Raw genomic sequence first — 57671 nt, forward strand, 5'->3', positions numbered from 1 at the left:
GTAAATACCATGCAGATCATATGCCTTCTGCGGCGGCGGTTAAAGCTTATCTGCGACGTTTATATCCTAAACTTGATAAGAAAGTTTTAGATAAGATGGCAGAAGATGTCGCGGCGATTATCATTCCTGCAGAAATACACCAGAAAATCAGTGAGACTTATGGTAAGCGTAATAGGCCTCAAAATATTGAGCAAGACTTTCATGATTTACGCGGGGCTGTAGATCGTAACTTTGACGCGATAAAACCTAGTCTGAAAGAACATGGTGCGACAGAAGATCAGTTGGAAGCGGCAAGAGAAAAAATGCATAAACTCAATGAAGAACAGGGGTTGTATTGATGACTGTATATGTAGAAGGATTAATCGATAGCTTGGGGAGAACCTATCAGGAGATATTTGATGCAGGTTTGATTCCTTATAAAACAAAGCCGACAGGCTTTGCTGGCGATCCTGATATCAGTTTAGATATGGTTAAGGAAGGGGTTTATCTTTCGTTTAGCCGAAGTGATAGAGTCTTTAATGAAATAACATTAACGTTTGTAGATGATGATAAAAAAAATTGGATATTTCCCAATGAATTGAATTTTCCGTTGAAAACGCATATGTCTCGTGAGTATATTCATGAGTTTTTTGGACTTCCAGTGAAAAGTAGTCCTCCTGAGAAAATATTGAAACATCAGTTTGGTTGGATTGAACTTTATTCTGTAGAAGGAAAATACCTACCTACTAGTATGCAAGTTAATTATACGCGTGATGAGGTGGTTAAGACCATAACCTTCCTACTTACATCTACAGTTAGGTGGTGATTTTTATTAGTTTCGCGTTATTTGGATGGAAATAAAATATGGATGGCATGGTCGATGAGTTTGAATGTGGTTATCCATGCCCGTGCTGTGGTAAGCATGAATTTGAAGTGTTAGGTGAATATGATATTTGCTCTAATTGTGGATGGGAGGATGATCCTTTTCAGTCTAAAAATCCTGATAGAAGTGGAGCAAACAAGATGAGTTTAAATGAAGCTAGAGAAGCTTTTAATATGGTCAAAAATTTAAATGATGTAATAGTAGAGAGAAATGGTGACTGATTCTTTATTCGATATTATTTCTTTAAAAAATGATCTTCAGGCCAGATGCCCGATTCAATCAACGCACTACACGCCAGCGTTCGGAAGCCATGACCACACAAATCGGTTTTGGTGTCGTAGCCCATTTTACGCAGTGCCTTGTTGATGGTGTTTTCACTCATGGGTTTCATTACGTCATAACAACCAGTGTGGATAAAACCCTCATCACAGCTCATATCATAGGTGAGAGCTTTAAGCTTTTCTAAATGCCCAGTGCCTGACGGCACAAGGGAACATTGTGTTTTCTGAGTATCGGTCATTTTCTGTAGGGCAACAATGCGTCTCAGAAGGTTATGCTGGTGTCTAATAAAAGTGGGGGGAGGGTGAACTACACCTTCATGCTAAAAAACGTTCTCTGGTGTCTCTTGTGGAGGGGGAGCCAATAGTCCGATGTTGAGAGAGTAGTGCTCTTGTAAAAGATTAATGAATGCAGGTAGTAAAATCACACCTTGAGCTTTTCTTTGTATGCCTGCTGATAAATTAGCGCAGGAAAAAAACTAGCCTAATGAGAGGGATACTGGATTTCACAAACAAAAAAGTCCGCCGAAGCGAACTTTTTTATGCATTACTTTATGCAGGACAAAACCAATAATGTGTCGTAACTAATCGATTCTATATCAAATATGGCGGTGAGGGAGGGATTCGAACCCTCGATACGTTTTCACGTATACACACTTTCCAGGCGTGCTCCTTCAGCCTCTCGGACACCTCACCGGGGTCATCAGCATGCGGTGCTGGGGACGGCGCTAATGTAGGGAAATTGCGGAACAGCGTCAACAAACTTCTGCTCCTGATTCGTGCGTTTAGCTAAACTTAACGCAATTTGTTGCTTTACTCGCCATTTCGCCCGTCTTTATCGCCCCGTGCGCCACGGCGTCCCACCAAAATAATGTTTCAATTATGTTAAGTTGCGGTTGTTGAGTCGTTCGTTTGCTGTGCGATAACCCTAAAAATGTTATGCTATTAATCAAATGCTGACTCAGGAGAAACCATGTATCCCGTCGATTTACATATGCATACCGTTGCCAGTACTCACGCGTACAGTACGCTGCATGACTATATTGCTGAGGCCAAACAAAAAAATATTCGCCTGTTCGCTATTACCGATCATGGTCCGGATATGGCCGATGCGCCGCACTACTGGCATTTTATGAATATGCGCGTTTGGCCTCGGCTGGTCGATGGTGTGGGCATTCTGCGTGGAATTGAAGCCAATATTAAGAATATCCAGGGCGAAATTGATTGCACCGGACCGATGGTGGATCAGATCGATTTAATTATTGCCGGATTTCATGAACCGGTTTTTCCACCCCAGGATAAAGCGACTCATACCGAAGCGATGATCGCCACCATGGCAAATGGCGATGCGCATATTATCAGTCATCCGGGCAACCCGAAATTCCCGGTTGATATCCGGGCTATCGCAGAAGCCGCGGCTAAATATGATGTCGCGCTGGAACTCAATAACTCTTCTTTTATGCATTCCCGCAAGGGAAGCGAACCGAATTGTCGTGCCATTGCCGAAGCCGTACGTGATGCCGGCGGCGTACTTTCTTTAGGTTCCGATTCCCATATAGCCTTTTCTCTGGGAGACTTTACCCACTGCGAACGTATTTTGCAGGAAGTGAATTTCCCGCAGGAGCGGATTTTAAACGTAAGCCCTCGACGAGTACTGGATTTCCTGGAGAGGAAAGGAAGACCGGCAATTGCCGAACTGGCTGATTTGTGACACCGTCACTTAATAACAGGTTTCTGAATGAACGAATTTTCTATTGTTTGCCGTATATTGGGTTCCTTGTTTTATCGTCAACCACAGGATCCGGTACTGGCGCCGGTGTTTACGCTCATCAAAGAAGGCAAGCTTCAGCAGCATTGGCCGCTGGAACAGGATGCCTTGCTGGAAAGGTTGCAAAAAGGTTTCGACCTTCCCGCCATGGAGGCTGATTATCAGGCTCTGTTTGTCGGTGATGATTGTGCCGTGCCGCCGTGGCGTTCCGCTTATGAAACCGATGAAAAGACGGATGTGCGCACTTTTTTGCAACAGCGTGGCATGCCGCTGAATGCCGGGCCGGTTGATCACTTTGGCGGTCTGTTGTTGGCGACATCCTGGCTGGAGGATCAATCGCAGGATGATGAGACGGCAGCACAGATCGCACTGTTTGATGATTATCTGCTGCCCTGGAGCAATCGTTTTCTGGGTAAGGTTGAAAGTCATGCCGCTACGGCATTCTATCGCTCACTGGCAATCGTCTGCCGAGAAGCACTGGAAGCCATGCGCGATGAATTGGATGAAGACGTTAATGACGCGTCGGATGACGCAGAATAGCGGGTACGGAAAATGGGGCGTTTGCGGAAATCGTACCGTAAACGCCTTTCACCTGACCCTGTTAGTCAGTGAACAGAATAACAATTTGTCCTGGCTTGATTTCGATGCCTTTCGCCATTTTCTTCGCCAGCGCTTCAGTGGTGCTGTTATCCGCATTCAGAATATAGGCGGGTTTTTGATCAAAGTAACTTTTCAGCGATTGATCCAGATAGGGGCTTAACGTCTTCATCACCGCTTGCATTTTTTCAGGCTGAACGGTGTAGTCAACCAGTTCCATCTCTTTCAGATAGATAGCCCCCTGAGCCTTATCGAACACCGGCTGTGCTTTCAGGGTCAGCTTCAGGTCGGCGGTCTGGTTACCCAGCAGAGAGCTGATATCCACGTTAGCATTACCCGATAAGGTAATTTTTCCCGGTTCGGCTCTGCCAATCTGACTGGTCAGATCGGACAGAATAATATTGGCATCCACCACGCCGGGAACGCCCAGCTGTTTTTTATAATCATTGTGTTTTTGCAGGTATTCGTTAACTTCCTGCTCGCTTAGCGTGTATTGCGTCAGTTTGTTGCAAGCGCTTAGCGTAAAAGTGAGCAGCAATGCGGTTGCCGCCAATCCTAACTTCTTCATTATTTTGACCTCAATCAGGCTTCCCGCGAGTGTAATCCGGTAACTCATATGCAATCACAGGGTGCATGCTTACCACATCCATACCAATCAGATAGCACTGAAAACAAAGAATATAGCCTACGGTGAATAGGAACAATCAAGAAAAATGCCGCTTCATGGCGAAGCGGCAAGCCGGCGTCGGTTACTGCGCCAGACTACTCAACAAGGTGACCTGAGTTTGTTTGGCCATATTGTCACGGTAGTCGGCAACGCGAGATGGCGGCGTGACGCCCGCGACAATCGACAGGGAGCGTAACAGCGGGAACAGATGGATATCATCCAGAGACAGTTCGCCGTTGCAGGCATTGGGACGCTCAATGAGCGGGTCCAGATCCGACAGGTCATTGTTCAGCTTTTTAATCAATCCTTTCGAATGGCTGAGGTGTTCAGCAAAGCTGCCTAACTGGGCTTCTTTTTTCTTGGTGAAATACTGACGGGCGGAAGCAGATGCAAACTCCTCGAATGACGCCTGGGCAAAACGGGGAATAATCAGACGCGGAGTATAGTCGGACACCTTGCGCAACCAGGCCGCGATGGCCGGATTGGCCGGGCCGATCAGGAGCGGTTTCCGGTCGTAGTTATCAATGAAATGAACGATATCCAGACTTTCCGGCATATAGCTGCCATCGTCCTTTTGCAGGATGGGCACCATTTTTTGACCAATCAGTCTGGTTGGCGTCTCTTCATCGTCATTCGCTAAGATTTGCAGTTCAACAGGGATATTCTTCAGGCCGAAAATCATACGTGCCTTCACACAGTAGGGACAGTGATCGTAAATATATAACTTCATACTTGTTATCCTCTGGTTCACTGATGCACCCGTTGTCTTGAAATGGCGCGATCGCCCTAATTGCTGGTTCATGCAGAACATCGGATTCGTTCGTGACCGACAGGCTGCCACATCGCGACGCCGGGTATAAGACAATGGCCGCGAGGGCGGCCGGGATATACTCCACAAACAATCAATAACAATTATTTGAATGTATTAGGAAAGTATGGAGCGCTTTACCGGCGAGATCAAATCGCCCGTTAAAGATGGCTCCGGGCGTCTATTGGGCAGGCGCTTAGTGGCCGCCCAGCATCGCGGGTTCAATGCGGCGTTGATTGAACTGCCAATAAAGTGCCGCCAGAGTGAGAAAACCGATGGTGCCCAGCATGAACCAAGGCAGTTCTGGCTGATTGAGCGCATGCCCGGTATCGAACAGCCAGCCACCGCCGCTGTAGCCAATCGCGCCGCCCAGCGCGAGCCCAAGACGACTGAATCCCATATAGCTGCCTCTGGCGCGAGCATCGGCCAATGAGGCGTTCAGCGTTTCACGGGCGGGTTCCGCAATAATGGAGCCGATATAAAACAGGCTGATCAGTATCAGCAAAGATTGCAGGCTGGTTGTCAGGCCGATCGGGAACATGCTGACCGACATGATAAACAGGCCAGCCATCAGGCGTTGTTCCAGGCGAAAACGTTTTTCGCTCCAGCGGGCAATAGGATAAAGCAGCGTCAGTGACAGCGTCGCTTCAATCGCATACATCCATTTTATCGCGGCGGGCGTACCGGCAATTTCATTCACCATAATGGGCAGCATCAACAGCACCTGAACCGCCAGCATGTAATAACCCGTCAGCGTCAGCACATAGGTCAGGAAACGACGATCGCGAATAACGCGTGTCAGGCCCTCCCGTATCGGGGTTTTAACCATCGAGGTACGGTAAGCGGGCAAGAGCCACAGGTTCAGCGCTGCCGCCAGCACGAAGATCACCGCGCCTACCCAGCAGACGATTTCGAAGTCATACCGGAGCAGCCAACTGCCGATAAGCGCGCCGATCACCGCACCCGCACTATCCTGCATCATCAGCAAGGAGTAGAAACGGCCGCGTTCCTGGGGACGAATCAGCTTGACAACCAGCGCTGTCCTTGGTGGATCGAAAAGCGTCCCCCCTAAACCGGAGAGGGCGCAGGAGAGCCACAATAGCCAGGGCTCATCGGCAATCGCCATGAAAACGAAGCCGGAAGCGCGTAACAACATGCCGGTGACAATCATCGGTTTCGCGCCGAAGCGGTCGGCGATGGCGCCGCCGAAAACCCCCAGACCCTGTTGAATAAACTGGCGTAGTCCCAGTGCGATACCGACCAATAATGCCGCCCAGCCAAGCTGATCGACAAATCGGATGGAAATAAGGGGAAAAACCACGAAAAATCCCAGAACCACCAGCATATTATCCAGCAATAAAAAATATTTGCCCAGGCTCCGAGCTTGCGACATCAGAGGCATGTATCACCACAAAAAGAAGAGAGGAAAATAACAGACGTGACTATTTTGTACTCTATTTTCCATTTGGAATAGCCCGTTGATGGATAATATTTTTTTATCGAGTGAACGTTATCTGAGTAGCATTTTTTGCCTAAAAAATAAATTTATTGATTCGATCGAACAATAACTCAGCGAAGTGGATTTTACGCCAGAGAATTTATGCGGTTATAGTAAGCATTATCGGTAATGCGCGGTATTTTCTGCTGTCAGAGAATATTTATTTTTTTTGCCCCGATGAATTTTACTTATCGAACAAACTGAAATCTGGGGGGAGGAATGTTTGGCTACCGTTCTACGCCAGCAAAAGTTCATTTAATAACCGATCGGTTAGTGGTGCGTTTGGCCCATGAGCGCGATGCATGGCGTCTGGCTGAATACTATTCGGAAAATCGTGATTTTCTCAAGCCCTGGGAACCGGTGCGTGACGCCAGCCACTGCTATCCATCCGGCTGGCAGGCACGATTGAGCGTCATTAACGATATGCATAAACAGGGCAGCGCCTACTATTTTTTGCTGCTGGATCCTAATGAAACCGAAGTGCGGGGCGTGGCCAACTTTAGCAACGTGCTGCGCGGTTCCTTTCACGCCTGTTATCTTGGCTACTCGCTAGGGGAGAAATGGCAGGGGCAGGGGCTGATGTATGAGGCTCTGCAACCTGCGTTGCGTTATATGCAACGTCAGCAATACATGCACAGAATTATGGCCAACCATATGCCACATAACCATCGCAGTGGAAATTTACTGGCCAGACTGGGATTCGAACGTGAAGGTTACGCGAAAAACTATCTGCTGATTGATGGAAAATGGCAGGATCACGTTTTGACGGCCTTGACCAACCATGACTGGAAACCACAGCGCTAAGGAATCATGATGAAATATCAGCTAAGTGCCCGCGAGGCCAGAGTGATTGGCTGCATGCTGGAAAAGCAAATCACGACGCCGGAACAGTACCCCATGTCGCTAAATGGCGTTACGACGGCATGCAACCAGAAAACGAACCGTGAACCCGTGATGGAGTTGAACGAGACCGATGTTCAGCAAACGCTGGATTTGCTGGTGAAAAAACACTTTCTGCGTACGCTCAGCGGATTTGGCAATCGGGTTGTGAAATATGAACATCGTTTTTGCAATTCGGAATTTGGCGATCTAAAGTTTTCGCCTGCGGAAGTGGCGCTGGTGGCGACCTTGCTGCTGCGTGGCGCGCAGACGCCGGGTGAACTGCGTACGCGCGCGACCCGGTTGTATGAGTTTGCCGATGTAAGCGAAGTGGAAAAGACATTGGAACACCTGCAACAGCGGGAAGATGGTCCCTTTGTAGCGCGTCTGGCGCGAGAACCGGGCAAGCGGGAAAGTCGTTATATGCATCTTTTCAGCGGTGAGCCAGGTGAAACGTTAGCCGCGGCGGACGAAACGGCGTCTGACGATTTGTCGCTGGCCGAGCGGGTGGAAACGCTGGAAAAAGAGGTCGCAGAACTGAAACGTCAACTTGCCGAACGTTTATCGTAAAAACATTAATCGCCGTTGGAGACGTCATTGCAAACAACCGTTGGCAGACCTCGTTAGAACAGCGAGGTTTTGTTGGGGCGCTGAGTCATTTTATTGATGCCATTGAGCAACAGAAACCCGCGGAAACATCGGGTAAGCAGGCTCAATGCATGATTGATGAATTGTTGGGAAAAAGCTGAAAATATCGGCGGTCATAACAATGTCCGGTAGCTATTAAGCGTACAATGCGTAGACTAGGCGCACCTCGCAATCAGATGACCCCGAACGGTCATAATAGTCCCCGGACATTTCAGAATATAATCGGATGAATCTACTTAAATCACTGGCAGCCGTCAGTTCTATGACCATGCTTTCCCGCGTCCTGGGCTTTGTCCGCGACGCGATAGTGGCGCGAGTTTTTGGCGCCGGCATGGCGACGGATGCGTTCTTTGTGGCATTTAAACTGCCTAATCTGTTACGGCGTATTTTTGCTGAAGGGGCGTTCTCTCAGGCGTTTGTGCCGATTCTTGCTGAATATAAAAGTCAACAGGGCGATGAAGCGACTCGCACATTCCTGGCCTATGTTTCTGGCATGCTGACATTGATTCTGGCGCTGGTGACGATCGGCGGAATGGTGGCCGCGCCGTGGGTCATCATGGTGACCGCCCCCGGTTTCGCCGCCACGCCGGACCGATTTGAACTGACTTCTGCGTTGCTGCGGGTGACGTTTCCCTACATCTTGCTGATCTCTCTGACATCAATGGTGGGATCGGTGCTGAACACCTGGAACCGTTTCTCCGTTCCGGCGTTCGCTCCCACGCTGCTGAACGTCAGCATGATTGGGTTTGCTCTGTTTGCGGCGCCGTATTTCAATCCCCCGGTGATGTCTCTGGCCTGGGCGGTCCTGGTGGGGGGATTGCTTCAGTTAGGCTATCAACTGCCGCACCTGAAGAAGATCGGAATGCTGGTCTTGCCGCGTATCAAGTGGCGCGACCCCAGCGTTTGGCGGGTGATGAAACTGATGGGCCCCGCGATTCTCGGCGTGTCTGTCAGCCAGATCTCGCTGATCATCAATACTATTTTCGCCTCGTTTCTCAGTGAAGGCGCCGTGTCATGGATGTATTACGCCGATCGTCTGATGGAGTTTCCTTCCGGCGTATTGGGCGTGGCGCTGGGAACGATTCTTCTGCCTTCGTTGGCAAAAAGTTTTGCCAGCGGCAACCATGATGAATATTCCCGTCTGATGGATTGGGGACTGCGTCTGTGTTTCGTGCTGGCCTTGCCGAGTGCGGTCGCGCTGGGGATTTTGGCGCAGCCGCTGACCGTATCGCTGTTCCAGTATGGAAAATTCAGCGCTTTTGATGCCGCCATGACGCAACGTGCGTTGATTGCCTATTCTGTGGGTCTGATGGGATTAATCGTCGTCAAGGTGCTGGTGCCTGGCTTCTATTCCCGGCAGGATATCAAGACACCGGTAAAAATTGCGATAGTCACGCTGATTCTGACGCAGATCATGAACCTGATTTTCATTGGACCGTTGCAGCACGCGGGGTTGGCGCTCTCTATCGGGTTGGCGTCCTGTATCAATGCGGGGTTGCTGTTCTGGCAACTGCGCAAGCAGGATATTTTCCATCCGCAGCCCGGCTGGACGAGCTTCCTGCTAAAACTGTTGGTGGCCGTCGCCATTATGGCTCTGGTGCTGATTGGGCTGCTATGGTGGATGCCGGCCTGGGATGTCGGCAACATGACATACCGCATTATCCGTTTGATGCTGGTGGTGGTGGCGGGGGCGGGAGCTTACTTTGCTGCATTGGCCCTGTTAGGGTTCCGGCCGCGGGATTTCTCCCGCCGCATGACTGCCTGAAACCTATGCAAAACGCCATTGGGATCCCAATGGCGTTGGCGTTTAATACCGGGCCGTTTGAAAATTACATCTTTTCGACGGTGCCAATACCCAGCGTATCCAGACCTTGCTTCAGCGTTTTTGCCGTCAGCAATGCCAGTTTCAGACGGCTCTGGCGAACTGCCTCACTTTCCGCATTCAGGATCGGACAATGCTCGTAGAAGCCGGAGAATAAACCCGCCAGATCGTAAAGGTATGCACACATCACGTGCGGTGTACCGTCACGGGCCACGGTGGTGATCGTTTCTTCAAATTGCAATAAGCGCGTGGCAAGCGCCAGTTCGCGATCTTCAGTCAGTTGAACTGGCTGAGTCAGCATCGCTTCCTGTACGCCCGCGCGTTTGAAGATCGATGCTACGCGGGTATACGCATACTGCATATACGGTGCGGTATTGCCTTCAAACGCCAGCATGTTGTCCCAGTCGAACACGTAATCGGTAGTTCGGCTTTTTGACAGATCGGCATATTTTATTGCGCCAATGGAAACCACTTGGGCCAAGGTACCCAGCTCATCCGCGGACATCTCAGGGTTTTTGGATTCGATAAGCTTATAGGCGCGTTCATAGGCCTCATCCAGCAAATCGGAGAGCTTGATCGTGCCGCCCGCGCGAGTTTTAAACGGTTTGCCGTCTTTACCCAGCATCATGCCGAACATGTGATGTTCCAGGCTGACAGCGTCGGGAACGTAACCTGCTTTACGGACAATAGTCCAGGCCTGCATCAGATGCTGGTGCTGACGGGAGTCGATGTAGTAAAGCACGCGATCGGCATTCAGCGTTTCATAACGGTATTTCGCACAGGCGATATCCGTGGTGGTATAGAGGTAGCCGCCATCTTTTTTCTGGATGATGACGCCCATTGGTTCGCCTTCCTTGTTTTTGAACTCATCAAGGAAAACCACCGTCGCACCTTCACTTTCGACCGCCAGACCTTTCGCCTTAAGATCGGCCACAATACCCGGCAGCATGCTGTTGTACAGGCTTTCACCCATAACATCATTTTTGGTCAACGTGACGTTGAGACGCTCATAGTTAATCTGGTTCTGCGTCATCGTGATGTCGACGAGCTTACGCCACATCTGACGGCAATACTCATCGCCACCCTGAAGTTTTACCACGTAGCCACGAGCGCGTTCGGCAAATTCGGGATCTTCGTCGTAGTGTTTTTTCGCTTCACGATAGAATGCTTCAAGATCGGACAGATCCATCTCGCTGGCGCTTTCGTTCTGTACTTTTTCGAGATAGGCGATCAGCATGCCGAACTGTGTGCCCCAGTCGCCGACGTGGTTGGCGCGGATGACGTTATGACCGAGGAACTCCAGCGTGCGGACCGCAGCATCACCAATGATGGTAGAACGCAGATGGCCTACGTGCATTTCTTTGGCCACGTTAGGGGCGGAGTAATCGATAACGATGGTTTGTGGCTCAACAGGTGCTACGCCCAGTTTGGGCGCGTTCAGTGCTTTCTCTACCTGATTGGCAACCCATTGTTTATCAAGAAAAATATTGATAAATCCCGGACCTGCGATTTCTGTTTTCGCCGCAATGCCATCCAGCGCTAAATGTTGGAGTACCTTTTCTGCCAGTTGGCGTGGAGGCATGCCAAGATTCTTTGCGGCGGCCATAACACCGTTCGCTTGATAATCGCCAAACTGTACTTTTGCCGACTGACGAACCTGCGCTTCGCTGTTGATTGGCGCACCCGCTGCGGACAAGGCCTGACTGACTTTTTCGGAGAGAAGAGCCTGAATATTCACCGGTTTACCTTAAATAAAAAATCAAGCCCTGCTTATACCATATTTGCCCTACTGAGTCAGCAAACGGGCGTGTTGGCGGCGGAAAATGGCATACTCACTCACATGGCGTGAAAGCAGGATGGCACAGAAATAAAAGGGGATTAATTACGTTTGTTAGGTTCGGCAGGACAATTATTGATTTAACGCTTTCTGGGACGGTGGTTTCCGCCGATTTTAAGTTCATTTCTGGTTTTAAAATGACGAAAAATCGCATATGCCGCGATAATAACGAGCAAAATTGAAATAATTAATAATATCATATTGCTGACTCTCATTGTATATTTACTGAGCAGGGTATACTGTTTTTTTTCATCATACAATGGAACTGCTTTTATTTAAGATAACTCCCAGAAAAAATTGCGATAGATCTCTCAGCGATTAGATGTCAATAAGCGATTTTGTTTATTAAGTAAGCTAATTGTTTTTTCATCTTCTTGTATTTAAAAGTTTTATTTTTCTAAAATAAATAGGGTCGGGACAGGCATCAAACTATAATTTCATCAGAAAATTTCATGAGTTCGGATGTTATTCCCGTATAAATGCAGTCATCAATCAGTTAGGAGTTTTCTTATATGCTGTCTGAAGCATTAAGCCAGGATTTGGTTCGTTTTGAGCAGGCGCTAACGGCGTTGGCAGCGGATCTTCAACTCGATTTGACGCCATTTCACGCCGATCATATCTCTCTGCGCTGTCATCAGAATAGTACGGCCGAGCGCTGGAAAGCCGAGCTGTTGGATAAAGGGAGACTGCTTTCCGAGAATATGATTAATGGCCGAAATATCTGTCTTTTTATATTAGATTCGGTAATCAAAATCGGGCCATGGGAAATTGATTGCATTGAATTACCCTGGCCGGGCAAAAAATATTACCCACATGAAGGGTGGGAACATATAGAACTGGTGCTACCGGGCGATGTGAAAACATTGCATCAAAGAGCACTGGCTTGTTTATCGGATGAAGCATTACGCGCGCCGGGGATAAAACTTAAATTCAGTTCTCCGCAAGGGGAAAAAGAGCGCCTTTCCAATCCAACACTGGCGGTGACCAATGGAAAAGTTACCATCAAGTTTCATCCTTATGATATTCGCGATATTGTCGCCAGTGAGAATGGCGAATAAATGTTGTAGGTCGTGCGCCGTGACGACATCATCCGTCACTGACTGGCGGCTGCGATGAACACATTAATGAAATTGTGGTTTATATCATGTTTATTCCGCAGAGGCATCGCATTCATTGTGACACCTGTCTCCTCACGATATGAACCTGAATGCCATAGTTAGTCATTCCTTTAATGAAGGAAATATATTGGGTGTTCATTGGTTTGAAATGGAGGTGGTTATGCCAAAACTGGAAGTATGCTGCTACAGCGTCGAGTGTGCGGTAACGGCAGCGCAGTCAGGCGCGGATCGCATAGAACTTTGCGCCGGACAACGAGAGGGAGGTTTAACGCCCGGATACGGCGTACTGCGCCTTGCCCGCGACAAAGTAACGATTCCCGTTCATCCGATTGTGCGTCCCCGCGGCGGTGATTTCTGTTATAGCGAAACAGAATTCGAAACGATCAAATATGAGGTTGAACAGATCAAGGACATGGGGTTCCCAGGGTTGGTTGTGGGGGTGTTGGATTCCGAAGGACACATTGACTTGCCGCGGATGCAGAAAATTATGGCGCTGGCACAGGGCATGGCGGTGACATTTCATCGAGCTTTCGATATGTGCCTGAACCCTCGTCTGGCGTTAGAACAACTGACGGATCTGGGTGTGTCTCGCATCCTGACGTCAGGGCAGCAGCAGACGGCAGAAAATGGATTGGTGTTATTACGTGAACTAACCCGGGCTAGCCGTGGTCCAATTATTATGGCCGGTTCCGGCGTACGGCTGACCAACCTCCATAAGTTCCAGCAAAATGGCATTCAGGAATTGCACAGCTCAGCCGGTCAGTGGACGTCATCCGTGATGCGCTATCGAAAAATCGGTGTTTCCATGTGTGGAGATAATACCGATATGGATGAGTTCAGTCAGTACAGCGTGGACGGTGATGTGGTCGCTGCGATGAAGCGGGCGCTGAGCCCGGATCGTGAAACTTCATCCGTTTCGTGATTATTAGCTTCTATCATGCGCAAGTTACGGAAATGCCTGACTCGCCACGGGTTGTTTAACCGCCGGTGCTGAGGTTTTCCGGTAAAACCTCAGGCTTATTAATTCTGTCCTCTTTGCCGCGCAGCATGCCATCAGGTTTGCTTGCGAGTACCAGGCCCCGGCGTGTTGCCGGGGCTTTTTTTATGGCGGGCCGCCGTAGGCGACGTTGAAAATTGCTCCTGGAAATTTTTTTCCTGCGGGACGATTAGGGTTTGCGGGCAACCAGAACCGCGCGCAGCGGTGCCGGGTAGCCTTCCACCGTTTTACGCTGGTCGTTGGGATCAAGAAAGTCCGCCAGCGACTCGGTGATCATCCAATCGGTCCGGCGTTGTTCCTGTGTGGTTGTCGTGCAGACATCGACGACGCGGATATCAGTAAAACCACATTTTTCCAGCCATGTCGTCAATGCGGCGGCGGAAGGAATGAAATATACGTTACGCATCTGTGCGTAACGTTCGCCTGGTACCAGAATCTGATGTTCGTCGCCTTCAACCACCAGCGTTTCCAGCACCAGTTCACCCCCCGATACCAGCTGATTTTTCAACTGCCACAGATGATCAAGCGGTGAGCGGCGGTGATAGAGCACCCCCATAGAGAACACGGTATCAAATGCTGCCAGCTCAGGTAATTGTTCAATACCAAGTGGTAAAACGTGAGCGCGCTGATCGCCGCCAAGCAGTTTACGAACCGCTTCGAACTGGCACAAAAACAGCTGCATGGGATCGATACCGATCGCCATATGCGCGCCTGCCCCCACCATGCGCCACAGGTGATAACCGCTGCCGCAGCCAACATCAAGAATCAGACGATCTTTTAGCGGGCTGATGTGTGGCAGTACGCGTTCCCATTTCCAGTCAGAACGCCACTCGGTGTCGATATTTACGCCATAAAGGGAAAACGGACCTTTGCGCCAGGGCATCAGATTGCGTAACAGCATTTCAATGCCTTCACGCTGCCCGCTGGAGAGTTCTGGTTCCATACGCGCGGTGACGCTGTGGGTGAGATCCCGCGAGGTCGGTGTGAGCTCGGGAAGATGCTCAAGCGTGTTAAACCATAACTTGAATTTCCCATGCAGCGACGCCTGCTGCCAGTGGCTCAACTGCGGCGGCAGCGTATTCAGCCAGTGGCTCAAAGGACCTTTGGCGATTTGTTGATAAAAATTGCCGAAATCGATCATGCCTGCTTCCCTGTTTTAACCGCCAGTAAGGAACCGAAATTAAAGCATTGGAACCAGACTTCCCGATGTTCGAAACCCGCCAGCTTCAAACGGTCTTTATGCGTGTCTACCGAATCCGTCAGCATTACATTTTCCAGCATGCTGCGTTTCTGACTGATTTCTAATTCGCTGTAGCCGTTGGCCCGTTTGAAATCAAGGTGCATGTTGAACAGTAATTCGCCAACGTCGGCATCAGAAAAACTGAATTTTTCCGACAGCACTAAAACGCCGCCGGAATTGAGTCCCTGATAGATGCGGTTCAACAGCAATTGCCGATTGGCGGGCTCCAGAAACTGCAAGGTAAAGTTCAGCACCACCATTGACGCATTTTCTATTTCAATATCCAGAATATCGGACTCAATAATGTCCACCGGGGTATCGGAGCGGAAGGCGTCAATATGGCTGCGGCAACGTTTGATCATGGCCGGCGAGTTATCGACCGCGATAATTTTGCAGCCCGGCACGCGAATATTGCGTCTCATAGACAAGGTGGCGGCACCCAAAGAGCAACCCAGATCGTAAATCTGACTTTCGGGCTGGACAAAGCGTTCGGCAAGCATGCCAATCATTGAAATAATGTTGGAATAGCCAGGAACAGAACGCTGGATCATGTCGGGAAAGACTTCGGCAACACGTTCGTCGAAGGTCCAGTCGCCCAGATTAGCAATAGGGGCGGAAAAAAGCATATCGCGGTTTGGCATGACGGAAACAGGACTGAAATAAATAATTGAAGGGCGGTATTCTAGCAGAATGCGGCAATAAAGCATGCGCTGTTGTCGCGAGAAAGCGATGCCTGATAGAGGTATGGCGGACAATCCTGTCCGTATCCGGGGAGGGGGAGCAACGCACCTGCAACTTGAGAGATGCCGGAGATAAGGCAATTACCATTCGATGGTAATTGCACACAGAGAAGCGGATGAGGGGGAGAGGCTTCATCCGTAGAGCTGAGTTACCTGATGGCTAATCACCGATCAGTACAAGGTAAACACGAGTTCCCAGGGCAAATAATAGAGATTGATCAGCGCCATCAACACCAGTGAGACGTATGTGCCCGCCATGCCAACCCGCCGCCAGCGAAATTCACGATGATGCAGGCCGTAATAGTGAAATAACCGCCCAACAATCAGTAAGAGCCCACAGACGTGAACCATCGCAACGATGGCGCCATTCATTTCCATCAGCAGCAACAGGATGGCTCCGATGGGAATGTATTCCACGGCATTACCATGAATACGAATAGCCGTTTGGAGCTCATAAAACCCGCCATCGCCGTAGGCCACACGGTACTGCATTCTGAGTTTCACGACATCGAGAGACAGCTTTATCAACAACAATGCGCCAAGCACTATGTAGAGCGCGCTTACCATTTTTAACTCCATAACCTAACCGAAAACGGCTTGCAGAATAATAGCTTCCTCTAACAGAACTGTCGCCTGCCAAGTCAATTATTTTTATCTGAAATATACGCCAATGTTGTCCCGTGTATAACAAGCGCGGCTGTGGGAGACAGATCAATCAAAGAACGTGGTTAAAAGAGCGATTCCTGCTGTGGCCAGTCCGGCATCGGGGGTAGAGAAGGCAACACGTCAGCCAGCAAGGGCCAGAGTTGCTGGGCCAGCGGGGGCGCGTCACCGATATCCGGAGTATGAATAAATAAAAATGGTTGTGCAGATTGCCACTGCGGCAGCTTATTCAGCCAGGACTGAAACCACTGTCGATTCTCCTGTGCATTTTCACTGCCAATAAAACGAATGATCGGTTGCGTCGCGGTTAAGACGGCATGTACGGGCAGACGCGGTTTTTTACGCTGAGCCTCCCGCATGGCCACACTGTCAGGAACCGCATGGTGGACGGGGCGGCTATCAAGAATGACGCGGTTGACGCCGCGCTGTTGCAATCCCTGATTCAGGCGGCGTTCTTCATCCCCTTTGGCGAAAAACAGCGGATGCCTGACTTCCACGCCATAGCAGAAGGTCTGTGGCAATGCATCGAGAAACCGCCATAGCGCGGGGAGTTGCGCCGGGCTGAACGCCGCAGGCAGTTGGACCCAGAGCTGCCCGATGCGATCGGCCAATGGTTCCAGGCACTGATAAAAACTCAGCACCTCGTTTTCACAATGCTGTAAAGCCGCCTGATGGCTGATGGTCGACGGAAATTTAAAGCAGAACCGGAAGTCATCATGCGTCATATCACGCCAGCGCATCACGACATCGCGGGAAGGCAGGGCATAGAAAGTGGTATTTCCTTCAACACAGTTAAAATAGCGTGAATAATCAGCCAGATCGTGTAGCCCTAAGCGGCCCCAGGCTGCATGTTGCCACTGTGGTAAACCAACATATAACATAGTCCCTGGTCTTCTTCGGTAAAAATGAATAATGCTTAGTTTTATATACTAACCATGTATCAAGAGCTATTGCTGATATTAAGGAGTACACTAAGTACCCATACATCTTACCCGTCATACTTCAAGTTGCAGGCGCGTTGGCTTTATTACCCATCCATCCCGGACTTCGCTCCGTTTAGGCCGCCGCAAGCGGCGCTCAAACCCGTAAGTAACTCGAATTATTTAGGGTATATCAGGTAAAAGATATGTCTATCTTAGATGCCCTTCGGAAGTTCAGTAGTACAACCGTGAAAGTCGCTTGCCCCATCTGCGCTCATGTCACCGAGCAAAACAAAAATCGACTTCGTGAAAACATTACGATTATTTGTCCTAAATGCGGTCTGTATTTTTTGCCGAGGGATAAGTAAAGGATGTTATTTATGGTTCATTTTCAAAAGACTACCGCATAGGTTCAATCGCCGCCAACGCAGGGACATTCCAATTGACTGAAGAAGAACTGAAAGTATTTTTGTTCACACAAACCTGTGTAATTCTCTCCGGCGTCATTGCTGCAAGGGAAGGTCAACCGCTTATTATTCAACAACGGTTTGGCAAAATTTACGAACTGCTGGCCGCAGAATATGAAAAGTTACGCTGAATAAAATGACGGTCTCCTGTGTTTTTTTGTTTTTTGAATCTTTTCGCCTGTTTTTATGTCTAACGGATAGCCTGTAACTCAGGTTAACAATCGATATTCATTCATTTAAAAAGAATAAAAATAGGTGGTTGAATGAAAAACAGCGGTCCCCCCAATCGAAAAATCATCGGCCATGAACATGGCACCCTGAATAATCTCACGTTGCTAAATCATTGCGGTTATGGATAACAGACTGATAATTAGAGATAAGTATATGATTAATCGCTGTGAAATTTTTTTAAGCTATGCCCATCCCAGATACTGGTTATTGTGGTTTGGCCTGGGAATATTGTTTCTGCTGGTGCAGTTTCCTTATCCCGCTCTGATTACGTTTGGCGGCTGGGTTGGGCGTCAGTCGATGCATTTTTTAAAAAGGCGAGTCGCGATCGCCAGACGTAACCTGGCGCTTTGCTTCCCTGATATCAGTGCGCAACAGCTTGAGACTAAATTAACTGATAATTTTTCCTCTCTTGGCATCGCGTTGCTGGAGACGGGCATGGCATGGTTCTGGTCTGACAGGCGAATAAAAAAGTGGATTAATATCACCGGATTGGAGCATTTGCAAACGGCAGAAAATAAACGGTGTGGCGTTATCGTTATTGGCGTACATTTCATGACGCTGGAATTGCATTTTCGTATTTTGGGCCATTGCAAACCGATGACCGTAATGTATCGCCCTCATAACAATAAAGTCTTGGAACTGGTGCAAAAATGGGGACGTTCAAGATCGGGAAATGTCCTGGTCGACCGCAAAAAGCTGGTCTTAATGGTGCACACCTTAAAACATGGCGGTATTGTTTGGTTTGCCCCCGATCAGGATCATGGCGTGAAAGGCAGTGTATTTGTGCCCTTTTTGGGCGTCGAGCGAGCGGCCACCAGCAATGGGACATTTACTATCGCTAAACTGGCCAGACCTAAATTGGTGACCGCGGTGGTAATCCGTAAACCTGACGAGCAAGGATATCAATTGATTATTTCTTCCGAACTGGAAAATTATCCCTATGATGATAATCTGTCGGCTGCTCATTATCTTAATCAAACGATAGAAGATGAAATTATGAGGGCGCCGGACCAATATCTTTGGTTACATCGGCGTTTTAAAACCCGTCCTCAAGGTGAGCAATCGCTGTATATTTAATTCATTATTTTACACTAATGTTTTAGTGTTCATCCTGATTTGCTGTCTTTCCCGTTTCGGTACGACGTTTAGTAGGCCGACGTTTATCGACTATACTTATTCCCTGCTTTTCTAATTTTTGCTCTTGCTTTTTTCACCGTTCGAGCAAGTTGACGATGTATTTCCTGTATCAAGTGCCGACAATCCTGCGCCAATAAGGTTTGCCAGCTTTCTGGACGTTACCTTTAAAGCGGTCTGTGCGTATTTGGCGTGCAGACTAAAAGGCGATTATGAAAATATTTTCCCGCGCGTTCTCCTTCCTGCATCAAGACGCTGCGCCACCCTGGAATGACATTCTACCTGTCAGAGGGGATCTGTTTGGTATGGAGCGTTTAGAGCAGCATGGACGCACCTTGGCCGCTGCCCAGCCCGTGACGTTATCGCCACCGAATGTTACCTCGTTGCACCATCGCTTGAATGACAATGCGAAAGTGTTGCTGGCGGCTTACCGCGCCAGTGCCCACGAATTGGAAGAAGGCGGTAACGTCGTGCCTGCGGCAGAATGGTTATTGGATAACTATCATCTGGTTGCGGCGCAAATTCGTGAGATTCGTGAAGATTTGCCTCCCCGTTATTATCGGCAATTGCCCAAGTTGTCACAGGGGCCTTTTGTCGGTTATCCCCGGGTATTTGGTCTGGTGTGGGCGTTTATTGCCCATACCGACAGCCATGTCGATCCTGACGCATTGCGCCGCTTCATTATGGCCTATCAGGAAGTTCAGCCCTTGACGATAGGCGAACTCTGGGCCGTAGCCATCACCCTGCGTATCGTGCTGATAGAAAACCTGCGGCGCCTGGCCGATCAGATGACCGTCGGGCGTCGGGACCGTGCTGATGCGGAGCGGGTGGCGAATAACCTGTTGCGAGCCGATGATGTCCGCGCCGATCTTGACCATGAAATTGCGAACAACAATCTGTCTTCTTATAACAACAATGTTCCGCTGTCAGAGACGTTTGCCGCTCAGCTGGTAAAGCGGTTACGCGATCAGGATCCAAGGACAACGCCCGCGCTGGGATGGCTCGAACAGCGGCTTAAACAGCAGGGGAGTTCGACGGAAGAGGTTGTGCGACGTGCGCAGCAGCGTCTGGGGATCTCTAACGTCACCGTGCGCAATATTATTACCAGTATGCGGTTGATTTCCGATATCGACTGGGCGGTATTTTTTGAAAGCGTCAGTCTGGTTGACGCGCGTTTACGGGCCGGCAGCGAATTTGCGGCGATGGATTTTTCCACCCGTAATTTATACCGCAGCGCGATTGAACAACTTGCCCGGCAAGCGCCATGCTCTGAGCTTGATATCACGGAAAAGGCCCTTTTGCTGGCACAACAGGCGCCGGTTCCTCCTCAGTCTGATGACCTTCACGAACGTAAGCGTGAACCCGGGTACTATCTGATTGCGGAAGGCCGGCCACAACTCGAAGAGGTGATTGGTTTTCGGCCCGCGCTTTTACTGCGTTTCAATCGATTTACCCTGCGCATAGGAATGGCAGGTTATGTCGGCGCTATCGGCTTTTTTACCGCGCTGCTGTTAGCCGGCGCCGGGGCGGTCTTGTCGTCTTCTTCCGTGTCAAACCTCTGGCTGTTATTGATTGGCCTTATCAGCATCATTCCGTTGTCTGAAGTCGCTATGACATGGGTCAATCGGCTGATCACCTGGCTGTTTGGCGCTGCGCCATTGGCGGGGCTGGAACTATTGCAAGGCGTACCGCCGAATTGCCGAACATTGGTGGTGGTGCCGACCTTGTTGTCCGGCGAACAGGACATCTTGCAACAGGTCGAACAGCTGGAAGTGCATTATCTGTCCTGCGGGCCAGGCGATATTACATTCGCCCTGTTGACCGATGGCGTGGATGCCGAAACGGAAATTCTTGCCGGCGATCAACACATCCTGATGCAGGCATCACTGGCCATACAACAGCTTAATGAGCGCTACGGCGCGGGACCGGCCGGCGAGCGGTTTTTATTACTGCATCGCAGACGGTTATTCAATGCCAGTGAAAAGGTATGGATGGGTTGGGAGCGAAAACGGGGAAAACTGCATGAGCTTAACCGCTTGTTGCGCGGAGCGACGGATACCAGCTTCATCCCGATAGCGAGTCATGCTGTTCAGGTGCCTGCCAATGTTCGCTATGTGATTACGCTGGATGCCGATACGCGTTTGCCCCGGGATACGGCCCTAAAACTGATTGGCAAAATGGCGCACCCGCTTAACCAACCGCGTTGGGATTGCAGCGGCCAGCGTATTGTGGCGGGATACGCCATTCTGCAACCCCGCATTACACCTTCTCTGCCCGCGGGCAATGAAGCGTCATTATATCAGCGTATTTTCTCTGCGCCGGGTGGGATCAATCCCTATGAAGCGGCGGTGTCTGATGTTTATCAGGATTTGTTCGGTGAAGGTTCTTATACCGGGAAAGGGATCTACGATGTTGATGCGTTTGAACGTGCGCTCCAAGGGCGTATTCCGGAAAACCGTCTGCTCAGTCACGATCTGTTTGAGGGGATTTATGCCCGCGCGGGGCTGGCTTCTGATGTTGAACTGGTGGAAGCCTTTCCTTCCCGCTATGACGTCATCGTAAAACGGCAACATCGCTGGACGCGCGGCGATTGGCAACTGCTGCCGTGGATTCTTGGTCGGGTGCGTATCGCGTCAGGAGCGAAAGTGCGGTTACCCGCCGTCGGGCGTTGGAAAATGATCGATAATTTGCGCCGCTCGCTGTTTGCCCCAAGTCTTTTATTGATGCTGATTTGTTGTGCCGCGCTACCGCTGGCCGTGGCATGGAAAGGGGTTGTCATCGTTCTGCTGATATTGGCGTTTCCCGCTTGTTTGCCGGCGCTGTGGGATGCTGTTTCACGCTGTCAGCGCGGAGTGACCCGGCAACAGCCACTCAGTCAGAGCCAGCCTTTCCACCATTTGTGCAGCGATCTTAAGCTGGCATTCATGCAGGTTTTCCTCTCTTTTGCCTTTCTTGCCGATCATAGCTGGCGAGCGCTTGATGCATTGGTCCGCACGTTGGTACGGTTAACGATTACCCGGCGGCATTTGCTTGAATGGACGACGGCAGCCCAGTCTGGCAGCCGCCCGCGTCTGACTTTGGCCGGTTTCTACCATCAGATGATGGGGGGACTGTTGCTGGGTGTGGCCGCGGTGGGATGGGGTAGTCTGGTATCGCCCCAGAATTGGCCGCTTTGGTTGCCGCTTGGCGTGTTGTGGCTGGCGGCCCCGGCGCTGGCATTATGGACCAGCCGCGAGCGTAAGACTTCTCATCAGGAAAACATCAATGAGACGGATAAGCAGGCATTGCGGCTAATCGCCCGGCGTACCTGGCGTTTTTTTGAAACCTTTGTCACTGAAGATGAACATCACTTGCCGCCGGATAACTTCCAGGAGCGACCGAAACCGGTGGTGGCTCACCGGACTTCGCCAACGAATATCGGCCTGTATTTGCTCTCTACCGTGGCGGCGAGAGATTTTGGCTGGATCGGTCTTTCCGAAGTGCTTGACCGGATCAGCGCAACATTGGCAACCATGGACCGATTGCCGCGTTTTAAAGGCCATTTTTTTAATTGGTACGATACGCAGGATCTGCAAACGCTGCATCCAGCCTATGTATCCTCGGTTGATAGTGGCAACCTGGCCGGTAATTTGATCGTATTAGCGAACGCCTGTGAGTTATGGCAGGAAGAAAACCGCTTGCAGGATATTCGGGAACCGTTGTCCGATCACCTGCAATTGATTCGCGAATCACTGTCGCTGTGTAGCGAAACGCGGGATGAGACTTCATTACTCAGGTCGTTAGCGAAAATCGAGGCCTTACTGAACGGTAATCTGGCGCCTGAACGCCTGTTGCCGGCAGTGATTTTACAAGTGGACCAGTTGTTGCAGCGTACTTATACGCTATTGCCGTACTCCGACGAGGGGGCCAGTGCTGAACCGATCTTCTGGATTAATGCGACCCGAGCGATGCTGCTTGCCCATGAACGTGAACATCAATATTCCGCCGTTGAGCACGACGCCCTGATTGAACGCCTTGCAGGGCTGGCGCTGCGTTCTCGCAAGATGGCGATGGAAATGGACTTTGCATTTCTTATCGATCCGGAGCGCAAGCTGTTGTCGATCGGCTATCTGATGTCGGAGAATCAGCTTGATGTCAGTTGTTACGATCTGCTGGCTTCAGAAGCCAGACTGGCCAGCCTGTTTGCCATCGCTAAAGGGGATGTCAGTACTCGTCACTGGTTCCGGCTGGGACGTTCGGCGGTTCGCACCAGTCAGGGGTCTGCGCTGATGTCCTGGTCCGGATCGATGTTTGAGTATCTGATGCCGTCATTGGTGATGCGTGCGCCGATAGGCAGTTTGCTGGAGCAAACGACGCGCGCCATTGTCGCGCAACAGCAGGTTTATGGCCGTGCGTTATCCGTGCCATGGGGGATTTCCGAATCGGCCTATAATGCGCGGGATATCGATTTCACCTATCAGTATTCAAACTTTGGCGTGCCTGGGTTGGGGTTAAAACGCGGGCTGGCGGATAATCTGGTGGTGGCGCCTTATGCAACCGGGTTAGCCACGATGGTTGACCCGCTTGCCGCGTGCCGAAACTATGCGCGTTTAGCGGCGATGGGGGCTTCTGGTCGTTATGGTTTCTATGAAGCGCTTGATTTCACGCCGTCGCGTCTGCCGGATAATGAAAAATTCGCCATCGTTTACAGTTTCATGGTGCATCACCAGGGTATGACGCTGGTCGCTATCGCCAACGCGCTGCATAACGGCAATATGCGTCGGCGTTTTCATCGTGAGCCGGTGATTCAGTCGTGTGAACTGTTATTACAGGAAAGTCTGCCTGTGCATGTTGCTCTCGCGGAGCCCCAGACTGAAGATGTGAAAGTGGGCGGAGGGGAAAGGCGTAATGAAACCGCGATGTTGCGCCGTTTCTCTGCATCGCCTACCGGCGCACCGGTAACTCATTTACTCTCTAATGGCCGTTATGCGGTGATGTTAACCGCAACGGGATCTGGCTATAGCCACTGGCGCGAATTAGCGATTACGCGCTGGCGGGAAGACAGTACGCGGGATGCCTGGGGCAGTTTCGTATTGTTGCGTGATATGCGCAGCAACAGAATCTGGTCGGCGGGGGAGCAACGCGAGTTAAGTGAATCGATGGGCAATTTGCCGGCTTCATCCGGCATGATCGGCAGCATCGGTGTGCCAGTGCATCGCTATGAGGTGGTTTTTGGCGAAGACCATGCCTCATATATCCGACATGAACGTTCGCTGACCACCACGCTTGATGTGCTGGTGTCCGGGGAAAGCGATGGGGAAGTCCGGCGGGTGACATTAACGAACAGCGGACGGCGCCGGCGTGATATAGAACTGACGTCCTATGCGGAAATTGTGTTGGCGCCGCCCAGTGCGGATATCGCGCATACCGCGTTTTCCCGCATGTTTGTGCAAACGGAGTATCTGGATGAATTTTCCGCCCTGATTGCGACCCGCCGGCCTCGAGCACCCGATGAGCCGCCCGTCTGGGCCGCACATTTCGCCGTGTTGGAAGGGGCGATTGGCAGCAAGATGCAGTATGAATCAGACCGTGCCCGTTTTATTGGCCACGGTAAGTCAGTCATGACGGCGGATGCCATTCTGGGGCATCAATCGTTATCAAATACCACCGGAACGGTACTTGACCCCATTTTTTCACTACGTCAGCAGGTGAAAATTCCCGCAGGTAAAACGGTGCGTCTGGCATTCTGGACCGTGGTTGCCACCTCACGTGAAGAATTGATTGATCTGATTGATAAACATCACGATCGCAGTGCTTATGAACGCGATAAAACCTTTGCCTGGACCCAGGCCCAGGTGCAGTTGCGCCATCTTGGGGTGAAGTCTGAAGAGGCTGCGGATTTTCAGCGTTTGGCTGCTCCCGTCATCTATACCGATCCGCGTTTTCGCGCTCCGTCAGAATCCATTGTGGATGGGGCGGGCGGACAATCCGGGCTGTGGTCAATGTCCATTTCTGGCGATCTGCCGATCGTGCTGCTGCGCATTGATGATATTGACGATATGGCACAGGTGCATCAGTTACTGAGGGCCCACGAATATTGGCGAATGAAGTTACTTAATGTGGATTTGGTGATCGTTAATGAGCGCTCATCGTCTTATATTCAGGATTTGCAGATAGCCATTGAAACCGCCATCCGCAGCAGCCAGTCAAGGCCGCGTCTGGGCGGCGCATCAACGCGGGGCGAGGTCTTTGCGCTGCGTGCTGATTTAATGTCAAAAGAATCAAGGGCGCTGTTGCTGTCAATCGCCCGGGTCTCGCTGATTGCCCGCCGGGGCCCCATTTCCAATCAGTTGGCGTTAATACCGTATTCGTCCCGCGAGATCCGACCGGTAAGCCCCACGCAGCCGAAGAGTCTGCCAGACAAGATCTCACGTCCTGAAGGTCTGGAATTCTTTAATGGTATCGGCGGGTTTGATCGGCAGGGACGGGAATATGTCACCGTGCTGGATGCTGAACATACCCCGCCGGCGCCGTGGATTAATGTTATCGCCAACCCAACGTTTGGATTTCAGGTCTCCGCGCAAGGGAGCGGGTACAGCTGGGCGGAAAATAGCCGTGAGAACCAGTTGACGCCCTGGGGAAATGATGCGGTGATTGATCCCGGCGGTGAGGCGCTTTATATCCGTGATGATACGAGCGGCGTGTTGTGGACGCCGACGGTATGGCCGATTAATGACAACGGATGTTATGTTGCGCGCCATGGTTTTGGCTATAGTCGATTTACCCATAATGCCAATGACGTTGAGTCAGAGTTACGACAATACGTCCCTCTGGTTGACCCGATAAAAATCTCCCGTTTGCGACTATGCAATACCTCAACGCAGCCGCGGCAACTGACGATTACCGCGTATGCGGAATGGGTGCTGGGGACGTCGCGCAGCGCCAGCGCGCCTTATCTGCTAAGTCATGTGGATTCACAGACGGGGGCGGTGCTGGTACGAAATCCCTGGTCTGGCAGTTTCCCCGGACGGATCGGTTTTGCTGATTTGTCTGGCGGTCAATCATCGCTGACGGCGGACAGAACGGAGTTTTTGGGGCGTAACGGACACATGCGGGCGCCGGCGGCACTGGCGAAAACTACTCGTTTGTCGGGGAATACTGCGGCGGGAATCGATCCGTGTTGTGCTTTACAGACAACGGTCAGCATCGCGCCAGGCGAACAGGTCGAGATCGTCTGGTTTATCGGGCAGGAGACATCGGTTGAACGGGTCAGGAATCTGATTGAGAAATACCGGCAGATCGATCTGGATCAGGTGCTGCGCGAGGTTGAAGCTCACTGGGATGCGGTGACGGGGGCGATCAGTGTGAAAACGCCCGATAGATCAATGGATATCATGCTGAATGGGTGGCTGCTGTATCAAACCTTGTCTTGCCGTATTCAGGCACGCTGCGGTTTTTATCAGGCAAGCGGAGCCTATGGTTTCCGTGATCAGCTACAGGACGGTATGGCCTTGACCTTTTCCCGGCCTCAGGCGACGCGGCAGCACTTATTACGCGCGGCGGGACGGCAATTTGCCGAAGGGGACGTTCAGCATTGGTGGCTGCCGCATTCTGGCGCCGGGGTGAGAACGCATATTTCCGACGATAGGGTCTGGCTGGCGTTTGCCACCGCGACTTATGTGCAGGTGAGTCAGGATTATGACGTCCTCACTGAACAGATCGGCTTTCTGGAGGGGCCGCCTGTTGCCGAGGGGGAACATGACGCGTTCTTCCAACCTATGCCATCCGCCCAAACCGCCACGTTGTTCGAACACTGTGCTCGCGGTCTGGATCAATGCTTACAGTTAACGGGGGAGCATGGTTTGCCGCTTATCGGCGGGGGCGACTGGAATGACGGTATGAATCGCGTCGGTGAAGGCGGAAAAGGCGAGAGCGTCTGGCTGGGGTGGTTGCTGATTCATACTATCGAACGCTTTGCGCCATTGGCCGACAGCCATGATGAGGTTCGTGCGGCCCGCTGGCGCGATCATGCCGAGTCCGTCAGGGCGGCAATTGAGCATTCGGCCTGGGATGGCGCCTGGTATCGCCGGGCTACGTTTGATGATGGTTCCTGGCTCGGCAGTCGTATAAATGATGAATGCGCCATTGATTCCATTGCACAATCCTGGGCGGTACTTTCCGGCGCTGCGGATGCCGAAAGGGCGGAGACGGCCATGGCGTCTCTGGAAAAATATCTGATCCGTCATGAGGACGGGCTGGCGCTGTTGTTTACGCCACCGTTCGATCGCACGGTGAAAGATCCCGGTTATATCAAAGGTTATCCGCCTGGATTGCGCGAAAATGGCGGTCAATACACGCACGCGGCGATGTGGTCGGTGCTGGCTTTTGCACAATTGGGTAAAGGGAATAAGGCTACCGAGCTCTTTGCCTTGATTAACCCGATTAATCATGGCTCGACGCCGGAGAAGATCGCCCGATATCGCGTTGAACCTTATGTCATGGCGGCTGACGTGTATTCTGTGGCGCCACATATCGGACGCGGCGGTTGGACCTGGTATACCGGTTCGGCAGGGTGGATGTACCGCGCTGGCCTTGAGGGCGTCCTGGGGATCGGCCGTGAAGGCAATCTGTTGGTGCTGTGCCCTTGTATTCCTGATTACTGGCCCGGTTTTGAGGCAAAGGTAACCTTGGGGGAGAGCCACTATCTTATTAGCGTTGTGAATGATAATCACCGATGCCAGGGGTTGTCTCGGGTAACGCTGGATGAGGTGGAAATCGCGCTTGATGCAGAACAAAAACAGATAAAAATTGAACTGATGAAAGGGCAGCATTATCTTCAAATCATGTTATAAAAAAGAGGATTGACGATTCTTGCTTATTTTTGCATGACCGCTTCGGCGGTCACGCAAAATTATTTAATGCGATATCTTCATGTGATATCTGGTGGTTTTATATTGGTGCGGTGAGCAAACTACAGAATTTCATCTGCCCAACGTGTGGCTTCCATTACCATATGGAAAAAATCCGTCTCATTTATCTCCATACAGGTTAGATAATAATCAAGATGCTCCCATTGCTGTTGCTCATATTCAGAAATTAATGTCAGGTAGACGGCAAACTCACCGGTATGATTTAATAAAGCGCGATTGACTTTATCTGACAAGATTATCTGAGAAAGCAATAGAGGCATCGGGTAATCTAAAATGGCATCCAGTAGTGATAATAATCCGCACAAGAACGCTTCTGTCGAATCATCGTCAACGTGACGTTCGGCATGTAATTGTTCAAAAAATCTGGCCCTGATTAAACTCATGCGATAAAGCTCATCAGGTTTTTTCGTGTTGCTATTCGTTATACTAATTAATGAAACAAAACGTTTAAGTTCTTTCTGTCCAAGAAGTATCGCCATCGCTCGAAAAGACATGGAAGAGGAGAGTATGCCAAACCGGGTCTTGTATTTAATGTTTGCGACATAGCGCATTAATTTATAATACAATGATAAATCGGCAAAAATTAACTCCTCAATTCTGACGTAGTTGAGTTCTGGCTTATTGATCTCTTTCAGCAGGCTGATGGTGCTGTTTGAATTATTGATTAATCTTTTTGATTTCATGACTTCCGGCAGACTAAAAAAATATCCCTGAAACAGGGATATGCCTATTCGCTTTCCCTGAATATACTGTTCATGTGTTTCCACCTTTTCGGCAAGATAGGTCAGATGATTGTGCGTGGAGTGATTGATGAAGTTTTCAATCTCATCGAATGTTGACCTTTTTAAATCGAATTTTATTATATCAACATAAGGCAGAAACCTGTTCCAGTCAGGTCCCATCGTGAAGTCATCAAGTGCAAACCTGAAGCCTTTCTTTTTCATTTTTTTTATTGCATTGAATAATTCATTGTCAGGTGTTGCGCTTTCAAGGATCTCAATGACAACTTTCTCGAGCGGTAATGCTTCTGCTTGACCGTTTATTAACATTTGGTGGGGGAAATTTACATAGCATAATTGGTCACCGACTAACTTTGCCAACGGGTTTGTTAAAAACTGGTCAGTTATTAGTTGGGTTGTTGCATATTCGGCACTCACATCAGGAAATTTGTTGGTGACATCAATGCGAAAAAGAAGTTCATAGGCAACGGTTTGGAGGCGTTGGTTCAAAATGGGTTGACGGGCAACGAATGAATACATGATGAGTCCCTATGTGAGACATACACATTAGCTAATGTTATCCATTCCTATACAGCGGTGAAGCCTTCATTTTGTGCTGTAGAGAAAAATGGATAAGTTATAATTTTAGCAGATTCGATTAAAAGGGTTATTGGATGTTTCATAAATCCTTGAGTTTCGGTTTTTAGCACCCGGTGTGGTATCGCTCGATGCGGTTACTGCCGCCGCGCCTTCCTGACCGTGGCGGGAAAATCAGCGGTAGGGCATAAACATTCGGCAGATCGCCATGCGCCGTACCTGCGGGCAGGTTCTGTTCTGGTAACAATTTGCCTTACATTGATGATCATTTTATTAACTGATAGCGAAATTTATCAAAAAGAGTGTGCAGGCGAGCGACAGAGCGTTACCTTCACACTTATCGTGCGGGCGAATTTCCTTTATAATGCTCGCCTTTTTTCACCGGACACTAATCCAGAAAAACCATGCCGTTCAGCAACAATATCACTGCCTTTTCGGTTGTCGCGTACAGCGAAAAGACTTGGGTTGTGCGGCTGAGTAAAAGGACATCGTAATGCGTACTGAATATTGCGGGCAGTTGAATTCGTCCCATGTGGGCCAGGAAGTGACATTGTGCGGTTGGGTTAACCGTCGCCGCGATCTGGGTGGTTTGATTTTTATTGATATGCGCGATCGCGAAGGACTGGTTCAGGTGTTCTTTGACCCGGACCGTCAGGACGCATTTAAACTGGCATCTGAATTACGCAACGAATTCTGCATTCAACTTACCGGTATGGTGCGTGCCCGCCCGGAAAGTCAGATCAACAAAGAGATGGCCACGGGTGAAGTCGAAATTTTTGCCAGCGATCTGACCATCATTAACCGCTCTGAGGCGTTGCCGCTGGACTCCAACCAGACGAACACGGAAGAAGCGCGTCTCAAATACCGCTACCTGGATTTGCGTCGTCCTGAAATGGCGCAGCGTCTGAAAACCCGCGCCCGTATTACCAGCTTTGTCCGTCGTTTCATGGACGATCACGGTTTTCTGGATATCGAAACCCCGATGCTGACCAAAGCAACCCCGGAAGGCGCGCGTGACTATCTGGTGCCAAGCCGGGTGCACAAAGGCAAATTCTATGCGCTGCCGCAGTCGCCGCAGTTGTTCAAGCAGCTGCTGATGATGTCCGGCTTCGATCGCTACTATCAGATCGTCAAATGCTTCCGTGATGAAGATTTGCGTGCCGACCGCCAACCGGAGTTCACTCAGATCGATGTGGAAACCTCGTTCATGACCGCGCCACAAGTGCGTGAAGTGATGGAAAAGCTGGTGCGCGCGCTGTGGCTGGATGTGAAAGGCGTGGATCTGGGCGATTTCCCGGTCATGACTTTTGCTGAAGCGACGCGTCGCTTCGGTTCCGATAAGCCGGATCTGCGTAACCCGCTGGAACTGGTGGATGTGGCCGATCTGGTCAAAGATGTTGAATTTAAAGTGTTCTCTGGCCCGGCAAATGATGCCAAAGGCCGTGTCGCCGTCATCCGTGTACCGGGCGGTGCGCAACTAAGCCGTAAGCAAATCGATGAGTACGGTAAATTTGTTGAAATCTACGGCGCGAAAGGTTTGGCCTACATCAAGGTCAACGAGCGTGCCAAAGGTCTGGAAGGCGTACAGAGTCCGGTTGCCAAATTCCTGAGTGAAGAGGTGCTGACCGCATTGCTGGAACGTACCGCCGCCGCTGATGGCGATATTCTGTTCTTTGGGGCCGATAACGCAAAAGTCGTGACCGATGCGCTGGGCGCGCTGCGTCTTAAACTGGGACGCGATCGGGGTCTGACCAACGACGGAAGCTGGGAACCGCTATGGGTTATCGACTTCCCGATGTTTGAAGAAGATGAAGAGGGCGGTCTGGCGGCGATGCACCATCCGTTCACCGCACCGCGTGACATGTCGCCGGCTGAACTGGCCGCCAGCCCGATATCGGCGATCGCCAATGCGTACGATATGGTGATTAACGGCTATGAAGTCGGCGGCGGTTCCGTTCGTATTCATAACGGTGAAATGCAGCAAACGGTATTTGGCATTCTGGGCATCAATGAACACGAGCAGCGTGAGAAATTCGGCTTCCTGCTGGATGCGCTGAAGTTTGGCACGCCGCCGCATGCCGGCCTGGCATTTGGTCTGGACCGTCTGGTGATGTTGTTGACCGGAACGGATAACATCCGCGACGTTATCGCCTTCCCGAAAACGACGGCGGCGGCCTGTCTGATGACGGAAGCGCCGAACTTTGCCAATCCGATCGCGCTGGATGAATTATCCATCGCTGTCGTCGGTAAAGGAAAAATTGCGCAGGACGCTCAGGATAGACGGTCAGAGAACGAATAATATGGCATACAAGCGGCCCGTTTCGGTTCTGGTGGTGATTTATGCCCGTGATACCGGGCGGGTGCTGATGTTGCAACGGCGTGATGATCCTGACTTCTGGCAGTCGGTTACCGGCAGCATAGAAGAAGGTGAAAGTGCGTCGTTTGCCGCACGGCGTGAGGTTAAAGAAGAAGTTAATATTGATGTATCCGCTGAGGCGTTATCACTCTTTGACTGTCAACGCTGTATTGAGTTTGAGCTATTTGCTCATTTGAGACGTCGCTATGCACCGGGAGTGACGCACAATACGGAACATTGGTTCTGTCTGGCGTTGCCCGAAGAACGCGAGGTGGCCATTACTGAGCATCTCGCTTACCAGTGGCTGGATGCGCCCCGCGCGGCGCAGTTGACCAAGTCATGGAGTAACCGGCAGGCGATTGAGGAATTTGTTATTTATCCGGCCTAGAACAGGCTTTTTTCGGAGATTTTTATGGCAGGTCATAGTAAGTGGGCCAACACAAAGCATCGTAAAGCAGCACAAGACGCCAAGCGCGGTAAGATCTTCACCAAGATCATCCGTGAATTGGTCACCGCGGCCCGACTGGGCGGCGGCGATCCGGGGTCAAACCCGCGTCTGCGAGCGGCGATCGATAAGGCTCTGTCCAACAACATGACGCGCGACACCCTGAACCGTGCCATTGCCCGCGGTGTGGGCGGTGACGAAGACAGCAACATGGAAACCATCATTTACGAAGGTTACGGCCCTGGCGGCACGGCGGTCATGGTGGAATGTCTGAGTGACAACCGTAACCGTACCGTTTCCGAGGTGCGTCACGCATTTACCAAATGCGGCGGTAACCTGGGAACCGATGGTTCTGTTGCCTACCTGTTCACCAAAAAAGGCGTGATCGCTTACGCACCGGGCCTGGATGAAGACACGGTAATGGATGCGGCGCTGGAAGCGGGCGCAGATGACGTCGTGACTTATGATGACGGCGCGATCGATGTTTTCACTCCGTGGGAAACCTTCGGTGAAGTGAAGGACGCACTGGATGCGGCCGGTCTGGTGGCGGAATCCGCAGAAGTTTCCATGATACCGTCCACCAAGGCAGACATGGATGCAGACACCGCACCGAAACTGATGCGCCTTATCGACATGTTGGAAGACTGTGATGATGTACAGGAGGTTTACCACAACGGTGAGATCTCCGACGAGGTGGCGGAGCTGCTGTAATGGCAGTCCGATAATGCAGGGGAAACCACGCCATACTGACAAACGAACCGGTGGAGCGGTGCGATGACAATTATTCTGGGCATCGACCCCGGTTCGCGTGTCACAGGTTACGGCATTATCCGCCAGCAGGGTCGTCAACTGACCTACCTGGGCAGCGGATGTATCCGAACCGTAGTGGATGATATGCCGACGCGGCTTAAGCTGATCTACGCCGGCGTGAGTGAAATTATCACGCAATTTCGCCCAGACTGTCTGGCCATTGAACAGGTGTTTATGGCGAAGAACCCCGATTCGGCGTTAAAGTTGGGGCAGGCGCGCGGCGCGGCGATTGTCGCGGCCGTGAACCAGGACTTACCGGTTTCGGAATATGCTGCCCGACTGGTGAAACAAACGGTTGTTGGTACGGGGGCGGCAGATAAAAAGCAGGTGCAGCATATGGTGCGCTCGCTGCTGAAACTATCCGCCAGTCCGCAGGCCGATGCGGCCGACGCGCTGGCAATCGCCATCACTCACTGTCACTTCAGCCAAAACCTGATTCGTACCGCGACCGGGAAAATCAATCCGTTAGCGGGGCGGTTACGCTGAAGTATGAGGCTGGATATTCATCCAGCCTTTTTTATGCTATAAGCTATACCCTATTCTTTACTGATAAACGTAAAAGGAAGATCAACGTGATAGGTCGTCTCAGAGGCATTATTCTGGAAAAACAACCGCCGCAGGTGCTGATTGAAGCCAACGGCGTTGGCTATGAAGTCCACATGCCGATGACTTGCTTTTACGAACTCCCTGATTTGGCGCAGGAAGCGGTGATTTTTACCCACTTTGTGGTGCGTGAGGATGCGCAACTCCTGTTCGGTTTCAATGATAAACAGGAAAGAGCGCTGTTCCGCGAACTGATCAAAGTGAACGGCGTGGGGCCGAAACTGGCGCTGGCGATTCTTTCCGGCATGTCTGCCACGCAATTTGTCAGTGCGGTCGAACGGGAAGAGATTGGCGCACTGGTGAAATTGCCCGGCGTGGGTAAGAAAACCGCCGAGCGGCTGGTGGTTGAAATGAAAGATCGTTTCAAAGGCTTAAGCGGCGATCTGTTTAACCCGGTTGGCGACGTTCCGCCGGCGGCCTCGCCGTCCGCTGTTGATAAAAACGCATCCGATCCTGAAGTTGAGGCGGCCTCCGCGCTGATTGCGCTGGGCTATAGACCGCAGGAAGCGAGCCGGTTGATTGCAAAAGTTGCCCATCCGGATTCAGACTGCGAAACCCTGATCAGAGACGCGTTGCGCGCTGCGCTGTGAGGTATTCATGATTGAAGCTGATCGTTTGATTTCCGCAGAAGCGATTCCTGAAGAGGAAATCATAGACCGCGCCATCCGTCCGAAACTGTTGACGGAATATGTAGGTCAACCTCAGGTTTGTGAGCAAATGGAGATTTTCATTCAGGCCGCTCGCAAACGCGGCGATGCGCTGGATCATCTGCTGATTTTTGGTCCTCCGGGTTTGGGGAAAACCACGTTGGCTAATATCGTCGCCAACGAAATGGGCGTCAATCTGCGTACAACATCCGGGCCGGTATTGGAAAAAGCCGGAGATCTGGCGGCGTTGCTGACCAATCTCGAACCCCATGACGTGTTGTTTATTGATGAAATTCATCGTTTGTCGCCGGTAGTGGAAGAGATTTTGTATCCGGCGATGGAAGATTATCAGTTGGATATCATGATTGGCGAAGGGCCAGCCGCGCGTTCCATCAAACTGGACCTGCCGCCGTTTACGCTCATCGGTGCGACTACCCGGGCCGGTTCACTGACATCCCCGCTGCGTGATCGCTTTGGCATTGTTCAGCGCCTTGAGTTTTATAAGGTTGCGGATTTACAGCACATTGTCAGCCGTAGTGCGCAATGTCTGGGGCTGGATCTGACGCATGACGGTGCGCTGGAAGTGGCGCGTCGATCGCGTGGCACGCCGCGAATTGCTAACCGGCTGCTGCGCCGGGTGCGGGATTTTTCAGAAGTCAAATCCGAAGGGGCGATCACCGCCGAGGTCGCGACTCAGGCGCTGGATATGCTGGCAGTGGACACCGAAGGATTCGATTATATGGATCGGAAACTGCTGCTGGCGATTATCGAGAAATTTACGGGCGGCCCGGTTGGGCTGGATAATCTGGCGGCGGCGATCGGCGAAGAGCGGGAAACGATTGAAGATGTGCTGGAGCCCTTTCTGATTCAGCAAGGTTTTATTCAGCGCACGCCACGCGGACGAATGGCCACTCAGCATGCGTATCGTCATTTCGGTCTGATACGCGAGGAGTAAATCCCCGCGTGATGCATTCCTTTTATGACCAGCCTGGCTTGAGTCAGGCTGGTTGTTTCTTGATTAAACTGGCAACAAACAGCAGCGATGCGCAAAGTACCACGGATGGGCCGGCGGGAGTGTTGTAACCAGCAGAGAACGCCAGTCCTCCCGTAATCGCAATCGCCCCCGCAATAATCGCCAAACCTGCCATTTGCTCCGGCGTTTTCGCAAAACGTCGTGCACTAGCCGCAGGAATAATCAACAGCGATGTGATGATCAGCGCGCCGACAAACTTCATGGCGATACCAATGGTCAACGCCGTGACCAGCATCAGAATCAGTTTGGTTCGCTGAAGTTTCACGCCATCGACATGCGCCAGCTCAGGGCTGATTGTCATAGAGAGCAGGGCGCGCCATTGCCATATCATCACCGTCAACACCACCGCCACGCCGCAGCCGATAATCCAGAGATCGTCTGATGTTACCGAGAGTAAATCGCCAAACAGATAAGCCATCAGATCAACGCGGACATTGTCCATCAGGCTGACGACGACCAGCCCCAGTGACAGCGCACTGTGCGCCATAATGCCCAGTATGGTATCAATCGCCAAATACGGACGACGCTCCAGCCATACCAGCCCTAACGCCAACGCCAGCGTAACGGCAATGACCGCGTAAAAGAGATGAATATCCAGCAGCAGGCCGAAAGCCACCCCCAGTAATGACGCATGGGCCAGCGTATCGCCAAAATAGGACATTCGTCGCCAGACAACAAATGAGCCAAGCGGGCCAGCCGCCACGGCCAGAAAAATCCCTGCCAGCCAACCGGGTAGAAGCAGTTCAATCATTGACCACGCCTCCCTGTCTTTTCAGAACAATGCGGCCATGCAAGTCATGACGGTGATTATGGTGATGACGATAAATCGCCAACTGCTCGGCGCCGCGATGACCAAACATGGCTAAAAATTCGGGATGTAAAGAGACCACTTCCGGGGTGCCTGAGCAACAGATGTGTTGATTGAGACACAGCACTTCATCGGTTTTCGCCATCACCAGATGGAGATCGTGCGAAACCATCAGCACGCCGCAATTGAATTCCTGCCGTAGCTGGTTGATTAAATCGTAAAGGGCAAGCTGACCATTCACATCCACACCCTGTGTCGGTTCATCCAACACCAAAAGCTGGGGCCGGTTCAGCAACGCCCGGGCCAGCAGTACGCGCTGTGTTTCGCCGCCCGATAGTTTTTGCATCGGTTGTTCCAACAGGTGAGCTGCCTGTACACGTTTGAGCGCGGGCAGGATATCCTGCTGTTTCACCCCGGGACGCAGGCGCATAAAACGGCTGACGGTTAACGGCAGCGTGGCATCGAGGTGCAGTTTCTGCGGAACGTAACCGATACGTAACCCCGGGGTTTGTTGCAGGGTGCCGGAAGTTGGGGTCAGTAATCCCAGAACGACTCTGACCAGCGTCGATTTCCCCGCGCCGTTCGGCCCCAGAAGCGTAAGAATTCGTCCCGCATGTAAAGACAACGAGATATCTGACAGCACTTTCCGGCTGCCAAATGTAACGGAAATATTATTGAGTGATACCAAAGTGGACATATAATTCGATTTGCACAGACTCTGTAATGTTATAATATAACAAACTACACGTTAAAAATCGATGAGATAGCCTTCAATGCAAAAGCGTATTCAGCAAAATAAATGGTTAAAAAGTGTGTTTGTTGCCAGCGCCCTGATAACGGCGGGGGCTTCGATTAATGCCGCTTCCGCTGCTGTGGTGACTTCAATCCGTCCGTTGGGATTCATTACTTCGGCGATAGCGGAAGGCGTGATCCCAACAGAAGTATTGCTGCCTGATGGCGCGTCGCCCCACGATTATGCCTTGCGCCCGTCTGATGTCCAGCAATTACAGTCTGCCGATCTGGTTATTTGGGTTGGTCCGGAACTGGAAGCCTTTTTAGGGAAACCGCTGTCACAGATTCCGGCAGCAAAACAGATTACACTGGCGAACTTGCCCGCCATCAAGGCCGAACTGGTAAAAGAATCGGCTCATCAACATGAACACGATCACAGCGGTGAGACGGATCATGGCGCTCAGCATGGCGACGAAATCCACGATACCCACGCCGATGAGGATCACGATCATCATCATGCGGCGACTGAGGCAGGGCATGACGAAGAGGACGATGGACACCATCATGGCGAGTACAATATGCACATTTGGCTCTCACCGGAGATGTCAAAACAAGCGGCAATTGCAATTCATGCAAAATTATTGGAACTTATGCCTCAAAATAAAGACAAACTAGACGCGAATCTGCTTTATTTCACGGATAAAATCGCGCAGACAGATGAAAAAGTTGCTAAGATGCTAGCGCCTGTGCAGGGTAAGGGATATTTCGTGTTTCATGATGCCTATGGCTACTTTGAGAAACACTACGGTCTAAGTCCATTAGGGTATTTTACGATTAATCCCGCGATTCAACCTGGTGCACAGCGCTTACATCAAATTCGAACACAGTTGGTTGAGCGTAAAGCCGTATGTGTTTTCGCTGAACCGCAATTCAGGCCAGCCGTTATTAATGCTGTTGCCAAGGGAACTGACGTGCGCTCGGGCGTGCTGGATCCGTTGGGAAGCAATATCAAACTGGGTAGAGATAGCTATGCGGATTTCTTGTTGCAGCTATCAAACCAGTATCGGAGCTGTCTGGAGGAAAAATCATGAGGATGCGAATAAGTGCAGCAGATAGTCCGAACTATCGCTCTGGCGTATAACAGCTTACCAAGACCCCATCGCGTCATGCTGGGGTCGCTTACCGTTATGACATTGGCCGTTGCTGTTTGGCGGCCTTTTGTTTATCCCCCCGTTAATGATGCCCCGGTCGTTGTGAAAGATATCGCGTTGGAAGCCAACCAGCTGCGCACGCTGACCCCGGAAGCGAGCGAACCGATCGACCAGCCCGTACCGGATGATGAAATTCCGCAGGATGAACTGGATGACAAAGTCTCCGAAGAAAGCGGCGTGCACGAATATGTCGTATCCATGGGCGATACGCTGAGCAGTATTCTTACGCAGTACGGCATTGATATTGCCGATATCACGCAGCTTGCAGAGCAAAATAAAGATCTGCGTAATCTGAAGATTGGACAGCAAATCTCCTGGGGGCTGGGTGAAAATGGCGAACTACAGAGTTTGACATGGCAAATGTCCCGCCGCGAAACCCGCATCTATGAACGTGTCGGTTCTGATTTCAAAGAAAGAATCGAGATGTTGAAAGGAGAGTGGCGTAACACCGTCCTGAATGGTCGTCTGAACGGTAGTTTTGTCAATAGTGCTAAAAATGCCGGTTTGACCAACAGTGAAATCAGCGCAGTGATCAAAGCACTGCAATGGCAGTTGGATTTCCGTAAATTACGCAAAGACGACACGTTCTCTGTGCTGATGTCCCGTGAAATGCTGGATGGCAAGAGTGAGCAAAGCGAGCTGTTGGGCGTGCGCCTGAATACCGGCGGAAAAGATTATTACGCCATACGCGCGGAAGACGGCAAATTCTACGATCGTGAAGGCTCTGGTTTGACGCGCGGATTCTTGCGTTTCCCGACGATGAAACAGTTCCGTATTTCTTCCAACTTCAATCCTCGTCGTCTTAACCCGGTTACCGGACGCATTGCCCCGCATAAAGGTGTCGATTTCGCGATGCCGGTTGGTTCGCCGGTGCTGGCGGTAGGCGATGGTGAGGTTGTGATCGCCAAACGCAGTGGGGCGGCAGGTAACTACGTCGCCATTCGTCATGGTCGTCAGTACACCACGCGCTACATGCACCTGAACCGTATCCTGGTGAAACCGGGACAGAAAGTGAAACGTGGCGATCGCATCGGTTTGTCTGGTAACACCGGTCGTTCTACCGGCCCGCATTTGCACTATGAATTCTGGATCAACCAGCAGGCGGTCAACCCGCTAACGGCCAAGTTGCCGCGTTCTGAAGGGCTGGAAGGTAAAGAGCGCCGCGATTACCTGGCTCAGGTAAAAGAAGTGGTTCCACAACTCGCGTTTGACTGATTCTGTGTGGCGTTTTTTCTGCCGGGAGCTTGCTGCCGGCATTTTCATTTATATCCCCGTCATACTTCAGGTTGCAGGCGCGTTGGCTTTGTTACCCGGCCCATTGGGGCCGCCTTCCTGCACTCGAATTATTTAGGATATAGGTTTCTGATTTTTGATTGTGCCTTTATGATGGCGGCGGCTAATGGCGAAGCCGTCATGGGCAATGATCATTATCTTGTGATTTATTTGAAGAGTTTATGCATGGAAAACGAGAAAAAAACGAGCGCTGAGTTTGTTCCTCAGTTCCAACGGGCCTTTTACCACCCGCGTTATTGGGGCGTCTGGCTGGGGGTTGGTGCGATGGCGCTTGCTGCTTATGTTCCTGCTCGTTTAAGAAACCCGGTATTGGGGGGAGTGGGACGCTTTGTTGGCCGTTTGTCGAAAGGCGCTCGTCGCCGTGCCCGAATCAATCTGCTGTACTGCATGCCGGAGCTGACTGAAGAACAGCGTGAAACCATTATCGATAATATGTTCGCGACGGCGCCTCAGTCGATGATCATGATGGTGGAAGTCGGTATCCGCAACCCCAAAAATGTCGAAAAGTATGTTCGCTGGCATGGTGAAGACATACTGAATAAATTGAAGGAACAGCAGCGAAATGTGATCTTTCTGGTGCCGCATGGTTGGGGCGTAGACATTCCCGCCATGTTGATGACATCACGCGGGCAGCGTATGGCCGCCATGTTCCACAACCAGAAAAATGCTTTGATAGATTACTGGTGGAATCGGCTGCGACGCCGCTTCGGTGGCCGTATCCACGCGCGTAATGATGGTATCAAACCGTTTATCAGCTCGGTGCGTAGCGGATGTTGGGGATATTACCTGCCGGACCAGGATCATGGTCCGGAGCATAGCGAATTTGTTGATTTTTTTGCTACTTACAAGGCTACACTGCCTGCGGTGGGGCGTTTAATGAAAGTCTGCCGCGCCGATATCGTTCCGCTGTTTCCTGTGTATAACGCCAAAGAGTGCTGTCTGGATGTCTTTATCCGTCCGCCGATGGATGATTTGGTGGATGCCGACGATAAGTATATTGCTCGTCGTATGAATGAAGAGGTGGAAATTCTTGTCAGACCGAATCCAGAGCAATATACGTGGATTCTGAAACTGCTGAAAACCCGTAAACCGGGAGAGATTGAGCCCTACTGCCGCGACGATCTGTATCGAGACTAAGTCAAATAGACAGGCTCGTTAAAAAAGCCGGATGATGAATCATCCGGCTTTTTTGATCGATATACTTTTTTAATCGATGTCTTTCGTACCGGTAGGCGATTATTCCACGCGCAGAATACGAATGGTGTTGGTGGTGCCAACCGTACCCATTACGTCGCCCTGTGTCACAATAACCAGATCCCCTGACATCAGGAATCCCTTATCACGCAGCAGGAGGACAGCATCGTTAGCCGCGGCAACGCCATCGGTATAGCTGTCAAAATGTACTGGCGTAACACCACGGTACAGCGCGGTCAGGTTCAGCGTATGCTCATGGCGCGACATGGCAAAAATGGGCAAACCGGAACTGATGCGAGACATCATCAGCGCGGTACGACCCGATTCGGTCATGGCAATCAGCGCAGTTACCCCTTTCAGGTGGTTAGCGGCATACATGGAAGACATCGCGATAGATTCTTCCGTGTTGTCAAACTGCACATCAAGACGATGTTTGGAAACATTGATGCTGGGGATCTTCTCGGCGCCAAGACAGACTTTCGCCATGGCGGATACCGTTTCCGCCGGATATTGCCCCGCGGCCGTTTCGGCGGAAAGCATCACGGCATCGGTACCGTCCAGCACGGCGTTGGCCACGTCCATTACCTCTGCACGGGTTGGCATCGGGTTGGTGATCATGGACTCCATCATCTGTGTGGCGGTGATGACAGCACGATTAAGCTGACGTGCGCGGCGGATCAGTTTCTTTTGAATACCCACCAGTTCCGGATCGCCGATTTCAACCCCCAAATCGCCACGGGCAACCATCACGACATCAGAGGCCAGAATAATGTCATCCATGGCTTCATCTGAACAAACGGCTTCCGCACGTTCGACTTTGGAGACGATCTTGGCATTACAGCCGGCGTCACGAGCCAGACGACGGGCATAGTTCAGATCTTCACCCGTACGCGGGAAAGAAATGGCCAGGTAATCCACGCCGATTTTTGCGGCGGTGATGATGTCCGCTTTATCTTTTTCTGTTAATGCTTCGGCAGAAAGACCGCCGCCCAGCTTGTTGATCCCTTTGTTGTTTGACAGGGGACCGCCGACGGTGACTTCGGTATACACTTTCATGCCTTCAACCTGAAGGACTTTCAACTGTACGCGGCCATCATCCAGTAACAGGATGTCGCCGGGGACCACATCGGCCGGCAGGCCTTTGTAATCGATACCCACTTTCTCTTTATCGCCTTCACCTTTGGACAAATTGGCGTCCAACAGGAATTTGTCGCCTACGTTCAGGAAGATTTTGCCTTCCTTAAAGGTGGACACACGGATTTTCGGTCCCTGCAAATCGCCTAGAATGGCAACATGGCGACCTAATCTGGCCGCAATTTCGCGAACTTTGTTGGCACGTAATTGGTGATCTTCTGGTGTGCCGTGGGAAAAATTCATGCGTACTACGTTAGCGCCCGCGCTAATAATCTTTTCAAGATTATTGTCACGGTCGGTAGCTGGCCCCAAGGTGGTGACAATTTTGGTTCTTCTGAGCCGTCTGGACATGTATAACTCCGTTGACTTGTGAAGCAGTAGTGTTGCGATTAATGTCGGATAACTCTGTAAAGTGTAACTTTACAACGAAATTATTTCATCTATACCTTCATTATACCGTTCATCGTCAAAAGTGTGTCGATACTGACTTTGTTCGCTTTCCGATTGCCTGCTTCCCGGTATGCCGGAAAAACATCAGATTGCTGCTGTCTGACCATGCTTGTCACGATGGTGGTATCCGTTACCCGAATGCCGAGTTGAGTCTGTCTTGTTGTTATTCTCTCTTTAGGGTGCGGTGGCTATAATAGCGTAAAAATAAAACAGCTTAAATATTAATAAATTATCTGAAAGGGTTATTGAATTTTTCTTCCTTATCAAACCGCGATTCGCGTAATGCTTCCTTGACCCGCTTCAAGTTATCCCGGAATTTTGCTCCGCGTCGCAGCGTAAAGCCGGTTGCCAGCACGTCAATGAGCGTCAATTGCGCGATACGTGAAACCATCGGCATGTAAACGTCGGTGTCCTCTGGCACATCAACCCGTAGCGTCAATGAGGCTTCGCGCGCCAGCGGGGTGCCGTCCGATGTAATGGCAATGACGGTGGCGTCGTTCTCTCTGGCCAACAGCGCCATTTCTACCAGACTTTTTGTCCGACCGGTGTGGGAAATCAGCACCACGACATCGCCATCGCTGGAATTCATGCAGCTCATTCGCTGCATGACGATATCATCAAAATAGACCACGGGAATATTGAAACGGAAGAACTTGTTCATCGCGTCGTGCGCAACCGCCGCAGAGGCCCCGAAGCCAAAAAAGGAAATCTTTTTCGCCTGGGTAAGCAGATCTACCGCCCGGTTGACGGCAGTAATATCCAGACAGGATTTCACATGCTCCAGCCCGGCCATCGTCGATTCAAAAATTTTGCTGGTATAGGCATCAACACTATCATCTTCTTCGACGTTACGGTTTACATAAGGTGTGCCGTTCGCCAGACTTTGGGCCAGATGCAGTTTAAAATCGGGAAAACCCTTGGTTTCCAGACGGCGACAGAAGCGGTTGACGGTGGGCTCGCTAACGTCAGCCATCTTTGCCAGCGTGGCGATACTGGAGTGAATTGCTGTTTGCGGAGTGCTCAGGATAGCTTCGGCAACCTTTCTTTCTGACTTGCTTAAAAGTTCCAAACGACTCTGAATTTTTTCCAGCATGTTCATATAACAAAGGCCATATAAGTTTTTTCCAATTTCAACCAAAGGCGCAACCGATGCGAATTTCGTGAAAATATACTACGACCCTGTAACGGTTGGCAGGGGAAAAAACGTGAAGTTGAGCGCTTTTTTTACCAGAACATGACTTGTGTCTAACTTTCAGAAAAGTAATCCGCTGTCAGAAACGATAAAAAGTTTCTCTTTTGGGCATATGCAACAGGCATTTTAGCCAGAATAACAGGCCGGCTTTTTATGGACTCTACCTGGCTTAGATCGGATTTTGAGTTTTTGTTGCGGTTTACTGGCTATAGTCAAAAAGAGTACATTATTGCTGTAATAAAATTACAGCATCCTGCAACGAGGAGATGAACATGGCGGTAACTTCAACAGCCCAGGCATGCGACCTGGTTATTTTCGGTGCCAAGGGCGATCTGGCGCGCCGTAAATTGCTGCCTTCCCTGTATCAGTTGGAAAAAGCGGGCCATATCCACCCGGAAACCCGGATTATCGGCGTTGGCCGGGCAGAGTGGGATAAAGAAGCGTATACCGGCGTGGTGCGAGATGCGCTGGAAACGTTTATGAAAGAACCCATTGACGAGGCGTTGTGGGAAACATTGAGCGGCCGATTGAGTTTCTGCAATCTTGACGTTGAAGATACGAAGAACTTTAGCCGGCTGGGCAAGATGCTCGACCAGAAGAATCGTACTACCATTAACTATTTCGCCATGCCGCCCAGCACCTTTGGCGCGATTTGCCGTGGTCTGGGCACCGCCGGGTTAAACAATGAACCCGCGCGCGTGGTGATGGAAAAACCGTTGGGGACCGATTTAGCGTCCTCTCGCGTTATTAACGATCAGGTTGCAGAGTACTTCAATGAGTGTCAGGTCTATCGTATCGACCATTATTTGGGTAAAGAAACGGTATTGAACCTGCTGGCGCTGCGTTTTGCCAACTCCCTGTTTTCCGCGAACTGGGATAATCGTACGATTGATCACGTACAGATTACCGTAGCGGAAGAAGTGGGGATCGAAGGACGCTGGGGCTATTTTGATCAGGCCGGTCAGATGCGCGATATGATTCAGAATCACTTGTTGCAGATTCTGACCATGATTGCCATGTCGCCGCCGTCTGATTTGACGACCGATCGTATCCGCGATGAAAAAGTGAAGGTATTGCGTTCACTGCGTCGTATCGATCGTTCCAACGTGCATGAAACGACGGTGCGCGGGCAATATACCGCTGGCTTCGTTCAGGGACATAAAGTGCCGGGTTATCTGGAAGAAGAGGGCGCGAATAAAACCAGCAGCACCGAAACCTTTGTTGCGATTCGCGTCGATATTGATGACTGGCGCTGGTCTGGTGTGCCGTTCTACCTGCGTACCGGTAAACGTCTGCCGACGAAGTGTTCTGAAGTTGTCGTGTATTTCAAAAATCCAGCGCTGAATCTGTTTCGTGATTCCTACCAGCAGTTGCCGCAGAATAAGCTGATTATTCGTTTGCAGCCGGATGAAGGCGTTGAAATTCAGATTCTTAACAAGATCCCGGGGCTGGAACACAAACACCGTCTGCAAACGGTAAAACTGGACCTGAGCTTCTCCGAAACGTTCAATCAGCAGCATCTGGCGGATGCGTATGAACGCCTGTTGCTGGAAACCATGCGCGGTATTCAGGCTTTGTTTGTGCGCCGTGATGAAGTGGAAGAAGCCTGGAAATGGGTGGATTCAATCATGGATGCCTGGTCAATGGATAATGACGCGCCGAAGCCTTATCAGGCGGGAAGCTGGGGGCCGGTGGCTTCCGTTGCGATGATTACCCGCGACGGACGTTCCTGGAACGAGTTTGAATAATAACTAATTAAAGATACCCGACCGGTTTCAATATATGGCGTGCGGCCGCGTCTGGCTGTCAACGTGCAACAGTGGAATAGGGCGGGTATACATGATGTTGTGGCGTCCTGCTATTGGCCGCCGCGGATTGGGTAGTTGCAGTTTTTAATGTATGGCTAACGGTGCGGTCGGACATCTGCAATCAATGCAGATCCCTGTGGCAGGGGCGCGCTATATAATTAATGATGCCTGCGGGCATGACTGGAGATAACTTTTGATGAAAAACTGGAAAACGAGCGCGGAACAGATTTTGACAGCGGGCCCTGTTGTTCCTGTGATTGTGGTAAACAAATTGGAGCACGCGGTACCTATGGCAAAAGCGTTGGTCGCGGGCGGCGTTCGCGTTCTGGAACTGACATTGCGTACCGACTGCGCCATAGAAGCGATTCGCGTTATTGCAAAAGAAGTGCCTGACGCTATTGTTGGCGCAGGTACGGTAACCAACCCTCAGCAACTGGCTGCTGTCATCGAAGCGGGTGCTCAATTCGCCATTAGCCCGGGACTGACCGAGCCGTTGCTGAAAGCGGCTACCGAAGGCACTATTCCGTTGATCCCCGGTATCAGCACGGTTTCTGAACTGATGCTGGGTATGGATTACGGTTTGCGTGAGTTCAAATTTTTCCCGGCTGAAGCCAATGGCGGTGTGAAAGCGCTACAGGCTATCGGTGGCCCATTCGCGCATATCCGTTTCTGCCCGACTGGTGGCATTACGCCGAAGAACTACCGCGATTATTTGGCGCTGAAAAGCGTACTGTGCGTAGGCGGTTCCTGGTTGGTACCGAATGATGCGCTGGAAAGCGGCGACTACGCGCGTATCACTGAACTGGCTCGTGAGGCGGTTGAAGGCGCGAAAGCGTAATTCAACTTTGCAGATTGGCAAAAGCCACCCAAAATGAAACGGGTGGCTTTTTTATGGCCCGCCATCTCTGGCGGGACGTCGCTATTTCTCAGCCATTGACCTTGACCGCCGCGGCGGCTTTTTTCGCTAATATCACCGCGTCGTCCGTCGTTTCCGCCATTGCCAGCGCAACGCCCATGCGGCGCTTTCCGCTGATGTCCGGCTTGCCAAACAGGCGGATCTGCGTGTGGGGCAGCAAGGCCTTTTCCAGTCCCTGATAGCGGACATTCCGGCTATCCAGTTCCGGTAGGATCACGGCAGAAGCGGCGGCGCCATATTGCCGAATCGCGCCAATCGGTAATCCCAGAAACGCGCGTACATGTAAAGCGAACTCAGACAGATCCTGAGAGATCATCGTTACCATGCCGGTATCGTGAGGGCGAGGGGATACTTCACTGAAAATCACGTCATCGCCACAAATGAACAGTTCAACGCCGAACAAGCCGTAACCGCCGAGCGCTTTGACGACCTGACTGGCAATCGCCTGCGCTCGTTCCTGCGCCAGTTTGCTCATCTGCTGCGGCTGCCAGGATTCACGATAGTCGCCGTCTTCCTGACGGTGACCAATTGGCGCACAGAAATGAATACCGTCAACGGCATGGATGGTCAGCAGCGTGATCTCGAAATCGAACTTGACCAGCCCTTCAACGATAACCCGTCCGCCGCCAGCCCGGCCACCTTGCTGCGCATATTGCCAGGCCTGTTTCAATTGCTGCGGTTCACGGATCAGGCTTTGGCCTTTGCCGGAGGAACTCATCACCGGTTTAACAATACAGGGATAGCCAATATCAGACACGGCCTGCTGGAAACTCGCTTCACTATCCGCAAAACGGTAGGTGGAGGTCGGCACCCCCAGCTTTTCCGCAGCCAGACGGCGAATACCTTCTCTATTCATCGTCAGGCGGGTAGCTTCGGCGCACGGAACCACATGGTGACCCTGTTGCTCCAGCGTCACCAGCATATCGGTGGCGATGGCTTCAATCTCCGGCACGATGTAATCCGGACGCTCCGCTTCAACCAGGGCTTTTAACGCTTCACCGTCCAGCATGTTAATGACATGGCTGCGATGCGCGATCTGCATTGCAGGCGCATCGGCGTAGCGATCAACGGCAATAACTTCAATACCCAGGCGTTGACACTCAATCGCCACTTCTTTGCCTAACTCGCCGGAACCGAGCAACATCACGCGTGTAGCATCGGTACGCAGGGCCGTTCCAATTGTTAACATAACGTCTACCTGATCGGGTTGTAAAAAATCGTCGGGAGCGATTTTCAGCGTCGCTTGCGACGGTCTGTAGGATGACGGGCAGAACGCCGTCATAAAAATGGGCGCAGTATAAACGAAAACGTTTGCGTGCGCACCACGGGTGATAAATGCGCAATACATCCGGCTACAAAGTCAGCAAGGGATTAGCGGCCCCGCTTGGCATCGTCGGAGAATCGTGCCACTCTGCAATCAGCATTTTCAAAACTGGTTATTATTCAAAATAAAGGGGATCCGAACGTAATGAGTGCACCGCAAGCAGAAAAAAGACCCCATCCGTTGACCACTCATGGCGATACTCGAGTTGATAACTATTACTGGCTGCGTGATGACCAGCGGAGCGATCCGCAGGTACTGAATTATCTACGGCAGGAAAACCGTTATTGTGACGATGTGATGGCGCCTTACCGCGACCTTCAGCAAGCGTTGTATGACGAAATGGTTAAACGGATACCGTCTGAGGATATGTCGGTACCTTATGTTCGCAATGGTTATCGCTACCAGAGCCGTTATGAACCGGGCAAAGAATATGCCATCTATCTGCGTCAGCCTGAACAGATAACTGACGAATGGGAAACGTTGCTGGATGGTAATCAGCGAGCGGAGAACCACGATTTTTACAGCTTGGGGGCGCTGGAAGTCAGCCCGAATAACCAGCTTCTGGTACTGTCCGAGGATTTCCTCTCCCGCCGGCAATATGACATTCGTTTCCGCGATCTGACGAGTGGGGAATGGCTGCCAGATGTGATTGAAAAGGTATCTGCCGGTGCTGAATGGTCTGCCGATTCGACCACCATCTATTACGTGCGCAAGCATCCGCAGACCTTATTGCCTTATCAGGTTTATCGGCACCATTTGGGCGGCGATCCGGCGGATGATGAACTGGTGTACGAAGAGCTGGATGATACCTATTACGTCAGTTTGGGAAAAACCACTTCTGAGCGCTATATCACCATCTACCTGAGCAGCACAACGACGACGGAAGTGCGATTGATTGACGCGGCGGATACGGCGTCGGTGCCGCAGGTATTCATCCCGCGTCGTAAAGACCATGAGTATGGGGTAGACCACTACCAGAACTCGTTTTATCTGCGTTCCAACCGGGAAGGCAAGAATTTCGGTCTCTATCGTTCGCAGAAACCCGATGAAAGCGAGCTGGAGACGTTGATCGCTCCATGTGAGCATCGCGTATTGGAGGGATTTGAACTTTTCCGTGACTGGCTGGTGGTTGAGGAAAGGGAACGGGGCCTGACCAGCCTGCGCCAGATCCACTGGCAAACGCAGGAAGAGAAAGCGATTACTTTCAATGATGCCAGCTATGTTACGTGGCTATCCTATAACCCGTCCCCGGAAACCGCCTTGCTGCGTTACGGCTATGCATCAATGACGACGCCGAGTTCGCTGTATGAACTGAATATGGATACCGGACAGCAGCAGCTGTTGAAGCAAGCCGAAGTGAAAAACTTTACGCCGGGGGACTACCAGAGCGAGCGCCTGTGGATCAAAGCGCGAGACGGCGTAGAAGTTCCCGTATCGCTGGTCTACCACCGGGAACATTTTAAACCGGGGCAGAATCCGATACTGGTATACGGCTACGGCGCGTATGGCAGTAGTATGGATCCCGATTTTAGCGTTAGTCGGTTAAGTCTACTGGATAGGGGATTTGTTTTTGCGTTGACGCACATTCGCGGCGGTGGCGAATTGGGACAGACGTGGTACGACGATGGACGATTGCTGAATAAAATGAACTCCTTCAATGATTTCATTGATGTTTCTCAGGCGTTGATCGAGAAAGGCTATGGCGATCGTCAAAACATGTTCGCGATGGGCGGCAGTGCCGGTGGATTATTAATGGGGGCGGTGGTCAATCTGGCTCCGGATCTGTTTAAAGGTGTAGTCGCTCAGGTGCCGTTTGTGGATATCCTGACTACCATGCTGGATGATTCTATTCCGTTAACGACGGGAGAATATGACGAGTGGGGCAACCCTCATGATCGTACCTACTATGACTATATCCGACAATATAGCCCGTACGATGGCGTCACGGCGCAGGATTATCCTCACATGCTGGTGACCACCGGGCTGCATGACTCGCAAGTCCAATACTGGGAGCCCGCGAAATGGGTAGCTAAACTGCGTGACATGAAGACGGATAACCGATTGCTATTGATGTATACCGATATGGATGCCGGACACGGTGGCAAATCTGGGCGTTTTAAACATTATGAGGATATTGCGCTGGAGTATGCGTTCTTGCTGATGGTGTTGGAAAAGTCTGACAGTTAGTGCCGTTGCTTACCACGAGTAAACCCGCAGAAAGGCGGGTTTACCGAGCAGCATGATAGTTTTAATTGATGTCAGCCTGTGGTTGAGCTTTCTTTGCCTTTTTGTCCGCCCGTTTTTCCGCAGCGGTTTTCTGGGGTTTCTTCTTGCTGTTCTTTTTGCTGTCCATTCCTTTACTCATATCTTACCTCGCTTGAAAAAGGTTGGTTTGCCTACCCATTAACCGCCTGTTTTACCCAATATGCAAGGGGAAAAACGGTTTTTATTGCGAGTCTGCTGAGCCAAAAAAATTATTTGGCTTTGGGTTCATAGGGAAGGCGTGAAAACTGGAGTGAGAGTTGACGATAAACGGCAACGCGCTCACGAAAATAACTGCGCAGATGTTCAGGTTGCTCTTTTTCAATCATTTCAGGAATGACAGGCATGTTATACCGCTCTTTGAAAGCAACCCCGGACGCCGCTAAATCAACATTAACCTTATCCATTTCTTCTTTAGAAAGTTCCGCCAGGTTATGTCCCATCGCGTTTTCTCCTGATTCATGGTGACGATATGCTGGCGTCAAGGTAAAGCAGAGCCATAAAAATCGCAAGTGATACGAGGCGCCTTTCCTGATTGCCGATGTGTTGAGCGAGTTACCTGACCTTATCTGGATCGCGTATCGGGAAGAGGTGGCAGGCAGAGCCAGTATCACCTGTATTTATCCCTCATCAGAATCACTGACTTTCATCATCTATATCTTGAAATTGAATATATCCATATTTATTTCTTACTGATAATAAAAATGATTATCAAAAAGATTAAGAGTTTATTGATAATGAAAATTACTATCAGTAAAAAATAATATTTGATTGATTTTAAAGTTAATAGTTATTTATTGTTAATTTAGTTAATAAGATGTTTTTTATTTTTTATCTTCAGGGCATAATGATATTCAATTGATTTACCTGCCAGAAAAATAAGGGATACCAATGTTAAAAAAAGAAATGATACAAAAACTGAATGAGCAACTTAATCTGGAGTTCTATTCTGCAAATTTGTATTTGCAAATGAGCGCATGGTGTGGCGATAAAGGTTTTGAAGGGGCGTCCGCATTTTTAAAAGCCCATTCTCAGGAAGAAATGGAGCATATGCAGCGTTTGTTTGATTACCTGGACGACACGGGCAGCCTGCCAATTCTGGGGGCGATCGCTGCGCCGCCGGTCGAGTTCACGTCACTATCTGACGTTTTCAAGCTCACTTATGAACACGAACAGCTTGTCACCTCGAAAATCAATGAACTGGCACATGCTGCGATGACGCAGCAGGATTACTCAACCTTCAACTTCCTGCAATGGTACGTTGCTGAACAACATGAAGAGGAGAAGTTGTTCAAATCCATCCTTGATAAGCTATCGCTGGTTAATACCAACGACGGCGGCCTGTTCTTCATCGATCAGGATCTGAAGAAAATGTCTGCTGCTGTTTCAGGTGCAGCAAACTAATGCCATCAGGCCATTTTTAGCTGGCATGGGATGAGAGCGTGACTCATCCCATGTTGTTTTCTACCGCTTTCCCTTCCTGATTTTCTTGTCTACGGCGCACGGATTTACCGACAAATGGCGCAGGTTCTGTGCTACGCGTTGCCATTCTGCCAGATTGATTGCTTATCGATAAGCATGGGTTTGCCGCTCGACTTCATTGGATACTGCCGTTATGATCGCTCACAGAGTCTATATGCAACCTTATGTTTTATAAGGTTTGATATTTGTCTTTGTCCGGGTAGGACGGTTTGTAAATATGATGTTGCATAATCGTCTGGATAATCATGTTCAGGAACATCTGATGAAGAAACTATTGCCAGCTATTATTCTCGCTTCTCTGTCTGTGAACGCATTTGCTGCGGCGAAACTGGCGAACATTAGTCGCCTGGAATATGGAGAACAGTGGGCCTTTACGCGAGAAGAAGTTCAGCTGATTTGTCGTCCTGGCAAGGCGATATATGCTTTGCACACCGGGACATTGATGCAATATCCGCTCAATGACGCGGCGACGGAACAAATGAAGGCCGGGCTGGTGAATGCCAAACCGATAGATGAAATTTGGCTTGATGACCCTAAAAATCCCGGCCAAAAGAAAAGCCTGCAACCTTTTATTGAACGGGCCGAGTCACTCTGCCTGCCGGATAAAAAATCCTAAAGTGATTGATTCTCATTCAGTTGTTAATCAACAGATACCGGATGGTTATCGTAAAGTGTGAAACTTGTTCCATTTGTGATAGCTACTAGATGGTTGAGACTGGAAAATGCAGGGGAGTTTACTACGCTTAAGTAGCAAGGCTAGTTCAGCTTGTATAAATGCCAACTTTTAGCGCACGGCTCTCTCCCAAGAGCCATTTCCCTAGACCGGATACAGGAATCGTATTCGGTCTTTTTTTAACTAATTGATTTATAACAATTTGTTTTTCAGATCCACGAAAATACACGAAATTCGATATTCGGTCTTTTATAAATAGGTGTATTCTTTCCCCCTCGAATCCAGATATTTATCGGTCATTTTGGCTGATTTATGGCCGAGTAGCTTCTGGGCAAACTTCTTTCCTCGCTCCTTTTCGTAGAGCCGGCCGATAAGACTTCGTATTTCATGAAAGGGTGGCGGACTTTCAAAGAAACTGAAGTCAGCGTTAAGTCTAAAATCATAGAAGCTAAAACCACCAAAAGGGTATATCAAGGGAATAAAAAAGGGGAATTATTTACCGCCGGATAGCCCAAATAAAACTATACCGTAGCTGTCAGCAAAGCTGGTCTTGAAAGAACCCAACAAAAAATATTCAAAATCTGAACTATGGAAAAAGCCACTGAAGATTATCGCGATGCTGCTAAAATCAAAATGGTCAGATGGATGTTGTTCTGTCTTTAAAAGAAGTCGGGTTGCTACAGAAACTGGATGAAATCCCATCATTAAATCGTTCTTCCTGGCCTTTGCGTAAACAAGGGGCCAGGATGATGCCAATGAGTTGTTGGAGGAAAAGTTGTTGGCTTGTTAACTGAGCGGGGGGGAACGCCCGGACTCAGGGCGTTCGGTGGTTAATTAAAATTAGCCTTACACTCTGATAGGTCAGTGAATTTCGATTTGGAAACCCATGTGTATTTGAACGTGTCACCCACTAAATATTGAGTGTCCCGTAACTCCTGCCTTTTATCATAAATTGGCTGGTCATACACATGACGGCCAATCTCTATTTTGCCCCAACAGACGGGCGGTTTAGTTTCGGTGCAGGCTATAGTCAATAAAGGGAAGGCAAACAAACAGAGATATTTCTTCATAAATAATTTCCATACGCATTATCTATTTTGTTTCATTCGTTTTTATAAACCACACAGTTGCATTTTATTTCAACCAGTTGCGAATACACATGATCGGCGTCAGTAAAAAATAGAAATCCGGTTTGAGTGAACGAAAATTTCCCGAATTTTCTCGAAATACGTCATAACTATTCATGGCTTTTTACTTGACGATATGACGGATGTAAAAAAGCCCACCTTTCAGGTTTATGCCGTTCACTTAAGCGTAGGTATCCCCTCGCACAGTTGCTGTGGTCACTTCCGGTCTTTCGCCCCTTAAACGAGCGGCATTAACCTTTCTGGTGGGCTTCGCTTTCCCTGATGTCATCGTTATTGTTTGCATTCCACCATTATGATGACATCAGATGTGTATATTTTATAAACGTTTATACAGATCAATTCTTCGTTATTGATCGGTTATGGCGATCAATGTGTTATCGGTACCTGGCATCTGCGGTTTAGAAACAACTCCCGATCCCGGTCATAAATCATGCCTGGATGCGATATATCGGGCCAGCATGATGGAATATCAGCGACACAAAGGAACAGGAGGCGAGTCAATTAACGCTGTATCAGAAGGGGGATGATGAGTTGGCGTATCAAATAGAGAGATTAATTATTAGTTTGCTAGCTTTATAAAAAAAAACTCCAATTCCGTAAAATTGGAGGCGTCAAAGTCGACTAACACCAGGGAAACGTTTAGTTAATTTTAAAGATAGCAGTGTAATAAAAAGATTCCAGTCTCAAAACGATTTTTATAACCATAAGAGATTCAATGTTGGGTTAGTTCATATGCGAGGGATAAATAAGCTTTGTGTAAAGAGGGGATAAAAACTCACTCTGAATGGCGCCGGTGAACAGGCATCGGTGTTCTGGTGGTGTGCATCGCTGACAATACGTGATTCGATAGGATTAAATAACAGAATATGACGAATCTTCAGGCGATTAATAATTCCGTAGTGTAATAATAACACTTCAAAACAAAAATCCGCCTGTATGAGGCGAGTGTTCATCTCTATCACCAATGAACTTATTTATACAGCTTTATACAGCGACGCCGTGCCGTTCAGTTGGTTAATGGATGTCGGATAGACAGCGTTTATCATTCAAAAAATTGTCTATTTTCTGTTGTGCCATCCTATGGCGTTACGCAGTAGGATAAAGAAAGGTAAAAAAATATTCATAAACATAAAACGAAAGGAATAACTATGCAGATATCAGCACGTCGCTTAGCCACGCTCACTCAGGCATTGTTACAAAAAGTTGGCTGTGAGGAGGCTGAGGCTACCTGTGTCGCCGAGCATCTGGTTGCCGCCAACCTGAAAGGACATGATAGCCACGGGGTTGGCATGCTGCCGCATTATGTGAGCTTTATTCACGATGAAATTATGCATCCGAACACGCCAGCCCGTTTATTGCGCGATGGGGGCGCGGTACTGCAATTCACCGGCGATCGCGGGTTTGGGCAGCGTACGGGCAAAGAAGCGATGCAGGCGGCGATTGCGCGGGCCAAAACCACTGGCGTATGTTTAATGACGCTGTCATCTACCTGCCACCTTGGACGTATTGGAACCTATGGTGAGATGGCCGCCGACGCCGGGATGGTGTCGATCCATTTCGTCAACGTCAACGATCTGGACCCGATTGTAGCCCCGTGGTGTGGCAGCGAAGCGCGTTTCGGCACCAACCCTATTTGTATCGCGTTCCCGAAGAGCGAACACAATGCTGCGTTTGTGCTCGATTTCGCCACCAGTATTGTGGCGCTGGGAAAAACCCGCGTTGCTTATCTGGCGGGTAAAAAGTTTGATGAAGAAGTGATGTTGGATAGTCATGGCCGGTCGACCAATGACCCCCGCGTCATGTGGGAAGGTGAAACGCATGGCGCATTGAAACCCATCGCCAGGCATAAAGGCGGTGGGCTGATTATTGCGGCGGAAATGCTGGCGGGGCTGTTATCCGGCGGCGGCACGATTCAACCGGAGAATGAACGGCATGGCGCCATTGTAAACAATATGACCACTATCGTGATCGATCCTTCCTGCATGGTATCCATGACGTGGCTACAGCAGGAATATGATGCCATGCTTGACTATGTCCGCTCTTCCCGGGCGCCGGATCCTGGGCAACCGATTCTGATTGCTGGCGAACCAGAAATCAGAACCAAAGCGCAGCGTGAAGCGGAGGGTATCGAACTGTCCGATCAGGAATGGCAAAAGATTGTTGAAGCGGGCGTGTCTTTGGGTATGAGCCCGGATGAATTTGTGTGATGCGGCGCACATGCTACGGGTCGCGCCGGAGAAGATTTGAACCGGAGGAGGTGGCGTAGTGCGAGGATTGTTGGTTAGTCTGATTATTCTGGGGGGGCTGATTGTTTTCGCTCCCTGGATCCTGCGCCACCTTCCGCCCGGTTATGATCCGTTTTCGACGTTGTCGGTTGACGATCCGCCAACTTTTGTTACCCGATACAAATTGAGGCAGTTGGCGAGTAACCCTGAAGAATGTCTGACGGTATTGGCACAGGCGCAAGAGAAAGGGCGAATTACCTTTTCACCGGCGAATGATGTGGAAGGGCAATGTCCGCTATCCTCGCCTGTCCGCGTACAGCGTTTTGGCGCGGTCGGACTCAGTACCAGCTTTCTGGCCAGTTGCCCGCTGGCGCTAAGCAGCACGATGTTTGTTACGCAATCGGCTATTCCGCAAGCGTCGCTGTTGGGAACCTCGCTGATTCGGATTGACCATGTCGGCAGTTATGCCTGTCGAAATATTTACCATCGTCCTGAGGGACGATTAAGTGAACATGCTACGGCGGATGCCCTGGATATTGTTGGTTTCCGTCTGGCTGACGGCCGTCAAATCAGCGTATTGAACCAATGGCCGGAAAATAATGAACGCGGGGACTATCTGCGGGCCACCTTCAGGGATAGCTGCCGTTTTTTTGGCAATTCACTGGGGCCAGAATATAACGCCGCACACGCAAACCATTTTCATCTGGGTATGAGAGGTTTTGGCGTGTGCCGATGACGCTGATTGAACGGGCGCGGAGGATTAAAAATCCGTGTATTCCTGTGCCGGTATCCAGAAACCGTCGATAAATTCTTCAATAGGGTAACATCCCGCGCGGCGCAAACGTTGCTCGTCCATGGCCCGCAGGCATTGTGCTTCCGTATTGTAGGCACCGGCCACCAGTTCATCACAGCCATGCCCGAGGTAACAAACAAATATCACCAGTGCAAACATGATGCCCTCAACTTTCCGATGTTATATCCGCCATTTTTAAAGCCGCAAGGGATCCTGCTACCCGTTTTCCCGCACCTTGAAATCGCCTGGGTATCTACCATTCAATGCAACGGTTATTTCCTGATACGCTACTGGCAATTGTAGATGAAAACGCTGGAGAAGTGAGGATGCTCGCGTTTATCCGGTGGTTTTATCACCACCGGATAAACACGGGGGGCAGATGAGAACGTTGTTTAGTGACGCTCCGGGCCGGCAGCGCCGGCGCCATCCCGGACCAGATCGCGCGGCAGGTTGTTTTTGATCCGGCTGCCAATACGCTTGGCAAGACCAACGGGACAATTCTGATAGGTGAGCAGCAGTTCATTCGCAACGGGAAGGTGGTCCGGGTAACTGTCTTTGCCCTGAAACCATTCACTGGCCTGTTGGGGTGTCAGCGCATAACCGTGGCAGGCATCGGCTTTTGCCAGGGCAATGACGGCTTCATGCTGCCAGCGATAGCCTTTGGGAAAGCGTTCCGCCAGTTTGATGCCGATCCGCGAGAATTTGATATTGCCAAACGCAGAGATCAGCGTGGTGGGGAACAGCCAGATTTCACTGTCGCGCTGCCATAGCTGGTGTTGATTGCGGTCCCATGTCAGACCTTGCTTTTCTGCCGCCTGAATCATCAACGTTGCATCTTTGGCATTCAGCGGCGAAAACGGGAACTTACCGACTTTATAGCCCGGAGCGGGGAGCGGCGGTACGCTGGCCGTTTTCCTCAGGCGTGCCACAAAGAATCCTTCACTGTCATAGATTTGCGGAAAAACATGTAAAAACCCTTCCTCGGTGGCGGCCTGTGATGCATTCGGAAAGAGGTCGGCTAACGACTCGAACTCGCAAGCGTTGGGAAACTGCTGCCGTAACCAGTGGCAAACCTGCTGATTTTCCTGTGTGTTCAGGGTACAGGTAGAGTAGATCATGACGCCGCCGGGCTTTAACGCGTGGAAGGCACTCAAAATCAGATCGCGCTGGGTAGCGGCGATGCTGGCAATGCTTTCAGGCGACCAGTGACTCATGGCTGCCGGATCTTTGCGAACCACGCCCTCGCCAGAGCAGGGCGCATCCAGCAGAATGGCATCGAAATACTCGGGTAAGGCCGCGCCAAACACCCGGCCATCGAAATGCGTGATGGCTGTATTGCTCACGCCGCAGCGACTGATGTTGGCATGCAGCACTTTGACCCGGCTGGCGGAGTATTCATTGGCGATAATCCCGCCCTGATTATTCAGTCGGGCTGCAATTTGCGTTGTTTTGGAACCGGGGGCGGCGGCAACGTCCAGAACCTTTTGCGGCAATGCGTGGTCATGAAATAAAGCGCTGACCGGCAGCATCGAACTGGCTTCCTGAATATAAAACAGGCCGCTCAGGTGTTCCAGCGTATTGCCCAGTCGCATACTTTCATCGTCTGCATTCGACAGCCAAAAGCCCTCTTCGCACCAGGGGATCGGGTCAAGCTGCCATTGATAGGGTTCAATCAGTTGCAGGAAGGCTTCGATGCTGATTTTTAACGTATTGACACGAATGCTACGGCGCAA

At 50.5% G+C, this 57671-nt stretch carries 48 protein-coding genes, 1 tRNA gene and 4 pseudogenes (1 of these 53 running past the window's edge); 31 read left to right on the forward strand and 22 right to left on the reverse strand.

The window, feature by feature from the left end:
• The 3 genes and pseudogenes from DDT52_RS07770 to DDT52_RS07780 form a co-directional block, all read left to right on the forward strand.
• Nucleotides 1-338 (forward strand): annotated as a pseudogene (locus tag DDT52_RS07770) (S-type pyocin domain-containing protein); the annotation flags it as partial.
• On the forward strand, nt 338-805 hold the full coding sequence (locus tag DDT52_RS07775) for a DUF6392 family protein (RefSeq protein ID WP_136155846.1): 468 nt from the start codon (nt 338-340) through the stop codon (nt 803-805). The pseudogene DDT52_RS07770 and the gene DDT52_RS07775, both read left to right, overlap by 1 nt.
• Before the next feature lie 38 nt (nt 806-843).
• Nucleotides 844-1083 (forward strand): CPCC family cysteine-rich protein, encoded by a 240-nt coding sequence (locus DDT52_RS07780; RefSeq protein ID WP_247595501.1) that lies wholly within the window; start codon nt 844-846, stop codon nt 1081-1083.
• Nucleotides 1084-1115: 32 nt separating this feature from the next.
• Here DDT52_RS07780 and DDT52_RS07785 read toward each other — a convergent pair.
• Nucleotides 1116-1369: pseudogene (locus DDT52_RS07785) on the reverse strand (tyrosine-type recombinase/integrase); the annotation flags it as partial.
• A gap of 377 nt (nt 1370-1746) precedes the next feature.
• A tRNA-Ser gene (locus DDT52_RS07790) sits at nt 1747-1836 on the reverse strand.
• Between the two features lie 277 nt (nt 1837-2113).
• On the opposite strand from DDT52_RS07790, the gene DDT52_RS07795 reads away from it, so the two are divergent.
• Together DDT52_RS07795 and DDT52_RS07800 are read left to right on the forward strand one after the other, a co-directional pair.
• Nucleotides 2114-2851, forward strand: coding sequence for a phosphatase (locus DDT52_RS07795; protein WP_136155847.1), 738 nt, complete (start codon nt 2114-2116; stop codon nt 2849-2851).
• Nucleotides 2852-2878: 27 nt separating this feature from the next.
• Nucleotides 2879-3448, forward strand: coding sequence for a TorD/DmsD family molecular chaperone (locus DDT52_RS07800; RefSeq protein WP_136155848.1), 570 nt, complete (start codon nt 2879-2881; stop codon nt 3446-3448).
• A 61-nt stretch (nt 3449-3509) separates the two neighbouring features.
• Here the strand turns inward: DDT52_RS07800 and DDT52_RS07805 are convergent, their stop codons facing one another.
• The 3 genes from DDT52_RS07805 to mdtH all read right to left on the reverse strand — a co-directional run bounded on the left by DDT52_RS07805 (nt 3510) and on the right by mdtH (nt 6382).
• Nucleotides 3510-4073 (reverse strand): lipoprotein, encoded by a 564-nt coding sequence (locus tag DDT52_RS07805; protein WP_136155849.1) that lies wholly within the window; start codon nt 4071-4073, stop codon nt 3510-3512.
• Between the two features lie 181 nt (nt 4074-4254).
• Nucleotides 4255-4902, reverse strand: a complete 648-nt coding sequence (gene grxB, locus DDT52_RS07810; protein ID WP_136155850.1) for a glutaredoxin 2 — start codon at nt 4900-4902, stop codon at nt 4255-4257.
• A 274-nt stretch (nt 4903-5176) separates the two neighbouring features.
• The gene (gene mdtH, locus DDT52_RS07815) at nt 5177-6382 is read right to left on the reverse strand and encodes a multidrug efflux MFS transporter MdtH (protein ID WP_136155851.1); all 1206 of its coding nucleotides are present in this window, start codon (nt 6380-6382) and stop codon (nt 5177-5179) included.
• A gap of 315 nt (nt 6383-6697) precedes the next feature.
• Here mdtH and rimJ point away from each other — a divergent pair, with 315 nt between their 5' ends.
• The 4 genes and pseudogenes from rimJ to murJ all read left to right on the forward strand — a co-directional run bounded on the left by rimJ (nt 6698) and on the right by murJ (nt 9770).
• Nucleotides 6698-7282, forward strand: a complete 585-nt coding sequence (gene rimJ, locus DDT52_RS07820) for a ribosomal protein S5-alanine N-acetyltransferase (protein WP_109054899.1) — start codon at nt 6698-6700, stop codon at nt 7280-7282.
• 9 nt (nt 7283-7291) lie between these two features.
• Nucleotides 7292-7927 (forward strand): YceH family protein, encoded by a 636-nt coding sequence (locus DDT52_RS07825; RefSeq protein WP_136155852.1) that lies wholly within the window; start codon nt 7292-7294, stop codon nt 7925-7927.
• A 41-nt stretch (nt 7928-7968) separates the two neighbouring features.
• Nucleotides 7969-8106 (forward strand): annotated as a pseudogene (locus DDT52_RS21475) (gfo/Idh/MocA family oxidoreductase); the annotation flags it as partial.
• A gap of 125 nt (nt 8107-8231) precedes the next feature.
• On the forward strand, nt 8232-9770 hold the full coding sequence (gene murJ, locus DDT52_RS07835) for a murein biosynthesis integral membrane protein MurJ (protein ID WP_136155853.1): 1539 nt from the start codon (nt 8232-8234) through the stop codon (nt 9768-9770).
• Between the two features lie 64 nt (nt 9771-9834).
• Here the strand turns inward: murJ and argS are convergent, their stop codons facing one another.
• A complete protein-coding gene (gene argS / locus DDT52_RS07840; RefSeq protein WP_136155854.1) occupies nt 9835-11565 on the reverse strand; it encodes an arginine--tRNA ligase in 1731 nt (576 codons plus the stop codon).
• A gap of 611 nt (nt 11566-12176) precedes the next feature.
• Here argS and DDT52_RS07850 point away from each other — a divergent pair.
• Nucleotides 12177-12722 carry a VOC family protein gene (locus DDT52_RS07850; RefSeq protein ID WP_109054904.1) on the forward strand — a complete coding sequence of 182 codons (546 nt, stop codon included), beginning with the start codon at nt 12177-12179 and terminating at the stop codon, nt 12720-12722.
• A 220-nt stretch (nt 12723-12942) separates the two neighbouring features.
• Complete coding sequence (cutC, locus tag DDT52_RS07855; protein ID WP_136155856.1) at nt 12943-13704, forward strand: copper homeostasis protein CutC; 762 nt, start codon at nt 12943-12945, stop codon at nt 13702-13704.
• A gap of 244 nt (nt 13705-13948) precedes the next feature.
• Here cutC and cmoB read toward each other — a convergent pair whose 3' ends face one another.
• From cmoB to DDT52_RS07875, 4 genes are all read right to left on the reverse strand, one after another.
• Nucleotides 13949-14920, reverse strand: coding sequence for a tRNA 5-methoxyuridine(34)/uridine 5-oxyacetic acid(34) synthase CmoB (cmoB, locus tag DDT52_RS07860; RefSeq protein ID WP_136155857.1), 972 nt, complete (start codon nt 14918-14920; stop codon nt 13949-13951).
• Nucleotides 14917-15660, reverse strand: coding sequence for a carboxy-S-adenosyl-L-methionine synthase CmoA (gene cmoA, locus DDT52_RS07865; protein WP_136155858.1), 744 nt, complete (start codon nt 15658-15660; stop codon nt 14917-14919). Before cmoA ends, cmoB begins: the two co-directional genes overlap by 4 nt.
• Nucleotides 15661-15930: 270 nt before the next feature.
• Nucleotides 15931-16326: an MAPEG family protein gene (locus DDT52_RS07870; protein WP_136155859.1), complete on the reverse strand. Its 396-nt coding sequence runs from the start codon at nt 16324-16326 to the stop codon at nt 15931-15933.
• A 161-nt stretch (nt 16327-16487) separates the two neighbouring features.
• Entirely contained in the window at nt 16488-17303 is an 816-nt protein-coding gene (locus tag DDT52_RS07875; protein ID WP_136155860.1) for a DUF72 domain-containing protein, read from the reverse strand.
• Nucleotides 17304-17548: 245 nt separating this feature from the next.
• On the opposite strand from DDT52_RS07875, the gene DDT52_RS21145 reads away from it, so the two are divergent.
• The 4 genes from DDT52_RS21145 to DDT52_RS07885 all read left to right on the forward strand — a co-directional run bounded on the left by DDT52_RS21145 (nt 17549) and on the right by DDT52_RS07885 (nt 28005).
• A complete protein-coding gene (locus DDT52_RS21145) occupies nt 17549-17710 on the forward strand; it encodes a YnfU family zinc-binding protein (protein ID WP_247595502.1) in 162 nt (53 codons plus the stop codon).
• A 74-nt stretch (nt 17711-17784) separates the two neighbouring features.
• Nucleotides 17785-17940 (forward strand): hypothetical protein, encoded by a 156-nt coding sequence (locus tag DDT52_RS20915; RefSeq protein ID WP_168709750.1) that lies wholly within the window; start codon nt 17785-17787, stop codon nt 17938-17940.
• Nucleotides 17941-18193: 253 nt separating this feature from the next.
• Nucleotides 18194-19117 carry an LpxL/LpxP family Kdo(2)-lipid IV(A) lauroyl/palmitoleoyl acyltransferase gene (gene lpxL / locus DDT52_RS07880; RefSeq protein WP_136155861.1) on the forward strand — a complete coding sequence of 308 codons (924 nt, stop codon included), beginning with the start codon at nt 18194-18196 and terminating at the stop codon, nt 19115-19117.
• Between the two features lie 269 nt (nt 19118-19386).
• Nucleotides 19387-28005 carry a glycoside hydrolase family 94 protein gene (locus tag DDT52_RS07885; protein WP_136155862.1) on the forward strand — a complete coding sequence of 2873 codons (8619 nt, stop codon included), beginning with the start codon at nt 19387-19389 and terminating at the stop codon, nt 28003-28005.
• 119 nt (nt 28006-28124) lie between these two features.
• Here DDT52_RS07885 and DDT52_RS07890 read toward each other — a convergent pair whose 3' ends face one another.
• Nucleotides 28125-29342 carry an EAL and HDOD domain-containing protein gene (locus DDT52_RS07890; RefSeq protein ID WP_136155863.1) on the reverse strand — a complete coding sequence of 406 codons (1218 nt, stop codon included), beginning with the start codon at nt 29340-29342 and terminating at the stop codon, nt 28125-28127.
• A gap of 550 nt (nt 29343-29892) precedes the next feature.
• Here DDT52_RS07890 and aspS point away from each other — a divergent pair.
• The 6 genes from aspS (at nt 29893) to ruvB (ending at nt 35215) form a co-directional block, all read left to right on the forward strand.
• On the forward strand, nt 29893-31698 hold the full coding sequence (aspS, locus tag DDT52_RS07895; protein ID WP_136155864.1) for an aspartate--tRNA ligase: 1806 nt from the start codon (nt 29893-29895) through the stop codon (nt 31696-31698).
• Between the two features lies 1 nt (nt 31699).
• The gene (nudB, locus tag DDT52_RS07900) at nt 31700-32143 is read left to right on the forward strand and encodes a dihydroneopterin triphosphate diphosphatase (protein ID WP_136155865.1); all 444 of its coding nucleotides are present in this window, start codon (nt 31700-31702) and stop codon (nt 32141-32143) included.
• Nucleotides 32144-32167: 24 nt separating this feature from the next.
• Nucleotides 32168-32911, forward strand: coding sequence for a YebC/PmpR family DNA-binding transcriptional regulator (locus tag DDT52_RS07905; RefSeq protein ID WP_136155866.1), 744 nt, complete (start codon nt 32168-32170; stop codon nt 32909-32911).
• Between the two features lie 63 nt (nt 32912-32974).
• Nucleotides 32975-33496, forward strand: coding sequence for a crossover junction endodeoxyribonuclease RuvC (gene ruvC, locus DDT52_RS07910; protein ID WP_109054914.1), 522 nt, complete (start codon nt 32975-32977; stop codon nt 33494-33496).
• Between the two features lie 86 nt (nt 33497-33582).
• On the forward strand, nt 33583-34203 hold the full coding sequence (gene ruvA, locus DDT52_RS07915; RefSeq protein ID WP_136155867.1) for a Holliday junction branch migration protein RuvA: 621 nt from the start codon (nt 33583-33585) through the stop codon (nt 34201-34203).
• Between the two features lie 7 nt (nt 34204-34210).
• Nucleotides 34211-35215, forward strand: coding sequence for a Holliday junction branch migration DNA helicase RuvB (gene ruvB, locus DDT52_RS07920; RefSeq protein WP_136155868.1), 1005 nt, complete (start codon nt 34211-34213; stop codon nt 35213-35215).
• A gap of 43 nt (nt 35216-35258) precedes the next feature.
• Here the strand turns inward: ruvB and znuB are convergent, their stop codons facing one another.
• Both znuB and znuC read right to left on the reverse strand, forming a co-directional pair.
• A complete protein-coding gene (znuB, locus tag DDT52_RS07925) occupies nt 35259-36044 on the reverse strand; it encodes a zinc ABC transporter permease subunit ZnuB (RefSeq protein WP_109054917.1) in 786 nt (261 codons plus the stop codon).
• Nucleotides 36037-36798, reverse strand: a complete 762-nt coding sequence (znuC, locus tag DDT52_RS07930; protein WP_136155869.1) for a zinc ABC transporter ATP-binding protein ZnuC — start codon at nt 36796-36798, stop codon at nt 36037-36039. The genes znuB and znuC overlap by 8 nt, the downstream gene beginning before the upstream one ends.
• A gap of 76 nt (nt 36799-36874) precedes the next feature.
• On the opposite strand from znuC, the gene znuA reads away from it, so the two are divergent.
• From znuA to lpxM, 3 genes are all read left to right on the forward strand, one after another.
• A complete protein-coding gene (gene znuA, locus DDT52_RS07935; protein WP_136155870.1) occupies nt 36875-37924 on the forward strand; it encodes a zinc ABC transporter substrate-binding protein ZnuA in 1050 nt (349 codons plus the stop codon).
• A gap of 12 nt (nt 37925-37936) precedes the next feature.
• Entirely contained in the window at nt 37937-39259 is a 1323-nt protein-coding gene (mepM, locus tag DDT52_RS07940) for a murein DD-endopeptidase MepM (RefSeq protein ID WP_136155871.1), read from the forward strand.
• 243 nt (nt 39260-39502) lie between these two features.
• Nucleotides 39503-40474 carry a lauroyl-Kdo(2)-lipid IV(A) myristoyltransferase gene (gene lpxM / locus DDT52_RS07945; protein WP_136155872.1) on the forward strand — a complete coding sequence of 324 codons (972 nt, stop codon included), beginning with the start codon at nt 39503-39505 and terminating at the stop codon, nt 40472-40474.
• Between the two features lie 99 nt (nt 40475-40573).
• Here the strand turns inward: lpxM and pyk are convergent, their stop codons facing one another.
• On the reverse strand, nt 40574-42016 hold the full coding sequence (gene pyk / locus DDT52_RS07950) for a pyruvate kinase (RefSeq protein WP_136155873.1): 1443 nt from the start codon (nt 42014-42016) through the stop codon (nt 40574-40576).
• Nucleotides 42017-42344: 328 nt separating this feature from the next.
• Complete coding sequence (locus tag DDT52_RS07955; RefSeq protein WP_109054923.1) at nt 42345-43214, reverse strand: MurR/RpiR family transcriptional regulator; 870 nt, start codon at nt 43212-43214, stop codon at nt 42345-42347.
• 365 nt (nt 43215-43579) lie between these two features.
• Between DDT52_RS07955 and zwf the strand changes: the two genes are divergently transcribed.
• Both zwf and DDT52_RS07965 read left to right on the forward strand, forming a co-directional pair.
• Nucleotides 43580-45055 (forward strand): glucose-6-phosphate dehydrogenase, encoded by a 1476-nt coding sequence (zwf, locus tag DDT52_RS07960; RefSeq protein WP_136155874.1) that lies wholly within the window; start codon nt 43580-43582, stop codon nt 45053-45055.
• A 256-nt stretch (nt 45056-45311) separates the two neighbouring features.
• Nucleotides 45312-45953, forward strand: coding sequence for a bifunctional 4-hydroxy-2-oxoglutarate aldolase/2-dehydro-3-deoxy-phosphogluconate aldolase (locus tag DDT52_RS07965; RefSeq protein ID WP_109054925.1), 642 nt, complete (start codon nt 45312-45314; stop codon nt 45951-45953).
• 88 nt (nt 45954-46041) lie between these two features.
• Here the strand turns inward: DDT52_RS07965 and purT are convergent, their stop codons facing one another.
• Complete coding sequence (gene purT, locus DDT52_RS07970; RefSeq protein ID WP_136155875.1) at nt 46042-47220, reverse strand: formate-dependent phosphoribosylglycinamide formyltransferase; 1179 nt, start codon at nt 47218-47220, stop codon at nt 46042-46044.
• 279 nt (nt 47221-47499) lie between these two features.
• On the opposite strand from purT, the gene DDT52_RS07975 reads away from it, so the two are divergent.
• Complete coding sequence (locus tag DDT52_RS07975) at nt 47500-49542, forward strand: S9 family peptidase (protein WP_136155876.1); 2043 nt, start codon at nt 47500-47502, stop codon at nt 49540-49542.
• 287 nt (nt 49543-49829) lie between these two features.
• Here DDT52_RS07975 and DDT52_RS07980 read toward each other — a convergent pair whose 3' ends face one another.
• Complete coding sequence (locus DDT52_RS07980) at nt 49830-50060, reverse strand: DNA polymerase III subunit theta (protein ID WP_136155877.1); 231 nt, start codon at nt 50058-50060, stop codon at nt 49830-49832.
• A gap of 448 nt (nt 50061-50508) precedes the next feature.
• Between DDT52_RS07980 and ftnA the strand changes: the two genes are divergently transcribed.
• Both ftnA and DDT52_RS07990 read left to right on the forward strand, forming a co-directional pair.
• Complete coding sequence (gene ftnA, locus DDT52_RS07985; RefSeq protein WP_136155878.1) at nt 50509-51021, forward strand: non-heme ferritin; 513 nt, start codon at nt 50509-50511, stop codon at nt 51019-51021.
• 340 nt (nt 51022-51361) lie between these two features.
• Complete coding sequence (locus tag DDT52_RS07990; RefSeq protein WP_136156075.1) at nt 51362-51715, forward strand: YebY family protein; 354 nt, start codon at nt 51362-51364, stop codon at nt 51713-51715.
• Between the two features lie 306 nt (nt 51716-52021).
• Here DDT52_RS07990 and DDT52_RS21150 read toward each other — a convergent pair.
• From DDT52_RS21150 to cor, 3 genes and pseudogenes are all read right to left on the reverse strand, one after another.
• Nucleotides 52022-52180, reverse strand: a pseudogene (locus tag DDT52_RS21150) (tyrosine-type recombinase/integrase); the annotation flags it as partial.
• Nucleotides 52181-52264: 84 nt separating this feature from the next.
• Complete coding sequence (locus tag DDT52_RS08000; RefSeq protein WP_136155879.1) at nt 52265-52477, reverse strand: hypothetical protein; 213 nt, start codon at nt 52475-52477, stop codon at nt 52265-52267.
• A 125-nt stretch (nt 52478-52602) separates the two neighbouring features.
• Nucleotides 52603-52842 carry a phage exclusion lipoprotein Cor gene (gene cor, locus DDT52_RS21480; RefSeq protein ID WP_425591538.1) on the reverse strand — a complete coding sequence of 80 codons (240 nt, stop codon included), beginning with the start codon at nt 52840-52842 and terminating at the stop codon, nt 52603-52605.
• Nucleotides 52843-54068: 1226 nt separating this feature from the next.
• Between cor and DDT52_RS08005 the strand changes: the two genes are divergently transcribed.
• Both DDT52_RS08005 and DDT52_RS08010 read left to right on the forward strand, forming a co-directional pair.
• Nucleotides 54069-55127, forward strand: coding sequence for a malate/lactate/ureidoglycolate dehydrogenase (locus tag DDT52_RS08005; protein WP_136155880.1), 1059 nt, complete (start codon nt 54069-54071; stop codon nt 55125-55127).
• Between the two features lie 58 nt (nt 55128-55185).
• Complete coding sequence (locus DDT52_RS08010; protein WP_136155881.1) at nt 55186-55881, forward strand: extensin-like domain-containing protein; 696 nt, start codon at nt 55186-55188, stop codon at nt 55879-55881.
• Between the two features lie 24 nt (nt 55882-55905).
• On the opposite strand, the gene DDT52_RS08015 is transcribed toward DDT52_RS08010, so the two are convergent.
• Complete coding sequence (locus DDT52_RS08015) at nt 55906-56097, reverse strand: YdfD/YebW family protein (protein ID WP_109054934.1); 192 nt, start codon at nt 56095-56097, stop codon at nt 55906-55908.
• 233 nt (nt 56098-56330) lie between these two features.
• Nucleotides 56331-57671: the 3' portion of a 16S rRNA (cytosine(1407)-C(5))-methyltransferase RsmF gene (gene rsmF / locus DDT52_RS08020; RefSeq protein WP_136155882.1), read on the reverse strand. 111 nt of this gene lie beyond the right edge of the window; the window shows 1341 of its 1452 coding nt (coding positions 112-1452); its start codon lies off the right edge, out of view — the gene reads right to left on this strand; the stop codon is at nt 56331-56333.

The sequence above is a fragment of the Brenneria roseae subsp. roseae genome (assembly GCF_003115845.1).
Taxonomy (GTDB): domain Bacteria; phylum Pseudomonadota; class Gammaproteobacteria; order Enterobacterales; family Enterobacteriaceae; genus Brenneria; species Brenneria roseae.

Coding starts and splice junctions, on each gene's coding strand:
- DDT52_RS07775 (WP_136155846.1), top strand. CDS start 338: ATGACTGTATATGTAGAAGGATTAATCGATAGCTTGGGGAGAACCTAT.
- DDT52_RS07780 (WP_247595501.1), top strand. CDS start 844: ATGGATGGCATGGTCGATGAGTTTGAATGTGGTTATCCATGCCCGTGC.
- DDT52_RS07795 (WP_136155847.1), top strand. CDS start 2,114: ATGTATCCCGTCGATTTACATATGCATACCGTTGCCAGTACTCACGCG.
- DDT52_RS07800 (WP_136155848.1), top strand. CDS start 2,879: ATGAACGAATTTTCTATTGTTTGCCGTATATTGGGTTCCTTGTTTTAT.
- DDT52_RS07805 (WP_136155849.1), bottom strand. CDS start 4,073: ATGAAGAAGTTAGGATTGGCGGCAACCGCATTGCTGCTCACTTTTACG.
- grxB (WP_136155850.1), bottom strand. CDS start 4,902: ATGAAGTTATATATTTACGATCACTGTCCCTACTGTGTGAAGGCACGT.
- mdtH (WP_136155851.1), bottom strand. CDS start 6,382: ATGCCTCTGATGTCGCAAGCTCGGAGCCTGGGCAAATATTTTTTATTG.
- rimJ (WP_109054899.1), top strand. CDS start 6,698: ATGTTTGGCTACCGTTCTACGCCAGCAAAAGTTCATTTAATAACCGAT.
- DDT52_RS07825 (WP_136155852.1), top strand. CDS start 7,292: ATGAAATATCAGCTAAGTGCCCGCGAGGCCAGAGTGATTGGCTGCATG.
- murJ (WP_136155853.1), top strand. CDS start 8,232: ATGAATCTACTTAAATCACTGGCAGCCGTCAGTTCTATGACCATGCTT.
- DDT52_RS07850 (WP_109054904.1), top strand. CDS start 12,177: ATGCTGTCTGAAGCATTAAGCCAGGATTTGGTTCGTTTTGAGCAGGCG.
- cutC (WP_136155856.1), top strand. CDS start 12,943: ATGCCAAAACTGGAAGTATGCTGCTACAGCGTCGAGTGTGCGGTAACG.
- cmoB (WP_136155857.1), bottom strand. CDS start 14,920: ATGATCGATTTCGGCAATTTTTATCAACAAATCGCCAAAGGTCCTTTG.
- cmoA (WP_136155858.1), bottom strand. CDS start 15,660: ATGCCAAACCGCGATATGCTTTTTTCCGCCCCTATTGCTAATCTGGGC.
- DDT52_RS07870 (WP_136155859.1), bottom strand. CDS start 16,326: ATGGTAAGCGCGCTCTACATAGTGCTTGGCGCATTGTTGTTGATAAAG.
- DDT52_RS07875 (WP_136155860.1), bottom strand. CDS start 17,303: ATGTTATATGTTGGTTTACCACAGTGGCAACATGCAGCCTGGGGCCGC.
- DDT52_RS21145 (WP_247595502.1), top strand. CDS start 17,549: ATGTCTATCTTAGATGCCCTTCGGAAGTTCAGTAGTACAACCGTGAAA.
- lpxL (WP_136155861.1), top strand. CDS start 18,194: ATGATTAATCGCTGTGAAATTTTTTTAAGCTATGCCCATCCCAGATAC.
- DDT52_RS07885 (WP_136155862.1), top strand. CDS start 19,387: ATGAAAATATTTTCCCGCGCGTTCTCCTTCCTGCATCAAGACGCTGCG.
- DDT52_RS07890 (WP_136155863.1), bottom strand. CDS start 29,342: ATGTATTCATTCGTTGCCCGTCAACCCATTTTGAACCAACGCCTCCAA.
- aspS (WP_136155864.1), top strand. CDS start 29,893: ATGCGTACTGAATATTGCGGGCAGTTGAATTCGTCCCATGTGGGCCAG.
- nudB (WP_136155865.1), top strand. CDS start 31,700: ATGGCATACAAGCGGCCCGTTTCGGTTCTGGTGGTGATTTATGCCCGT.
- DDT52_RS07905 (WP_136155866.1), top strand. CDS start 32,168: ATGGCAGGTCATAGTAAGTGGGCCAACACAAAGCATCGTAAAGCAGCA.
- ruvC (WP_109054914.1), top strand. CDS start 32,975: ATGACAATTATTCTGGGCATCGACCCCGGTTCGCGTGTCACAGGTTAC.
- ruvB (WP_136155868.1), top strand. CDS start 34,211: ATGATTGAAGCTGATCGTTTGATTTCCGCAGAAGCGATTCCTGAAGAG.
- znuB (WP_109054917.1), bottom strand. CDS start 36,044: ATGATTGAACTGCTTCTACCCGGTTGGCTGGCAGGGATTTTTCTGGCC.
- znuC (WP_136155869.1), bottom strand. CDS start 36,798: ATGTCCACTTTGGTATCACTCAATAATATTTCCGTTACATTTGGCAGC.
- znuA (WP_136155870.1), top strand. CDS start 36,875: ATGCAAAAGCGTATTCAGCAAAATAAATGGTTAAAAAGTGTGTTTGTT.
- lpxM (WP_136155872.1), top strand. CDS start 39,503: ATGGAAAACGAGAAAAAAACGAGCGCTGAGTTTGTTCCTCAGTTCCAA.
- pyk (WP_136155873.1), bottom strand. CDS start 42,016: ATGTCCAGACGGCTCAGAAGAACCAAAATTGTCACCACCTTGGGGCCA.
- DDT52_RS07955 (WP_109054923.1), bottom strand. CDS start 43,214: ATGAACATGCTGGAAAAAATTCAGAGTCGTTTGGAACTTTTAAGCAAG.
- zwf (WP_136155874.1), top strand. CDS start 43,580: ATGGCGGTAACTTCAACAGCCCAGGCATGCGACCTGGTTATTTTCGGT.
- DDT52_RS07965 (WP_109054925.1), top strand. CDS start 45,312: ATGAAAAACTGGAAAACGAGCGCGGAACAGATTTTGACAGCGGGCCCT.
- purT (WP_136155875.1), bottom strand. CDS start 47,220: ATGTTAACAATTGGAACGGCCCTGCGTACCGATGCTACACGCGTGATG.
- DDT52_RS07975 (WP_136155876.1), top strand. CDS start 47,500: ATGAGTGCACCGCAAGCAGAAAAAAGACCCCATCCGTTGACCACTCAT.
- DDT52_RS07980 (WP_136155877.1), bottom strand. CDS start 50,060: ATGGGACATAACCTGGCGGAACTTTCTAAAGAAGAAATGGATAAGGTT.
- ftnA (WP_136155878.1), top strand. CDS start 50,509: ATGTTAAAAAAAGAAATGATACAAAAACTGAATGAGCAACTTAATCTG.
- DDT52_RS07990 (WP_136156075.1), top strand. CDS start 51,362: ATGAAGAAACTATTGCCAGCTATTATTCTCGCTTCTCTGTCTGTGAAC.
- DDT52_RS08000 (WP_136155879.1), bottom strand. CDS start 52,477: ATGATGGGATTTCATCCAGTTTCTGTAGCAACCCGACTTCTTTTAAAG.
- cor (WP_425591538.1), bottom strand. CDS start 52,842: ATGAAGAAATATCTCTGTTTGTTTGCCTTCCCTTTATTGACTATAGCC.
- DDT52_RS08005 (WP_136155880.1), top strand. CDS start 54,069: ATGCAGATATCAGCACGTCGCTTAGCCACGCTCACTCAGGCATTGTTA.
- DDT52_RS08015 (WP_109054934.1), bottom strand. CDS start 56,097: ATGTTTGCACTGGTGATATTTGTTTGTTACCTCGGGCATGGCTGTGAT.